This is a genomic window from Longimicrobium sp. (assembly GCF_048594345.1).
Lineage (GTDB): Bacteria > Gemmatimonadota > Gemmatimonadetes > Longimicrobiales > Longimicrobiaceae > Longimicrobium.
The window spans coordinates 1-48,558 of the sequence record NZ_JBMDXM010000161.1 but is presented as its reverse complement, the minus strand read 5'-3'; the positions used below and the strand labels follow the sequence as shown (position 1 = coordinate 48,558).

Below are 48,558 nucleotides of genomic sequence, written 5' to 3'. Positions count from 1 at the left end.
GGTGGGGAGATAACGACTCGCGCCCCACCGCCGCGTCCCTGCGTGAGGCCGCCGTGCATTTCGGATGCATGGGCCGCTCACCTCGATCGTGGAGCGGGTAGGCAGTTCAACAGATCGCGCATCAGGTGGTGCGGACCGCCTGTTGCTGGGCGCTCCGGAAACCGTCCCCGCGTCCGCACTCGGCGCGCCGGAATACTTCGCGCGCCACCCGGCCCCGGCACACCGCGCTACCTCCCCAGCGACGGCCCAGAGCGGAGCGACGGGACGAGTCCGGTATCTTGCGCGTGGAGTGATGGAGGGGATGCAAACACCGCCGCTGCTGCTTCGTCCATGGTCGACGGACGACGCGCCCGCGCTGCGCGCCGCCATCGACGAAAGCCTGGACGCGCTCCGGCCGTTCATCACCTGGGCGGCGGACGAGCCGGCCACGCTGGAACAGACGCGAACGCGCCTGGCGCGGTACGCCGCCGAGTTTGCCGGGGCGAGCCGGTGGCGCTACGCGGTTGTACACCGCGAAACGGGCGAGCTGCTGGGCGGCGCCAGCCTGCACCCGTATCCCGGGCCCGGCGCGCTGGAGGTGGGCTACTGGGTGCGCTCGTCGCGCACGCGGCGCGGGATCGCCGGGGCCGCGGCGGCCGCGCTCGCCCGCCACGCCCTCGATGCACACGCCGTCGAGCGCGTGGAGATCTGGTGCGATCCCGAAAACGCGGCCAGCCGGCTCGTGGCCCGGTCACTGGGATTTTCTCACGCCGGCCGCCACGTCACCCACCGCGCGGACGGCTCGCCGCGCGTGGTCGAAGTCTTTCGCATCACCTCGCGCGACGAACTGCGCGTCCCGGCCGGCGACGTGGTGATCGAGCCCTAGGGGTGAGCGCCCGTCGAGATCGGCATCCGAGGGCCCATATCAGATTCGTTACGGGCAGAGCTTCAACCCAACCCCTGCAACGAAAAGGGCCCCGCAACGGTTCTCGTTGCGGGGCCCTTGTCTTTCCGTGCGCAAGCCGCGCCAGCGGCAGCCTACTTGAGCGTCAGGTCAATCAGGCCACTGCCGGCAGCGGATGCTATGGGTGCCCGTGCCGGTTTCGCCCTGGCTGTCGGTGACCGTAAGGGTGACGGTCACGGTTCCGCCCACGCGGCAGTTGTGCTCCATCCAGGGGTCGGTCTCCGTCCAGGAATAATTGTAGGTAGTCTTGCCGGGGTAGCTGTCGGTGAACTGCCAGTAATACGAGACGTAGTTGCCGGTGCCGCCCGTGACGTACGGGCTGCAGGCGGCGACACCGCCACCCCAGTTGAAGCACTCGGGCGACACGCTGAGCGTGCTGTCGGCGGCCGCCGTCCGGGTGGTGCCGAGCAGAGCGGACAACGCGGGGAGAAGTAGCAGGAACCGTGTGGCACGCATCGCAGCCTCCTTTGTGTGTTTTAAGGCGTGAAATATTATCATAGCCAATGAAAGAGGAGGTGTCAAACAGATGTGGCTGGGGACGCGTTCCCTGAGATGCAAGGTCCGCAACGGCTTTCGTTGCGGACCTTTGGCTATGCTGGTTCTGGCCGCGCTGGCCCAATCCGCTCCGGCGGGCCCCGGAATCTACGGCATCAGCAGCGTCTTGATGGCGCGGCGCTCGTCCATGGCGCGGTAGCCGTCGGCCACCTGCTCCAGCGGAAGCGTCTGGTCGAAGACCTTGCCGGGGTTGATGGACCCGCTCCAGATTCGGTCAATAAGGTCGGGGAGAAAGCGGCGGACCGGGGCGGGGCCGCCGTGCAGGTGCACCGCGGAAAAGAAGTACTCCAGCCCCGGGATCGCCACATCGTGGGTCACGCCTACGAAGCCCACGTGCCCGCCGGGACGCGTGGAGCGGATGGCCTGCATCATCGACTCCTGCGTGCCCACCGCCTCGATCACGGAGTGCGCGCCCAGCCCATCCGTCATCTCCTTGATGCGGGCCACGCCTTCGTCGCCGCGCTCGGTCACGATGTCGGTGGCGCCGAACTCCAGGCCCAGCTTCTGCCGGTCCTCGTGGCGGCTCATCAGGATAATGCGCTCTGCCCCCATCTGCTTCGCCGCGAGCACGCCCAGCAGCCCCACCGCGCCGTCGCCCACCACCGCGACCGTCTTGCCGGGCGCCACGTCGGCCGCGTGGGCCGCGAACCAGCCGGTGCCCAGCACGTCGGAGGCCGCCAGCAGGCTGGGGATCATGTCCGCGTCCGGCTGCTCGGGCGTGCCCACCAGCGTGCCGTCGGCCAGCGGAACACGCAGGTACGGCGCCTGCGCGCCCTCCGCGCCCATGGGCCGCGCGTCCACGCACCGGCTCTGGTACCCCGCGCTGCAGATGGGGCAGGTGTTGTCCGAGGCAAAGAACGACCCCACCACGAACTGACCCTTCTTCACCGTGCGCACCGCGGCGCCCACCTCCTCGACGATGCCGACGTACTCGTGGCCCATCGGCGTCGGCTCGCCCGTCAGACCCACGCCGCGGTAGGGCCACAGGTCGGAGCCGCAGACGCAGCTGGCCGCAAGACGGATGATGGCGTCCGTGGGCTCGATGATCGTGGGGTCGGGGCGCTCCTCGTAGCGCACGTCGCCCGGTCCGTACAGAACGGCTCCCTTCATCTTGATCTGCTCCAATCCGTGGTCGTTGGCTCAGCGCGGCGCGGCGCCGTATTGCTCGTCACTCACCTTTTCCAGCCAGGTGACGACGTTCCCGTCTTGCGCCTCCTGGATGGCCAGGTGCGTCATCGCCGTCGTGGGCGCGGCGCCGTGCCAGTGCCTGGCGCCCGCCGGGATGGTGACCACGTCGCCGGGGCGGATCTCCTGGATCGGCCCGCCCCACTGCCGCACCCGGCCCACGCCCGCCGTGACGATGAGCGTCTGGCCGAGCGGATGCGTGTGCCATGCCGTCCGGGCGCCCGGCTCAAAGGTCACGAAAGCACCCGCGGCGCGCCGGGGGCCGCCTGCGTCGAACGCCGGGTCGATGCGTACGCGGCCCGTAAAGTTCTCCGCCGGTCCGGGCGCGGACGGCCGCGAGCCGGCGCGCGCGACCCGCACCGTCAGCGGGTCCCGGTCCGCGCCGGTCACAGCCGCGGCGCCAGCCGGTGCATCCAGCGGCCGGGGGAGCGCCGCGGGTGCCGCGGCCATCAGCGAAAGCGACGTGGCCGCCGCGATGAGCAGCCTCCCGTTCGTCGTCCCGATCATATTCGTCCCTCCTGACGGGTTGCGGCTTCCAGATCATCCGAGCACTGATTTCCCGAGGGAGCTCGCCTCCGCAACTCGAAGTTACGCAACCGCTTGCGCGCGACCGAAGGATCTCGTCTCGGCATTGCGGGGCTGGCCATGCTGCACCGATCCAGCCCCCGGGTGCTGCCGGCAAGATCCTAAGGTCGCGCGCAAGCCGTTGCGTAGCTTAAACTTCGGCCGTGCCGCCCCCTCAGGAAATCAAGGCTTTGCGTCAGGAACTCGGAATCTTCAAGACGCTTTCCTACAGTTCCTGGCTCGTGGGACGGAACAGGATCTCGTTGATGTCCAGCTCTTCCGGCTGGCTGATGGCAAAGGCGACGATCCGCGCGAACGAGTCGGCCGGAACCCCGACCTCTCCGACATAGTCCTGGTTCGCCTTCTGGATGTCCGTCTCGCTGATGTGGTCCAGAAGCTCCGTCTTGACCGCGCCGGGCGAGATGATCGTCGTGCGAATGTTGTACGGCTTTACCTCCTGCCGCAGCCCCTCCGACAGGGCGCGCACGCCGAACTTGGTCGCCGAGTAGACGGCGGAGCCGCCAAACAGCTTGTGGCCCGCGACCGACGACAGGTTGATGATGTGCCCCGACCTCTGCTCCTTCATGTGAGGGAGCGCCGCCGCGATGCCGTACAGCACGCCCTTCAGGTTGACGTCGATCATCCGGTCCCATTCGTCCACCTTCAGGCGCTCCAGCGGCGAGAGCGGCATGATGCCGGCGTTGTTGATGAGCACGTCGATCCGGCCGTAGCTCTCCACGGCCGCGTCCACCAGGCGCTGCACCTGTTCGCGGTCCGTGACGTCGGTTTGCACGGCGAGCGCCTTTCCTCCGGCGGCCGTGATCTCCTCCACCAGCGCCCGCAGGCGTTCCACCCGGCGCGCGCCCAGCACAACGCTGGCGCCCTGCGCGGAAAGATGCCGGGCAGCCGCCTCGCCCATCCCGCTGCTGGCGCCCGTGATGACGACGACCTTTCCTTCGATGGTGTTGCTCATGATGATCTCCCGTTTGCCGTGAGCCGTCCTTCGATTCGAACCCTGCGGCCATTTGCGCCGCCCTTTCGGAGGATGAAGCTAGGCGAAAGATTACGGCTGATAAATCGTACAGTGGTTCGCACCCTGATGCCTGCAGGTTGACAATGGTGGATGTGACGGACGGCGTCCGGGAGTTCGTCGCCGTGGTAGAAGCGGGAGGATTTCGCGCCGCCGGACGGCAGCTGGGGGTGAGCGGAACGGCGCTGAGCAAGACGCTGCGGCAGCTGGAGCAGCGGCTGGGCGTCACGCTGCTGCTGCGCACCACGCGCAGCGTGCGGCTTACCGAGGCGGGGGAGCGATACTACGCCGCGTCAAGCCAGGCGCTGGACAAGCTGCGGACCGCCGCGGAAGAGGTGGGAGAGCTGGCGGATGCACCGCGGGGTACGATCCGGCTGAACATTAGCAGCGGAGCGGAGGGGTTCCTGCGCGGGGCCGTGCTCGCGGGGTTCCTGCAGATGTACCCCGACGTCCAGCTCGACATCATCGTCGACGAGGACGTCAGCGACATCGTGGCGGCGGGGTACGACGCAGGGATCCGGCTGGGCGAGGTCATCGAGCAGGACATGATCGCCGTGCCCGCGTCCGGCCCGCAGCGGCTGGTGGTGGTGGGATCACCGGCGTACTTCGCGCGGCACCCCGGGCCCGAGCATCCGCGGGACCTGGCGGGGCACACGTGCATCAACTGGCGGCCGGGCCCGCATTCCCCGCCCTACCGCTGGGAGTTCACCGAGCCGGGTGGCGGCGACTTTTCCGTCGCGGTCCCCGCACGGGTGGTCGCCAACGACTTTTCGCTGATGATGCGGATGGTCACCGCGGGGCTGGGGCTGACCATGGGGATGGGAGACGGCGTGCAGCCGTACCTGGATCGCGGCGAGGTGATTGCCGTGCTGGAGGATTTCTGCCCGCCGTTCCCCGGCTACTACCTGTACTATCCCCAGCGCCGGCAGGCCTCCCCCGCCCTTCGCGCCCTCATTGACTACCTGCTCCGGCTGCGGCAATCGCGCTGATCCGGGCGGCCGGCCGGTGCCTGGATGGACCGGCTCCGCGTATCCGTCCGCAGTCCGGCACCGGAAGCCACGCGCACCGGCCGCTCGGCTCGCACAAGGCCAGCCGTGGCGCGCCCTTTTGTCATGCGAGGGCGCAATTCTCACGTTGCCTTGCGCAATGCACAAAGTTCGTGCAAGGTATCGCTCCCCACCCGCCGCCTGCCCTCCCCCGCTGACGGAGCCTCCCCGGTGCATGGCGTAATTTTCTCCGAGCTTCGCAAGTACGTCGAGCAGCGCCACGGCGGCCCGGCGACCTGGAAGTCGCTGCTGCACGAGGCGGGTCTCGGACGGCGCATGTACCTGCCCGTCGGGGAGTATCCGGATGCGGACGCGGTGGCACTGGTTTCGGCCGCTTCAGCCGCGACGGGTGTGCCGGTGCGGGGCGTGCTCGAGGACTTCGGCGAGTTCATCGCTCCCGACCTGATGGGGATGTACCGGTCGCTGATACGGCCGGAGTGGCGCACGCTGGATTTCCTGGAAAAGACCGAGGAAACCATCCACCGCGTGGTCCGGCTGAAGGACTCCGACGCCAGGCCGCCCGAGATCCGCTGCGCGCGCACCGCGGCGAACGAAGCGGTCATCCGCTATGCGTCGGCACGGCGGATGTGCGGCGTCGCCGTCGGCATCGTTCGCGGCGTGGCCGCGCATTACGGAGAAGCGGTGCAGATTGACGAGCCGCGCTGCATGCACCGCGGCGATCCCGAGTGCGAGATCCGGGTGCGCGTCACGTAATCCCGAATTTCGCTGGTTGTTGTGCACCGATCCCGGGTGGCAAAACTTTGTCTCACACGGGGTCAACGGGGTCAACGGTTTTGATCTTTGCCGTTGACCCCGTTGACCCTGTGTGAGATGTCCGGTTGTGGAGGTGCAGCCGGTGTTCACCCGGATTCGACACGACTGCACACCGAACCGTGAGAAACGGTATAACCTCGACGAGCGCAGCCGTGGCCGCACGTCCCCCTCCGGCGCTGCCAGGCGCTGAGCCAAAGACGAGGCATCGGCGCGCGGCGTGAAGGAAGGCGGGAACGCCGCAGCCGTCGCGAGGCGCGCCTGCGGCCGCGGCAACGTTTTGCGTGCAACGTCCATCCAACCCAACACTCGGCAGGCGGCGTCGCGCATGGCGGGTTCGCACGCCGGCCATCGACCCCTCCCGATCCCGTTACCTCATCACAGGCCTTGACTACGCGTGTAGTCACACTTATCATAGGCACGTGACGACACGTGTAGGCAACCTGCCGCGCACCCCGTGACGACAATTGTAGGCATCCATGGAACCTGAATCCACCATCGGCGACCAGGAGCTGGCCCTGGTGCGGCACATCGCCGACCGCGGCAGCGCCAGCGTGGCGGAGGCCGTCGACGAGTTCGGCGCAAGCCGCGGGCTGGCGCGGTCCACCGTGCTGACGATGATGGAGCGGCTGCGGAAGAAGGGATACCTGTCCCGCCAGGTGGCGGACGGCGTGTTTCGCTACCGCGCCTGCGCGTCCTCCGCGGACCTGCTGAAGAACGCGGTGCAGCGGTTTGTGGAGCGCAGCCTGGACGGGTCCGTCTCGCCGTTCCTGGCCTACCTGTCCGAAGCGCCCGAGCTCTCCGACAGGGAGCGGCAGGAGCTGGAGCGCATCGTCGCGCGCCTGGACGCCGCACAGCGAAAGGACGGCTGATGCTTTCCCTGCTGATCCGTGCGTCGCTCGAAGGGACGGTGCTCGCCGCCTGCGTCTGGCTGGCGTGCCGGGCGCTGCCGCGGCTGTCGCCCGGCGTGCGCGCCCTGCTGTGGTGGTGCGTGGCCGCCAAGTTCGTCGTCTCGCTGGTCTGGCTCTCGCCCGTTGCGGTGCCCGTGCTTCCCCGCGCGGCGGCGGACGCGCCGGTCGCCGGAGCGGGCGTGACGGCCGCCACGTCCCTCTCGCCTCCGCGGGCCGACAAAGGTGCAGTCCGCCCTGCCCCGCTGCCGGTCCGCGATCCCGGCGCGCCGGAGATCCCCTGGACCGCCATCGTGGTCGGCGTGTGGGCGTTGGGGCTGGGCTTTTCGCTGCTGCGGACGGCGCAGAGCTGGCGGCGCACGCGGGCCGTGGTCGCGCGATCCCTGCCCGGGGACCCGGGGCTGCACGCGATGGTTCACGAGCTCTCGGGCCGGCTCGCCCTGCGCCGGACGGCGGACGTCCGGGTGTCGGCGGAGGTCGGAACGCCGCTGGTGGTCGGCGGGCGCCGGCCGGTGATCCTGGTGCCGGCCACCGCGTTCGCGGCGCTCCCGGCCGACCAGCAGCGCATGGCGCTGTGCCACGAGCTGGCGCACCTCAAGCGCGGCGACGTGTGGCTGGGCTGCGTGCCGGCGGCCGCCGAGCGCTGCTTCTTCTTTCACCCTCTCGCCCGCCTTGCCGCCCGCGAGTACGCGTTCTGGCGCGAAGCCGCCTGTGACGAGGCCGTTCTCACCACGCTGGGTGCATCCCCACAGGGCTACGGCCGCATGCTGCTGGCGCTGGGGGTGTCACGCCAGACCGCCACGTTCTCCGCCGCGGGAGCGGCGTGGTCATTCCAGAACCTCAAACGGAGACTCACCATGCTCACCCGCACCTCCTCGCCGTCGCGCCGCGGCCGCGTTCTCGCCGCCGGCGCCGTTGCCCTCGCCATGCTGGCCATCGTTCCCATCCGGGCCGTGGCGCGCTCCGCCTCGCCCGCCGAGCCCGTGCCCTCGCGGACCGCCGGTCCCGTGGCGGCGCTTCCCGCCGCCGCGGCCATGCGTGCAGCGCTGCCTGCCACGCCCGCGGAGTCGCCGGCCCCGCGCGCCGATGCGCCGGCGGCCGTCACGGCCGACATCGCGGAACCCGCCGAGTCGCGCTCACAGGAGCAACTGCACTTCGTGCTCTTCCACGACGGCGAGAACACCACGGTCAACGGAAGCTCCAGAGACATCGACCGCGCGCGGCGGCACCGCCGGTCCGGTGAGCAGCTGCTCTGGTTCCGGTACGGCGGCCGGGAATACGTGGTCCGCGATGCGGGCGTGCTGCGCCAGGTAAACGAGCTGTGGGAGCCGATGGGACGCATCGGCGCGCAACAGGGCCGGATCGGTGCGCAGCAGGGTGAGATCGGCGAAGCACAGAGCCGCATCGGCGAGCGGCAGGGCGAGATCGGCGCGCGGCAGGGGGAGATCGGCGCACGCCAGGCTGTCGTCGGTGCGCGCCTTGCGCGCCTGGCCGCGCGGGAGGCGGACGGGGTATCGGCGTCCGAGCGCCGCGAGATCGAGCGCGAGCGTGAACAGCTGGAAGCGCAGTCGCACGACCTGGGGCGCGAGATGGAGGCGCTGGGCCGGCAGATGCAAGCGGCCAGCGAGCCGATGCGCGATCGCGGCCAGGAGATGGCGGTGCTCGGGCGGCAGATGGCGGCGCTGGGCGAGCAGATGCAGGAAGCCGCGGAGCGCGCCAACGCCGGCATGGTTACGCTGGTCCGCCAGGCGATCCAGAACGGCACGGCGGTGTCGGTCGAGGCGTAGATCCCCACAGCAACGCAAAGGCCCCGGCGAAAGCCGGGGCCCTCTGGCGTTTGTGCCTGCTGGCCCGCGCAAGGTCCCCCGCCGAGCCGAACTCTCTCCTACCGAAGACGAAAGTCAGTCATCGTGAGGCCGAGAGGGTGTTGAGAACCCTCAGTTGTTCCTCCAGAAGCGCGCTGTCATCCTGCGAGGGTGTCGAGCAACGTCAGTCTTCGTGCGAAGCGCACAGTCATCCTGAGGGAGCGCCACGCGGAACCTTCAGGAACACAAAAGCTTACGCGCGACCGAAGGACCTTCTCTCCGCCACCGTGAGGCCAGATGCGAGGTATGAAGCCAGCCTCACGGTTCTGCCGGCAAGGTCCTTCGGTCGGCGCCAGAGTATTGCGTATGAGCAGGTTATGGAGCGGCGCCTCCCTCAGGATGACGGGTACGATTCGAGGTTTCTCAACACCCTCTGAGGCTGAGCCTGAGGGAGCGCCACGCGGAACCTTCAGGAACACAAAAGCTTACGCGCGACCGAAGGACCTTCTCTCCGCCACCGTGAGGCCCGATGCGGGGCATGAAGCCAGCCTCACGCTTCTGCCGGCAAGATCCTTCAGTCGGCGCCAGAGTAGTGTGCATGAGCAGGTTATGGAGCGGCGCCTCCCTCAGGATGACTGGCACGATTCGAGGTTTCTCAACACCCGCTGATAATGAGCCTGAGGAAGCGCCACGCGGAACCTTCAGGAACACAAAAGCTTACGCGCGACCGAAGGACCTTCTCTCCGCCACTGTGGAGCTTGATGCGGGGCATGAAGCCAGCCTCACGCTTCTGCCGGCAAGGTCCTTCGGTCGGCGCCAAACTGTTTCGTGACAACCGAATACAGCGCGGCGCCTCCCTCAGGATGACGGTTCAGGGCGTTTGGCGACACGGTTTCACCGTCAGGGCGACGCCCGCACCCTCCTCCGCGCCGTCAGGGCTCCCCCGCCCTCTCCCCATCGAGATGGCGAGCGTCAGCGGACGATGGCCCGGCGCTCGGTCTGGTCACGCATCCCCAGAAACTCGCCCACCGCGGCCAGCGACTCGATGTGGTCGCAGAAGATCTTGAACGTGGCCAGCAGCGGCACGGCCACGAACGCACCCGGCAATCCCCAGATCCAGAACCAGAACGTAAGGCCCACCAGCAGCGCCACCGGATTCAGCGCCAGCTTGTGCCCCATCAGCATGGGGCTGACAAAGTTGCCCTGGATGACGTTGATCAGCAGAAAGGCGCCGGGCACCAGCAGCGCCTGGCCCACGGTGTCGTAGACGGTGAGCGCCGCCAGCGTCAGGATGGCGGTCATGATCAGGGCGCCCAGGTACGGGATGAACTCCAGCACCACCACCAGCGCGCCCCACAGCAGCGGGTTGGGCATCCCCAGCCCCCACATGGCCAGCGTTACCACCATGCCCTCGGTGAGCGTGATGGCGAAGGTGGTCAGCAGGTAGGTGCTGATGGACGCCTCGGTCTTGCGCGCGATCTCCACCGCCTTGCGCTTGTCGTGCACGGTGGGGAGCACCTTGATGAGCTTTTGCAGAAACAGGTCGCCCGCGGCCAGCAGAAAGTACAGCAGGATCAGCACTTCCATGGCGGTGACCAGAAAGCGCTGCGTGGTGCCGAACACCCGCGCGATCAGGCTGGGCTGCTTGACCACCACCTCCTGCGCCTCGTCAGGCCCCGCCACGGCGCCCGCCGCGCTTTCCACCTGCGCCGCCGTCCGGCTGGCGCGCTCCAGCGGCTGCAGCAGCGTGCGAATCTTCTGCTGCGCCGTCGCGAACGTCTCCGGCGCGCTGGCGGCCCACCCCTGCACGGGGCCAGACAGCTCGTACCCCGCGAACCCCACCGACCCCAGCAGCCCCAGGATGATGAGCCCGGCGCTCACCGGCGGCGGGATGCGGAAGCGCGCCAGCACGCGCACCACGGGGCTGAAGAGAAAGCTCAGCAGCAGCGCCACCACGATGGGCAGCAGGAACGGACGCGCAAAGTAGAGCGTGTAAAGCAGCGCCAGCACGGTCAGCGTGGTAACCCCCGCGGAGCGGCCGCGCGTGCTGTCCATCGCCTGGCCGGTCCGGCCCAGGTCCGGCTTTGGCGCACCGGCTTCTACCGGCACCGCGTCCGCCGTGGGGTCCACGTCCGGCGTGAGCACGGAAGCGTCGCCCGCATCGTCTGCGGGCTGCTCCCGCCGCCGCTCGTCAGGAGGGTCTGCGTGCATGGTCCGTTGTCGGGGGATGCGAGCTGTCGCCGTCCCCGTCCTACCAGTGCACGAGTTGCGCCCCCGTGCCAAACTCAGAGGACGTTAAAAACCTCGACCCTCTCAGTCATCCTGAGGGAGGCACCGCGCCGCAATCCGCTGATACACAACGCCCCGGCGCCGACCGAAGGACCTTGCCTGCAGAACCAGGAGCCTTGAACGGCTCCCCAGGGCCGAGTCCCGCGCGATCCGACAAAGATCCTTCGGTCGCGCGCAAACTTCTGTGGTTGCGTAAGTTGCGGTCGTGCGCTCCCTCAGGATGACAGTGTGCTTCTTGAGGAACAACTGAGGTTTCGCACCGCCCTCTCAGCCCCAGGCTCAGGTCAGGCTCGGGATCGATCGAGTTCCCGGCTCCGTGAATCCCTCCGAAGCTCTCGACCGAGGACCGCGGGTTCCGCCTCGCGGCTGGACACGACCGGGCTGCCGTGAAGCGTCACGACGGTGACCTCCGGGAGCGCCCCGATGCGAAAGGGGATCCCCCAGAAGTTGGTCCCCGGGTTCACGTACAGTACCGCGTCCCCTTCGCGGTATGCGTTCATCGCGTGGTCCAGGAACAGCGACGCCACGCTCCACCCAAGGCGGGGGATGGCGAGCTGCCCGTGGTGCGTGTGCCCGCTGAGCGTGAGGTCCGCGCCCAGCCGCACCAGCCCTGGCCAGAGTGCCGGGTTGTGCGCGAGCACGATGGAGAAGGCGTCCTCCGGAACCGCGGCCATCGTGCGCTGCAGGTCCGGCGCGACGGGACTGTCGCCGGGGTGGCGTCCGCCGGCCGGGTCTCCCGTGCCGGCGAGCCAGAACCGCGCACCGTTCCGTTCCAGCGGAACCGCCTCGTTCACCAGCACCCGCCAGCCCAGCCGCTCCATCCCCCGCCGCACGGGCTCCCACCCGGCGTAGACGTCGTGGTTGCCCGCCACCGCCACCACCCCCAGCGGCGCGGCCAGGCCGCCGAACGCGCGGCCCAGCGGCTCCACGTCGCGGGCGTAGTCGTCCACCTGGTCTCCGGTAAGGACGATCAGGTCCGGCTCCGCGCGCCGCACCGCCTCCGCGATGCGTGCAAGATGCCGGCGCGAGGTGTGGGGACCCACGTGCAGGTCGGAAAGCTGCACGATGCGCATCCCCTGCAGCCCCGGCGAAAGCTCCGCGAAGCGCACGTCCAGCGGGCGGACGACCAGGCGGCGCGTCCCCACGTACCCCCACACACCCGCGGCGAGCAGAATCCCTCCCATCAACCCGATCGCTCCGCGGCCGGCCTGCGCCCCGGCACCGAACGGCAGCCCGGCGAGCACGCCCACGACTCCGGTCACGGCCAGCATGAGCAGCGCCAGCTGGGCGTACCAGAACGGGCGGAAGATCCAGATGCGGGTAAACGCGGACGGGTACGCCGCCCCACCCATCCCCCGGATGATCAGCACGATCGGCAGCACCAGGAGCAGCATCAGGGCGAGCACGGTGCGCCAGCCGCCCGGGACGACCGGCGCCAGAAGCCCGCCGACCACCAGCCAGAGCGCGCCGTTCCACGCCATGAACCCCGCCATCACCTTCCACAGGCTCGGCACCACGTCCCCCTCCGTTTTCGATGGCCCTGTTTCCGTCCTGGAGCACTACCCACCCGGCGCCACGCAGATTATCTTGCACCGGGTGCAACAATTATATTTGCACCCAGTGCAAAGTTCAAGGGGTGATCCGCACAGGGGCGCTGATGACGCAGAAGGGACGCAGGGAGCTGAAGCGGGAGGAGACGCGGCGGCGGCTGATGCGCGAGGGGCAGCGGCTGTTCGCGGAGCAGGGCTTCGACCACACCAGCGTGGACGAGATCGCGTCGGCGGCTGGCCTCTCGCGCCGAACCTTCTTCCACTACTTCGACTCCAAGGAAGACGTCGTGCTCTCGCGGCACGACGACTTTGAGCAGGCGCTGATGGAGGCCATCCGCACGGCCCCGCGCGAGGCGCCGCTCCTGCACGTGGCCGAGCAGGCGGTGATCGCCACGCTCGCCATGTTCGACCACGACGAGTTTGCGCTGCTGGAGCGGCTGAAGCGCGAAACCCCGGCGCTGCGCGCGCGCGACCACGGCAAGTACGAGCGCCTGGAGCGCGCCGTCGCCGGTGCGCTGGCGCAGCGGTCGGGTGCATCTCCCGATGATCTGCGCACGCGCCTGGACGCAATGGTGGTCGCCGGCGTGCTGCGGGTGGCGGGATCGGGGTGGGCCGCCGCGTCCGCCGCGGGCGTGCCGATCGACGCGTACATGCGGCAGGTGGTGCGTTCGCTGGAGGCCGGGTTGGGGCAGGAATCGACCGGGGGCCGCTGAACGGACGGTCCGGTGGCGGCGCGGGCAGGGGCACGGTTGACGGCGGTGCGGTTCCTGTTGCAACATGACGCCGTGCAATCCATCCCCCGCGCACCAGCGAACCCAGGACGGGCCTGATGTCTCCCAGCCGCCGCGACTTTCTCGCGACTTCCGCCGCACTCACCGCGGGCGCCGTCCTCGGGCGGCCGCTCCCCGGGTTCGCGTCTCCGCCGCCGTACGCGCCGCAGGCGGTGCAGACGATGCAGCAGGCGAACTTTACGCCCATCCGCCGCAACGTGGGCACGTTCACCATGCGCGGCGGCACCGTGGGCTGGCTGGTGGATCGCGGCGGCGTGGCGGTGGTGGACACGCAGTTCCCCGCCGAGGCGCAGGCGCTGCTGGCGGGGCTGCAGGAGCGGTCCGGCAACCGCGGTGTGGACGTGCTGCTCAACACGCACCATCACGGGGACCATACGGGCGGCAACGGCGTGTTTCGCGGGGTCGCGCGGCGCGTGGTGGCCCACGGGATGGCCGACCAGCACATGCGGCGCGCGCCGCAGCCGCCACAGCAGGCGCAGCCCGCCCAGCAGCCGTCCGCGCAGCCCGCTCAGCAGCAGCCGACGCAGCCGCCTCCCCCGCCGCCGCTGTACCCGGACCTCACCTTTACGCACAGCTGGTCCTACGAGGTGGGCGAGGAGCGCATCGTGGCACGGCACCACGGGCGCGCGCACACGAGCGGTGACGCGGTGATCACCTTTGAGCGGGCGAACGTGGTGCACATGGGCGACCTGGCGTTTCACCGGCGCCACCCGGTGGTGGACCGCGCGGCCGGCGCCTCCATGCGCAACTGGGCGCGCGTCCTGGAGCACGTGGTAGAGGGGCACGCGCGCGACACCATCTACATCTTCGGGCATGCGGGCGAGGGGCTTCCCGTCACCGGGAGCGCGGCCGACCTGCTGCAGTTCCGCGACTACCTGGGCGCCGTGCTGGCGTTCGTGGAGCGGCACGTGGAGGCGGGCCGCTCGCGCGAAGAGATTCTGGCGATGCGCACCCCGTTGGCCGGCTTCGAGGCGTGGGGCCCGTTCGGTCAGCCGGGTGCGCGCGACCCGCTCACCGTGGCCTACGAAGAGGTGACCACCGGCGCGTAGCCCCGCGCCCAGAGGGTGTTGCATGCCATCCGCTTACGTTGGCTGAGACGGCATTGCCACCCGTCCCCTGCTCCCGATGGAAGCACGGTGTCATCCTGAGGGAGCGCACACCCGTAACCATCATAACCACAAAAGCTTGCGCGCGACCGAAGGATCTTTGTCGGGTCGCGCGCGGCCCAGCCCTCGGGAGCCGTTCAAATCCCTCCGTAACGCAGACAGAAACGGGGTCGCGGTTGCAGTCCGCAACCACGACCCCGCTTTCATGAGGGGTGACCATCGCGCTGACTCGAAACGGCTTCGTACGTCGAAAAGGTGTGGCGTGCCCGGCGCTCAGAAGAACCTGCGGCGGAACTCCACGGCAAAAAAGCCGGTCACGTCCAGCGGGGCGATCCTGAAGCGAACCGTCCATTGGGCTTCATCCCAATACAGTCCCAGCATCACGTCGATTTCGTCAGGCCGGTCGCAGTCGCAAAGTCCCAGCGCGATGGACGAAAGTTCCCATTCGCCGGCGTCCAGCCTCTCGCGGTCGACAAAGTGGTCCAGGTACGACTTTGCCCGCTCGAAGAGGGCGTCCAGGCGCTCCACCGCCCACGCGGCCTGCGCCACGCGGGCGGGGTCCGGCGCATCCGGGCCGCCGCCGACCGCGATCTCCACCTCGCTCCCCGGTACGTTGGCGAACCAGAGCTCCTGGTTGGTCATGAACGACCGCGCGCGTCGAAATTCCACGATCGGAAGGGGTGAGAGGGGAACGGGATGAGGGGCGACGCGCTCGGCAGGGTCGAACAGAAAGATGCGGCCGCCGGCGAGGGCACACCAGATTCTCGGGATCCACGGAGCCTTGCCACGCTCCGGCAGCCCCGGCACGATCCGCGCAATCCGGCCGAATGCCGGCGGTTTACCGTTCGCCGGCGACTCGATCAAAACCCTTATCGCGCGATCTACCCATGATTTCGTCAGCAGGGACGGACGAGCATCCCCCGCTCACGGTGATCGAAGTGCGTGTCCTTGGCTCGCTCCTGGAAAAGGAGGTCACGACGCCGGACAACTATCCGCTTTCGCTGAACGCGCTGGTGGCGGCGTGCAACCAGACCACCAGCCGCGAGCCGGTCATGCGGCTGGGCGAGGACGAGGTGACCCACGCGGCCGTCGCGCTCCGCCGCCGCGCCCTGCTGCGGCAGATTCAGCCGGTGGGCTCACGCGTGACCAAGTACGAGCACCGGCTGGGCGAGACGATGGAGCTGAGCCGGCGCGAGCTGGCGGTGCTGGGCGTGCTGCTGCTGCGCGGCCCGCAAACGCCGGGCGAGCTGTACACCCGCACCGCGCGGCTGGAGCCGTTCGAAGATCACGCGGACCTCGAGCGGGTGCTGGAAGCGCTGATGGCGCGGACCCCGGAGCCGCTGGTCGCGCGCCTCCCCCGCCGGCCCGGGCAGAAGGAGCTTCGCTACGCACACCTGATGAGCGGCGAGCCCCAGGCCGATGCGCCAGGAACGGCGGATGAAGAGCCGCCCGCCCCCACCCGCCGCGCCGGTGCGGACGGCGACCGCGTCGCGACGCTGGAGCGGACGGTGGAAGAGCTGCGCGCGGAAGTCGCCGCCCTGCGCGCCGACCTCGACGCCTTCCGCGCCCAGTTCCAGTAAGCGCGAGTTCGAGATGATGGAAACCGGGAGATGATGGAATACCAACTGTCATTCTGAGGAAGGCGCCACGCAGGGCTCTCCGTTCGCGCAGCAGCATGGCGCCGACCGAAGAATCTCTATGCTGAAACGCGCGGTTCTTTCACGACGGGTTCCCGGGCGTTGCCCGGAAAGGGGCCCCGTGCGAGGGGGTCTTCCTCAGCCTCAGCCTCAGGGGCTGTTAAGAAACCCTCGAATCGTGCCAGTCATCCTGAGGGAGGCGCCGCTCCAAAACCTGCTCATGCACAATACTCTGGCGCCGACCTAACGACCTTGCCGGCAGAAGCGTGAGGCTGGCTTCATGCCCCGCATCGGGCCTCACGGTGGCGGAGAGAAGGTCCTTCGGTCGCGCGTAAGCTCTTGTGTTCCTGAAGGTTCAGCGTGGCGCTCCCTCAGGATGACTGTGCGCTTCGTACGAAGAACAATGGTTTCTCAACAGCCTCTCAGCCTCAGAGTGACAGTGTAGCCGGATCGAGATCATCTCAGATCCGGTGATCAAATCGTCCCGCAGAAAGACAGAGGAGCGGAGGCGTACCTGGACGCCTCTGCTCCTCTGCCTTTCCGCTGCTCTGCGTGATGAGGCGTTCAGTTGTTCAAGCCTCTGGAGCGCCTTGGCGTCAGCGCGCGGGTGACAGGGGATACGTGCGGACACCCGGGTACACACCGCCCTCGATGTGGTGCTCCGCTTCCACGTACACACCCCAGGGGAGTCTGAGTCCGTCCTCGACCGTAAGGCCAAAGTGGACGATGCGGTCTCTCGATTCCGCTCCCTGCGATCCTTCCGTGCCACCCACGTGCGAGTGGCCATGATACAGCGTGGCCGACCAGCTGCCCCCGATGTACGCGGCGTCGCGGCCCCGGCCGGCGGCCAGATCCACTCCACCGCCAATCGCCACGCCGCAGGAAAGGTCCACCCCCGCACCCTTGCCCCAGATGGTCCCCGCCGGCAGGAACACGTAGCTCGGCCAGTCGAGCTGATCTCCATCCGGGCCGTACCCGTGATCGATAAAAAACGGCCGGGCATCCAGTCCCGCATTCGCGGCCTGTCCCAAGCCGAGAACCTGGCGGTAGAAGGCCGTGATGGTGCGGCGGCAACGGCGATCGCTCGATGAATTTTCGGGCGCCGCGATCAGCCACCGGCAGAGTTCCTGGATGGTCAGGCCGTCGACCAGCACCTGGTGGCGGTTGACCACGTAGTCGCTGAGATCGCTGGCCCGGCTGGGAAGGCGCGCCTGGATAAAGGCCTCGAACTCCGCCGACGCGAGGACGCCGTACCGCACCGCGGCCAGTGCCGCACGGCCTTCCTGGGCGAGCGCGGCGATGGACCGTGCACGCTCGCTGGGCCGGACCTTGAGAACGGCATCCGCGAGCCTGGCGCCAAAAACAAAGGCCCGTTCCTGTGCTTTCACGCGCGCGGCATGCTCCAGCACGTCCAGGAACGGGCGGTCCGGCAGGTCGGTGTGCGGATCGATTGTATCGTGCGTATCCATCACCTGCAGTGCGAGAGCACGCTCATGGCAGGGGCGGAATCGTGCTACAACCGATTCCACGACCTCCAGGTGCGGCTCGATGTCCAGCGACGGAAGCTCACCCAGGCACTCAATCATGCAGTCGATGCACTGCCCCCGCACGTCGAGCGTGACCATGGGTGAATCGGAAACGATCGTGCGCACGGCCTCTCCAAGCGCCGCCTCACCCAGCGGCGTACCGGCGTTCTCACGGCACACGCGTCCCAGCAGGTCCACCAGCCGATGGCGGGAACGCTGCTTTTCGGTATTCAGCCACGAGGTCAGGTGGATGTCCGACCTCAGCACCCGGCCAAGCGTCGTCAGGACGTTGGACCCGTCCGTGCGCGAGCTTACCGCGTCGTACAGCAGGCCCAGAATCACCTCCCGCACGCCGGGACCGCCGGTCTGTGCGGCCAGCCAGTTCATTCCAAAGCCGTTGATGCCGTACAGCAGGTCCAGCATCTCCGCGCCGTCGAGGAACGGGTTCTCGCCGCCGCGCAGCGCGGATGCAAGCGCTTCGAGCCGTCCGGTGATCGCTTCGGAATCCCGGGTCGGTGCTTCGTCCATTCGTTGGTTCAGCCGCAGAGGGTGATACGCCGATGGAACTCGGCGGCCGGATCATCCGGCCGCCGAGCGGAGAACGTGAGCCAGCGGCTGGCGGAGGAGTCACCCCGCCTCGACGCTGGCTTCAATCAAATCGATCGGGAGAGCCCGAGCAAGCGCGAACCGGGCCCCTTCCCCGCTGGGGACCCGATCGCCGCCTGCCTTACCGCCGGATCCGCGCGAACGTCTTGGCCTTGTCCATCACGTCCACCACCTTGCGGTTGAAGGCCAGGTCGCTGAGCTGCGGCGTGTCGGTGATGAAACGCGAGTACATGTCGAACAGGCATCGCGTCAGCATGTCGTCGGGCAGCTTGGCGACCCGCGTCTGCTCCATGGACCCGTCGGAGTTGTGGCCGGAGTACTCGATGACCACGCTGGTATGGTCGTCCCCCGTGACGGGCAGGAACGCCTCGATGTGCTCCGTGTTGGGAAAGCGCAGCTTGAGCTCGCGCGTGCGCGTGAGCGCGTCCAGGTAGGAGACCAGGACCGCGATGCACCCGTCCAGCTCCAGGACGATGATGCCGACGCCCATGTTCCGCACCACCTGGCACGGCTCGGTGTCCGCCTCGCGATAGTGCATGTGCCGCACTTCGGCGCGAAGAACCCGGTATTCCGACGCGTCGGCTAGGTACAGCGCGGTGGCGATCTGGTGGGGCAGCTCGACGTCCATGACGGACTCCGGCTTGGAGCGGCCGGCCAGTGTCGGAGCCACCCGCGGCTTCGACATCTCGAACTCCAGGTAGTGCGGCCGCCGTCCCACCTGCTGGATCTTGTCCTTGCAGCTGGCGACGGAGCGGCTGTACAGGTACGGGTTGATCACCGCGATGCTGGCGCCCGTCCGATCGGCGATCCGCTGCATCTCGTCGACGTCGGCGGTGTTGGACGCGCACGGCTTTTCGACGATGATGCGCCGGAATCCCGCGTCGGTCGCGGCGCGCAGGGCGGATGCGTGATCGTCCGCGGGCGTGCAGATGTGCACCACCGTGTTCTCCGGATCGACGCCCGTGAGATCCGCGAACGAGGTCCCGCTGCGTACCCGGTCCGGGTCGTATCCGTAGTCGTATTCCAGACGATGCAGCGCGCGTCTGGCTCCCGTTTCAACGCTGTCGATCACACCGACCACCGCCCCGAACGGTGAAGCACCGGCCCCGCCCCGGCGAATCTTCTCCAGAATGGGCATGTGCAGACCCAGCCCCGCCCGGCCCAGGCCCACGATCACCGCGTCCAGGCCCCGGGCAGGCACGGTCACGTCCGAGATATGGAGATCGGCCGGCAGCTGCAGGGCCGAGGTCGCTAACTCAGTCACTTCGTTGCTCCGTTGGAAGGGTCAGGCGAAGGTTCTGTGGCGTGATCGGACGCACCCACGTCGGGCGCCACCAGGCCATGGCGCTCGCTGGGATCCGTCGAAGATGTCCGCGGCGCGGCGTGAACCGGGCTGATCGATCGAGAGGTGTTCTCGATGGATGGACGGGCGGGCCGGCGCGGCTGTGCCATCGCCACGGCAGCTAACCCATTACGATATTCATTTTTGGACCGATGAGGATACCCAACTTCAATCGCGCCGTCAATCGGGCCTGGGCACGCCGACGAACCGATCCCGGCACGTCACGCCGTCAGATTCCATCCACCCGTCGTTCAGATCCCGGCCGTCCCGCGTGCCGGGCAACCTGCCGCCCCGCCCACCTGAGCCCCACTGTCATCCTGAGGGAGCGCACACCCATAACTTTCATGATCACAAAAGCTTGCGCGCGACCGAAGGATCTCTGTCGGGTCGCACAGAACTCAGCCCTCGGGAGCCGTTCAAGCTGCCTTGGGGAGCCTGGGCAAGGCAAGGTTTGAGGCGCTTCGGATAGAGATCCTTCGGTCGGCGCACGGGCTGCCGCGCGTCACCGACGGTTCCGGGAGGCGCCTCTCTCAGGATGACAGGTGGGGGTCGGGCGGGCGGGCTGAGAGCGCATTGCCAAACTCACCTGCTCCCCACGGGAGCACACTGTCATCCTGAGGGAGCGCACGCCTGTAACCTGCACATCCACAGAAGCTTGCGCGCGACCGAAGGATCTCTGTCGGGTCGCGCAGGACCCAGCCCTCGGGAGCCGTTCAAGCTCCCTTGGGGAGCCTGAGTAGGGCAGGGTTTGAGGCGCTTCGGATAGAGATCCTTCGGTCGGCGCACGGGCTGCCGCGCGTCACCGACAGCTCCGGGAGGCGCCTCTCTCAGGATGACAGGTGGGGTCGGGTGAGGGGGGGGCTGAGAGGGCATTGCCAAACCTCACCTGCTCCCCACGGGAGCACACTGTCATCCTGAGGGAGCGCACGCCTGTAACCAGCACAACCACAGAAGCTTGCGCGCGACCGAAGGATCTCTGTCGGGTCGCGCAAGACCCAGCCCTCGGGAGCTGTTCAAGCTCCCTTGGGGAGCCTGGGTAGGGCAGGGTTTGAGGCGCTTCGGATAGAGATCCTTCGGTCGGCGCACGGGCTGTCGCGCGTCACCGACAGTCCGGGAGGCGCCTCTCTCAGGATGACACGTGGGGTCGGGCGGGGGGCTGAGAACGCATTGCCAAACCTCACCTGCTCCGGAGTGCCCCTGTCCAGCAGGCTCGGAGCTGCGACTCCCTCGAAAAATCGGCTTCTGGTAGAATCCCGAAACACGCTCCCAAGGGTCACCAGAGGGTGCGGGGAACTTGACGCCGGCCGCCTGCCGGCTGCATGATTGGCAGCGAATCCGCCCCGCGCTTCCCGCGTCGAGCCGTGCCAGCGCGGCGGTTCAGGATCAGGAATGCGCGTGCCCGACTGGATATCCAGCCGGGCATATGTACGTTACAGCACGCCTCGCTACCGGGAGTTTGATCCGCATGGCATCGAAGTCGCCTCGACCGTCGTCCGGGCCCAAAGCGCGAGCATCAGGACCGCAACAAGGAAACCGTTCATTGCCAACACCTGACGAGATCATCAGGGATTACCGCATCGCCTTTCGCAGCCGCCAGGTAAGCACGCTCGCGGTGGGCGAGGTCATGCTGGGCCGTGCCATGTTCGGCATCTTTGGCGACGGCAAGGAGGTGGCGCAGGTGGCGATGGCGCGGGCGTTCCGCCCCGGCGACATGCGCTCCGGCTACTATCGCGACCAGACGCTGATGTTTGCGCTGGAGCTGCTGGACGTGCAGCAGTTCTTTGCGCAGCTGTACGCGCACACCGACGTCGAGGCCGAGCCGGCCTCGGGCGGACGCGGGATGAACGCCCACTTTGCCACGCGCATGCTGGACGAGCGGGGGCACTGGCTTCCGCTTACCGAAGGCTATCAATCCTCCGCCGACATCTCCCCCACCGGGGGCCAGATGCCCCGGCTGCTGGGGATGGCGTGGGCCTCCAGCCTGTACCGCAGCCTGGAAGAGCTGCGCCCGTTCACCGACTTTTCGCGCAACGGCGACGAGGTGGCGTTCGGAACCATCGGCAACGCGTCGTGCGCCGAGGGCGTGTTCTGGGAGGCGATCAACGCCGCGGGGGTCATGCAGGTGCCCATGCTGATGTCCGTGTGGGACGACGGCTACGGCATCTCCGTCCCCAACGAGATCCAGGTGGCCAAGGGGAGCATCTCCGAACTGCTGCAGGGCTTCCGCCGCACCCCCGAAAGCCCCGTGGGCTTTGAGGTCGAGGTGGTGAAGGGGTGGGACTACCCCGCCCTGCTGGACACCTACCAGCGCGTGACGGAAACCGTGCGCCGCGAGCACGTTCCGGCGCTGGTGCACGTGGTGGAGCTCACGCAGCCGCAGGGGCACTCCACCTCCGGCAGCCACACGCGCTACAAGTCGGCCGAGCGGCTGCAGTGGGAGCGCGAGCACGATGCCCTGCCCCGCATGCGGGCGTGGATCGTGGAGCAGGGGTTCGCCACCGAGGCGGAGCTGGAGGCGCTGGAAAAGGAGGAGGTGCAGCACGTCCGCGCCGCCCGCGACGCCGCGTGGCAGGCGTACCAGTCGCCGATCGACGCCGAGGCCGAGGCGCTGGCGGCCGCCATCGACGGCGCGCTGGCCAACGCGGGCGAGGCGCGTGCACGGCTTGAGGCCGAGCGCGACGACCTGCGCCGCCGCAAGACGCCGCTGCGGCGCGACCTGGCCGTCGCCGCGCACCGGGCGCTGGTGGCCGCGCGGGGCACGCCGGCCGCGGAGCCGCTGCTGGCCTGGCGCCGCGAGCAGGAAGCGCAGATGGCCCAGCGCTACCACACGCACCTGCTTTCCGAGTCCGATCAGGCGGCGACGAAGGTTCCCGTGCTGCCGCCCGAGTACACGGCGGATTCCGTCGAGGTGGACGGATACAAGGTGCTCAACGCCTGCTTTGACGCGGCGCTCAAGCGCGACCCGCGGGTGATCGCGTTTGGCGAGGACGTGGGGCGGCTGGGCGACGTGAACCAGGGGTTCGTAGACCTGCAGGCGCGCTACGGGCACCTGCGCGTGGGCGATACGGGGATCCGCGAGGCCACCATCATGGGGCAGGCCATCGGGATGGCGCTCCGCGGCCTGCGGCCGATCGCGGAGATCCAGTACCTGGACTACCTGCTCTACGGCCTGCAGATCCTGTCCGACGACCTGGCCACGCTGCGCTACCGCACGGCCGGCGGGCAGAAGGCGCCCGTCATCATCCGCACGCGCGGGCACCGGCTGGTGGGCGTGTGGCACTCCGGCTCGCCCATGGGGATGATGCTGGGCGCCCTGCGGGGGATGCACGTCCTTGTGCCGCGCGACATGACGCGGGCGGCGGGCTTCTACAACACGCTCCTGCGCTCGGATGACCCGGCCGTGGTGGTGGAGGTGCTGAACGGGTACCGCATTAAGGAGCGGCTTCCCGTCAACATCGGCACGTACACGCTGCCGCTGGGGGTGGTGGACGTGATGCGCGAGGGGACGGACTGCACGGTGGTCACCTACGGCGCCTGCTGCGCCATCGCCATGGAGGCCGCGGCCGCGCTGGAGGCGGTGGGGATCAGCACGGAAGTGATCGACGTGCAGTCGCTGCTGCCGTTCGACGTGGACGGCGCCATCGTGCGCTCGCTGCAGAAGACCAACAAGGTGCTCTTTCTGGACGAGGACGTGCCCGGCGGCGCCACCGCGTACATGATGCAGGAGGTGGTGGAGCGGCAGGGCGGATTCCACTGGCTTGACGCCGCGCCGCGCACCCTGGCGGCGGCGGAGCACCGCGCGGCCTACGGACGCGACGGCGACTACTGGTCCAAGCCCAGCGTGGAAACCGTCTTCGACGCCGTGTACGAGATCGTCTCCGAAACGGCCCCCGCGCGCTTTCCCTCGCTCGCCTGACCGGGAGCGGCGGTTCGCGCGGAAGACTTCGGACGCGGATGATGATTTCGGCCCCGGCGAACTCACTCGCCGGGGCCGAAATCCATCCACACCATCGTACGTCGATGCCGGGGCGGACGTCGGGCCGCTCAGTACGAATAGCGCGCCCCGACGTACAGCGAGCGCGGTGCGCCCGGGTACAGCACCCGCGAATCTGCCGCCGCCACGTTCAGCACGCCGACGGTGGCGGTGTAGTCGGTGTCGAACAGGTTGCGCACCTCGCCAAACAGCTCCCATCGCGGCGTGGACAGGCCGGCGCGCAGACCCACGAGCTCGTGCCCATCCACCACGTACGTGTTGGCGAAGTCCGCGTACCGTTCGCCGATCACGTCGAAGGTCGGGCCAACGTACGCCCCGCCGGCGTGGCGGTACAGCAGCTCCCCGCGCGCCGCGAACGTGGGTGCCGCGGGGAGGCGGTTGTCCCCGTAGACCGGATCGCCGTCGAAGTTGAACCGGTTGATGGTCAGGCTCACCAGCGGGTCGATTCGGTGGCGTGCGCCGATGGGCAGGCTCAGGCCGCCCATGGCCTCCACGCCGGCGTGGATCGTCCGGTCCACGTTCGTCGTGAGGCTGTTGCCGGGCGCCTGGGGATCGTCGACGGAAAGGATCTCGTCCCGGATCTGCCCGTAGTAGAGCGTGACCTCCCAGTTCCAGGCGCGCTCGGCCGAGGGCGCGGGGGTCGAGCGGACCCCGACCTCCCCCACGACGCCTGACATCGGGTCCAGGGTGGCGTCGCCGCCGCGGACGTTGTCTTCCATCTGAAAGGTGGTCGGCGCCTCGAACGTGCGGCTGACGTTGGCGTACGCCTCCAGCGCCGGCGTGAACGAGGCGATGACCCCGGCGCGCGGGTTGAACGACGTGTAGCGCCGCCGGGGGTTGTTCGTCGCGCCGCTCGCCGCGTCGGTGGTGCGCACGTCGCGGTCGGTGTTGACGTACTGCCCGCCCAACACCACGGTCCACCGCTCGGAGGCGCGCCAGCGGTCCATCACGTACGCCTCCAGGTTCTCGGAGCGGTTGTCGATGTGCTGGGTGATGCCGTTCAGCCGCCCGCCGTCGTTGCGGTAGTTTCCGCCATCGACCGCGCCGCGGCCGTAGTTGGCGCCCGCGACCAGGTCGTGCCCGCCGATCCGGTGGTTGTAGCGCAGCACGCCGCCGGCGTCGCGATGGTCGGTGTTGACGATCAGGCTGAACACCTCGACCGGCTCCTGCGGCCCGGGCCCGTCAAAATCGACCAGCACCTTGTCGACGATGGGGTGATACAGGTCCTGCGTCTCGTAGTACATCCCCGCCATCAGGCTGCTGTTCGCCGAAGGCGTCCACCTCATCCGCCCGGCCAGACGCGTGGTGGCGAGGTCCTTTCCGTAGTCGCCGCCCAGCGCCTGCCCGCTGGCCTGGCCGGGATCGGCGCCCACCTCGTCGCGGGTCAGCGCGCCGGGCAGGTCCAGCTCGCTGTCGACGTGGGTCCCGAACAGGCGCAGCTCGACCTCATCCGAAAGCAGCCACCCCGCGTTGCCGTAGATCCCCCAGCGCCGCTGGCCGCTGTGGTCGCGGTACCCATCCCAGTCGCGCCCCTCCACCGTCACCAGCCCGTCCAGCCGGGCGCCGGCGGTACCGGCGGAGGCGCGGCCGTTGAACGGGCCGTATCCGCCGCTGTTGGCCAGCAACGAAAACGGCGAGCTGTTGCGCGCCGTGGGCGAAACGAAGTCGATGGCGCCGCCCAGCGTGCTCGCCCCGTAGGTGAGCGCGTTGGGTCCGCGCGCCACCACGGCGTAGCGCACGCTGAGCGGGTCGATGGCGCGGTTGTGGTTGTTGCCGTCCGCCGTGGTGACGGGCATGCCGTCCTGCAGCAGCTTGATCCCGTTGTCGTCATAGTCCACCGCGTCCAGGTTGGAGCCGCGGCTGGAGAAAAAGAACTCGTCGGCGCCGGCGCTGCTTTCGGCCCACACCCCGGGCACGTAGCGCAGCGCGTCGGCCAGGTTGTTGACGGGCCGGCGGGCGAGGTCCTCGCCTCCGATCACGGTCACGGCGCCGGGAGTCAGGTCGCGCTCCGCTTCGAGGGCCGCCCTGGCGACCGCCGCCGTCACCACCACGCCGGGCAGCCGCAACGCCTGCAGCGTCACGTCGACCGTCACCGGCGCGGTACCCGCGACGTTCACGCGGCGCGTGACGGCAAGAAAGTCCGACGCGGCGACTCGGATCACATGCCCTCCCGGCGCCAGCCCCTCGATGCGGTAGCGGCCGCCCGCGTCGGTGGTGGCCGGGCGCCCCGTGGCCGGGCCGCCCACGAGCTCCACCCGCGCCCCGGCGACGGCGCCGCCGGACTCGTCCAGGACCCGTCCGCCGATGCCGCCCGTCTGCTGCGCGGCGCCCGGCAACGGCGTTCCCACCAGCAGCAGAACGGCCGCAAGCAGGACGGAGAGCGCGTTCGGCAGCCTCCCCACCCATCCCGCGGACCCCCTCCCGATGTTCCTCGTTTCACAACCCATGGTTCGATTTTCCTCTGTATGTGCGATCCGTGAGAGAGCGGCGGGTGTCGCCAGTCTCCGATTTACGATTTCAACGCGGTGCGCAGCGCCGGCACCCGCGAAACGACGGCAAGGTCGAGCAGCGCCACGACCGCCAGGGTGAGCGCCACCAGCGGAAACGCGAGCGACACCGCGAACATCAGGACCGCCGCGCGGCGCCAGAGACGGACGTCCCTGGGCATGGGCGGCGGGGCCAGGCGCCGCACCCCTGCGGGCCGGCGCATCCACCACATCGCCACTCCGCTGGCGCAGAGGGTGATCACCCCCAGGCACACCAGGACGTTCGCGGCAAGGTTCACCACGCTCACGTCCCCCTGGTGCAGCGCGATCCCCGCGGCCATCGCCTTTCCCAGCGGCGGATAGTCGGGAAAGCGGTAGTCGGCGAGGACCCGGCCCGTGTACTGGTCAAGGTGCATCACCCGGTCGCGCCGCGGGTCGGTGACGTCGCCGCTCATGGTGGCGGCCGCAAGCGTCCAGACGCCGTCGGAACCCCGCGGAACGTTCACCCGGTAGCCGGTGAAGCCGTTGTCCCGCGCGAACGCCACCACCGCGTTCAGGCGGACGGGCATCCCCTCCGGAATCCCCGGCAACCCGGAGAGCGAGCCCGAGGCGGGCATCGGCGTCTGCTCCAGCGCCCACGGCACCTCCCGAAGCACGCCGCGGTTCAGGGATGCGTGCGTCGCCTCCGCGGGCGGCGACTGGATTTGTGCCGGGGGTAGGCTGCTGAACCCCTGCACCAGCCGGCCGCCCCACACCGGCGTCCACGCAAGGCCGGAAAGGAGAAAAAAGGCGAGCACGCCCGAGCTCCAGAACCCGACGGATGCGTGCAGGTCACGCCAGCCCGGGCGACGCCGTCCCCGCATCCGCGGCCACAGCACCGCGCGCTGCTCCCCGCGCGGCCACCACAGGAACAGGCCGGTGGCAAGCAGCAGCACGGCGAACCCGGCGGCCACCTCGACCAGCAGGTCACCGGCGGTGCCCAGCAGCAGCGTACCATGGATCTTCTTCGCCCAGGCGTAGGGCGTCTGAAGCGGGTCCTGCGCGCCCAGCACCGTCCCGGTATAGGGATCGACGAAGACGGTGAGCGTCTCCTCTCCCTGGTGCGCTGCGTGAGCGCCCCCGCCGCCGTGGCCGGGGACGATGGACACCTGCGCGGAGCGATCCGCCGCGCGCGGCGGGAGGTACATGGCCACCGTGGTGTGCGGGTACGCCTCGCTCACGCGGCGCACCTGCTCCTCGGGCGTCAGCGCGGCCTCGCCGGGGGCGACCTGGAGCAGATCGCGGTGGCGGAGCGCGTCGACCGGCTCGCTCAGCAGCATCACCATGCCGGTGGTGGCGAGCACCAGGAGAAACGGGACCACGAAAAGCCCCGCGTAAAAGTGCCAGCGCCACGCGGCCAGGTAAAACCGGTTGGATTCGTTCGTCACGGGACCGCGCGTGACGGCGTGGCCGCCGCGCGGGCGCGGGCGGGGAGCGGAAAGCTCGATTGGATCATGTTCGCCTCGAATGGCTGTTCGCACGGCCGCCCAAGCGGTACGACGCGGCACGGCGTCGATCACGCGTGATGGCACGCGGGATCGGACCGGGCGCCGGGATCGCTCCGGGGCCGGTTGGCTTGCGTCACCGCAGGGTGGCGCGCGTCAGGACTTGCGAATCAGGGTTTGGCCACGCGGGATGGCACGGCGTCGCGTTCACGCGGCGGCCGAACGTCGCTCCACGGGGGAGCGGGCGTGGTCAGGCGAGGCGGGCGGGGGGAGCGGTGGCGTAGGGAAGGACGTACGGACGGCGCCCCGCGAGGACGGGCGCGTCTTCCAGCACCGGGATGTTGTGCGTCGCCAGCAGGGGCGCGGCGCGAAGGACGGCGGGCGACGGCAGCGGCGCCACGGTCCCCAGCGCGCACGAGCCCAGGCAGGTGCACGTGCCCTCGTGCCCGCCCGGCGCGTGTGAATCCGATGAATGTGCCGTGTCGTGCGCCCCACCGTGCTCCATCGCCGGCGCGGCCGGGGAGGCCGTGGCGATGGCGTCGTGGTGCGGACACGGATGCACGCCGAATGTGTCCACGCTCCCGTTGAGGAGGAGGACCATCCATGCCCAGAGGGCAATGAGCCGGCGCGCGGGAGATCGGGTCACGAGCGGGGATTCGGGATGACTCAGCCTGGAACAATGTACGTGGCCGTGCCCGGTCGCGGAAGTAAGGTGTTTCCCGCGCCGCTGTGGGATGATCTCCGCGTTTCCGTCCATGCCGCGTGATCGCCTGATGCGGTTCGGGGGAACGCGGCAGCCGCGGCACCACGTCCGCGGCTGAGCGTGCCTACGGTTTCCGCTGATTCGCTGTGATTCCGGCCTTTTCGAAGGAATCTCACGCGGAGGCGCGGAGAAGCGTGACGTTCTCCGCGTCTCCGCGCCCACTGCGTCTCCGCGTGAACCGGCAGTAGAACTCCGAGTGCACAGCGAACCATGGGAATGGGAATCATCCTGGCGGCCCCCAATCATTGTCCTCCGCGCGAACCCGATCTCCTCCCGCACCCACGTGTCCGCCTCCGCCTCGACGCGCGCAATCGGCCGAGCCTCCGGGCGGCTGAACTTGCAAACGCCGGCCCTGGCGAAGAACGCAGGGTGCGTGCGGGCACCGTCTTGCGCACCGCCCACGCAGGACAGATCATCCCTTCACCGCCGCCCGCAGCGGGCGGCTACAGAGGCGGGAACCGTTACCCGGGTGGAACGGCGCGCAAACGCGCCGGACCGCACGTTCGCCGGACATCCGCCTCGCGGCCCTACCCCCCATAGCACCGACTTTGGATTTCCCGACAGCCGCCAAGGATCCCACGCGCGGGGCCGGAGGGCGAACGTGGCTGCCCAGCATCGGCGACGCGCCGGCGCCGCTGTACGCGGCCATCGTCGACGCGCTGGCGCGTGACATCGGCGGTGGGCTTCTTACGCCCGGCCAGCGGCTTCCGACCCATCGCGAGCTGGCAAAGGCGCTGGGCACCTCCGTGGGCACGGTCACCCGCGCCTACCTGGAGGCGGAGCGGCGCGGCCTGATCCAGAGCCGTGTGGGGCGGGGCACGTTCATCCGCGACTACACGGACTGGGACTCGTACTCCCCGATGGTGGACCGCCGGCGTATCGACCTGGGGCCCATGGCGGTCCCGGCGGTGCCGGGGGACCCCGGCCACGGAGCACTGGCCACGGCGCTGGCGCGCCTGAGCGCCCGTGCGGACCTGGTGGCGCTGAGCGGCTACCAGGAGCACGGGGGGACGGTGGAACAGCGCGAGGCGGGCGTCCGGTGGCTGGCGCTGAGCGGCGTTTCCGCCCCGGTGGGCGAAGTCTCGGTCTGCGCCGGTGCCCAGCACGCCACGTCGGTCCTCCTGGGGATGCTCGCGTCCGGCGCGGGAGTGCTGGTGGAAGAGCTGAGCTACTCCGGGGTGCTCAACGCGGCGAAGCAGCTGCGGCTTCCCACGCACCCCGTCGCCATGGACGGCGAAGGGCTGGTGCCGGAAGCCCTGGGGGACGCGGCGGTCCGGTCCGGGGCAAAGGTGCTCTACTGCACGCCCACTCACCACAATCCCACGGGAATCGTCACCCCGCTCCGGCGGCGCGAGGCGATCGTCCGGGTGTGCCGGGACCACGACCTCACGATCATCGAGAACTCGGCGCTTAGCCCCCTGGCCGCCACGCCGCCACCGCCGCTGGCGGCGCTCGCCCCGGAACGGACGTGCTACATCGCAAGCCTGTCCAAGGCCACCGTCCCCGCCCTTCGCGTGGGCTACATCCGCAGCCCGCCCGCGCTGGCGGAACGCGTGGACCTGGCGATAGGGGGAAGCATCTGGTCCATGTCGCCCCTGCTGGCGGAGATCGCGACCACGTGGATCGAGGAAGGGACGGCGGAGGCGCTTCTGGACGCTAGGCGCGCCGAGGCCGCCGCGCGGCAGGCCATCGCGGCGGAGGTGCTGCGCGCCCACGGCGCGGCCGAAGGTGGGGAGTCGTACTTTCTGTGGCTGCCGCTTCCCGACGACCGCTCCGCGCTGGAGGTGGTGGAGGAGGCCGCGTCCAGGCACGTGCTGATCGGCCCGGCCCACACCTTTGCGGTGCGGCCGGGCAACGCGCCCAACGCGGTTCGCCTGTCGCTGGGTGCGCCCCGGTCGCGCGAGGAACTTGTGCAGGGCCTCCGCATCCTTTCCGAGATCCTGGATGAAGACCCGCGGCCGCGCCGCCGCGGCTTCTGAAGCGCGGGATCACCGCGGTCCCGGCCTCTGCGCGTGTTCAAAAATCGACCGAGATCTTTGATTACTGAGCCTGAGGCTGAGCCTGAGAGGGTGTCGCCAAACCGTCCACAGCACTGACTTCCCGAGGGGGTGCCGCTCCGCAAACTGCTTTCACGCGAAGGGGGCGCCGACCGAAGGATCTCGTCTGCCTGGCTGAGAGACGTGAACGGCTCCCGAGGGCTGGGCCTTGAGCGACCCGACAAAGATCCTTCGGTCGCGCGCAAGCTTCGGTGGGGATGAAAGTTACGGGCGTGCGCTCCCTCAGGATGACAGTTGGCCTCAGGTGGGATCAGGCGAGGTTTGGCAGCACCCTCTCATGCTCACGTCAGAGGGTGTCGCCAAACCGTCCACAGCGCTGACTTCCTGACCTGAGGGAGCCGCCGCTCCGCAGGCTGCTTTCACACAAAGGGTTGGCGCCGACCGAAGGATCTCGTCTCCCGCCGCAGCCCCTCAGCAGCTTCCGACGGGGGCGGACGCGGTGGCCAGGCTGCCTCCGTTGGGGTACTGGATGACCACCTCGTACAGCCACGCTTCCTTGCGGGTGTAGGTCGTGGTCATCACGCTGCAGCTGGACGTGCCCGTCCACGAACGCTGCGTGTCGTGCAGGGTGACCAGGCCGGAGCCGGAGCCCAGCACCCACTCCTCGTTGATCGTCTCGGGGGGCAGCCGGCCGGCGCGCTCGTAGCGGTTGTGCAGCAGGCGCACGGCGAACGCGCCCGTGGCCCCGAACGGGTAGGTCCAGGTGACGCGGGGATGGCCCCCGTCGTTGACCACCGTCACCACGGGCGGCGGGAGGGGATACATGGTCTGCGCGGCCTTGCGGTCGTACGCGCTCAGGTGCCGGTCCTCCAGGCGGGCGTTCATGACCGACGCGTCGTCCCCGCCGCTGTAGGGGGTGCCGTAGACGTGCAGCGGCTCCGGCTCGTCGTTCTGCAGCCAGTCGGTGTGCTGAAAGCCGATAGTATGGCCCAGGTTGTGGAGCATGATGGAGATCTTCTCCTCCCACCTGTACTCCAGGTCCGCCCGCTGGCAGGTGTTCAGCACGATCACCGCGCCCGGGCCGCCCCCGCTGGGAAACTCCGCTTTGGCGATACCCCCGTTGTCGTCCGGGGGAAAGCACTGCAGCTGCACGGTGATGTCACCCGGCGAGCCTTCCACCATCCGGATGTAGCTGCCCTGGATGGCGCTCCATTCGGCCATCGCGGCCCGCGCGGCGTCAGCCCAGTGCGGCTCCGCGCCCATCTGGCTAAGGTCCACGCGCAGCTGGTGGATGCGCGGCGATCCTACCAGCTGTGCCGTGCGGAACTGGAACATCGGCCGCAGGGGCCCGGAACCCCGGCGCGGGGCGGACGCCAGCGCCGACTTCCGGAGCAGGACGTCGCCCTCGGCAACCACGTAGTCGCCCCACTCCTTCCACCCCTCGCTACTAAGACCCCGCGCCTCGATGGCCTGGGGAATCCAGCTCTCTTCGCCCACCGCTTCCGGCGGTGTGGGTACCGAGTCGCAGGCCGCCACCGCCGCGGCAAGCAGGAACGGCACGATCCATCTCTCGTTTCGCATCACAAACCCTCCAGGGGTGTGGGTAAGCATCGCCTCCGGGACGGCGGCGAATCCTCATTAGCACGTCTTAAATAGCACGATATTATGATTGTATCGATACAATATGCGGCACGTACGAGCGGTGGTGCGGCAAATCCAATAGCCGCAGCCTCAACCGATATCAGCACCCGAGCTTGGTGGAGCGCTCCGGCGATCCACCCTCGGCCCCGTCAGCCGGTCACCTCCTGATGCGCCCTTTCCGCTTTCACGGAGCTTCTTGGCCGGCGTTCCGCGCCAGCCACGCATCGTCTACGTGTCGCGTCTGCTGGTCCCTCAGCGCGTACCGGGATCCGCGGCAGGCGCGGGCGCGCGGCGTTCGAGCGGGATCGCGTAGAGCTGCTGGAACAGCGTAAACCGCGGAGAGCGTCCCTCCACCGGCTCCGCGAACTCCACGAGAATGCCGTCGTGCGTGTTGGTAAAGCGCCTTGCGCCGATGTACTCCAGCGCGAACGGCTCCTGCCCCTCGGTCTGCGCCTGCAGCCCCGCGCCGGCGCGCCGCACCGTGATGGCGATCCCGTAGGCGGGCGCCGCGTACACCCCCTCCAGCGGGGCCGCCAGGGAGTCGGGGAGCGCCACGGGCAGAAAGGACGGGAGCGGGGCACGACCGTCCAGCAGGATGTCCCAGATGTGGAAAAACAGGCGGTTCGCCGGATAGTTGTGTCCGTTGAGGGTCAGCGCGACGGACAGCGAGTCCTCCGGCAGGTGCCCCATCAGCGCGGAAAAGGCGCCGATGCTGCCGTCGTGCGAGTACCCGGTCCTGGATGTGCCCGGGATGGAGAACGGGCTCATCCCCTTGCCGCTCCTGCGCGTGCCGTCGTCGAACCCGTTCAGCATCTCGTGCAGGCTGGCCGGGCTGACCAGGCCGCCGGAAAAGAGCACGTGCAGAAAGCGGGTCAGGTCGGCCGCGGTAGAGGCGGCGGCGCCAGCCCCGCCCGCGTTCTCGATGGCGTGGTCCGGCTGCAGGGCCCAGTGGCCGTCACCGTAGAAGTAGGACCGCGCCTCGTTCGCCTCCGGCCGGATCACCCCGCCCATCGCGGTACGCTCCAGCCCCGCCGGGCGAACGACGCGGCGCGCCAGCTGCTCGGCGTAGGTCGAGCCGGTGAGCGACTCCACGACGTAGCCCAGCAGCAGGTAGTTGCTGTTGCTGTAGCGCCGGCGCGTGCCGGGGCTGAACTGCCGCGGGGCCGCGGTGATCCTGGTCAGGAGCGAGTCCCGGCTGAGCGCACGCTCGGGATTCATCCCGGGGACAAAGTCACCGATGCCGCTGGTGTGCCCGAGCAGGTCACGCATGGTGATGGAGTCGGCGGCGGGGATCCGCGGGAAAAAACGGCCCAGCGGGGTGTCGAGGGTCAGCCTGCCCTCGTCCACCAGCTGATAGACCATCACCGCCGTGAGCGGCTTGGTGACGGACCCCACCCGGTAGCGCGTGGCGTTGTCCGCCCGAACCCACCCCGACGCCGCGCTGTCGCGAAAGCCGATGGTGCGGTTGTACAGCAGCCGCCCGCGATGCCGGACCGCGACCGAGCCCATCACGCGGTCGTGGGACGCGAGGGTGGAAAGCAGACTGTCCAGCCGCGCGGCGGCGTTCGCCGGCACCTGCGCGGCCGCGCGGCCCGCCAGGAGCGTTGCCAGCGACGCGGCCAGGAGGAGCGCGTTTCGGAGCATGGTCATCCGTGGTGCGGAGCGAAGGTCGGGTGAGCACTGCGTGCAGCGCATGATTCAGATTTCGTATCGGCACGATGTCGTTGCCCGGGCAGCTTCCACCGTGGATCTTCCGTCTCGGCGCGGGTGTGAGAATCCTCCGCGGCGGGTGGATGACCGCGGGGAGGCTCCTTCCGTTCCGCCGCGGGCTCCGGCCGCGCCGGGGGGGGACAGGCGGCGGACGCACCCCCCTGCCCCACGCGGTTGAACCGCAGCGCGTACACGCGGTCGTCACCGAGCGTAAAGCCGGCGACCTCGCCGCGGCAGTCGGTGACGAAGCGGATGAGCCCATACGAGAAGGTGAATCCGTCCCGGAACACCTTGTCGGCCTTTTCGGGAGACCCTGGCCCGCCATGCACCACCCGCAGCGTGCCGTCGTCGCCCGCGCGCAGCTCCCAGGTCACCCCCATCTCCGGGCTTTCGTAGCGCCCGGCGTAGCGTGCCGGATCCGCCGCGGTGTCGCCGGCGGGGCCGGCGTAGTGAAACTCCACGGGCGCCACGCCGGCGCTCTCCCGGCGAACGGTCCCCGGGCCGAACCGGTAGGTTGTTTCCGTCGAGACCACGCGGAAGCGCCCGCCGCCCAGCGGCTCCAGCGGACGGAGCACGCCCGGGGCAACCTGCACCCGCAGCGCGCCCGAATCGACGACGAACGTCCGCATGAGCGTGCTGGCGCTTACGTACACGCCGGCAAAGCGCGCCAGGTCCCCGTCGTCCACCGCCGAAGCCGGGGGGGCGGGCGCGGCGGGCGCAGGGGCTTCCGCCGCCGCCAGCTCCGTCCCCAGCAGGCCATCAGACAGGTGGCGGGCCCGCATGGCGGCCTCGGCCGTGGCGCCGTTGCACAGCACGGCGATGCTCAGCCGCTGGGCGGGAAAGGTCACCAGCGCGGCGCGGAATCCCTCGCCGGCGCCCGTGTGCGAGACGGCGCGCAGCCCCCGGTACTCCCCCAGCTCCAGGCCCAGTCCGTACATCACCTCGGACCCGTCCGCCAGCGTCGCGGGCGTCTCCATCATCCGCATCGCTTCCATCCCGCCCACCCGTCCGGCGGCCAGGGCCTCCGCCCAGCGCAGCAGGTCTTCGACCGTGGAGTACATCCCCCCGGATCCCAGGGCCAGCACGGGCTCGGTCGATTGGGTCCACACCGAGTCGGCGTAGTCGTATCCCGCGGCCCGCCGGGAGGCCTGGCTCAGGTCCTCCGGAAAGGTGGTGCTGTTCATCCCCACCGGCGCCAGGATGCGGTCCCGCACGAACTCCGGAAGTGTGCGCCCGGACACCCGCTCCACCACCTGTCCCAGGAGAAAGTAGCCGGAGTTGCTGTACGCCCAGTCGGTGCCGGGGACAAAGTTGAGCTCCCGCTGTCGCACGATGGTCTCCATGGCGTCCCGCGTGGTGACCCGGCGCCCTCCGCCGCGCTGCATGTACAGGATCGACAGGTAGTCGCGCAGCCCGCTGGTGTGCGTGAGCAGCTGCCTCAGCGTGATGGTGTGGCCGTAGTCAGGCAGCTCGGGGATCCAGCGCCGCACGTCGTCATCCAGCGACAGCCGGCCGTCCTGGGCCAGCAGCACCACGCTCATGGCCGTGAACTGCTTGGCGACGGACCCGATGCGGTACACGGTGGATGGCGACGCGGCGCGGCGCTCGTCCAGCTGCGCCAGTCCGTAGGCCCGCGCGAACAGTGGCTGGCCGTGCCGTGACGCGGCGGCGGCGCACCCCGGCCCATCCGGCCCCAGGTCCTTGAACACGGTGTCCACCCAGGCGATCGCGGGAGCGGAGCTGGCGGAGGATGCCTGTCCGGACGCCGGGCGGGGAGCCAGGAGAACCGCGGCGCAGACGATCAGGACGGAGGATGAAAAGCGGGAGGGGGAGCGTGCCATGGCGAGCATCCGATTGTGATGTGAATCCGGAGCGAGGGAGCATCGGCCCTCGCGTCTCGGTCACAATCAGACTCCGTACTAGTACAATTGGTTGCACGGCCGGAACTCCTGTTCCGGATCCAGGCCCAACATCCATACCCGTCCGCCCGGGACGGCGGGAGGTCCATCCCTTTCCCCGCTAACCTTTCCCGCGGGCGGGTCAGGCCCCGGCCGGGCAGAGCTCGGCCCTCACGCTGTCGAAGGCATCCCGGAGAAACGCGGCCATGGGCTTGGGCGGCCCGTCCGGGTCGTTCCAGCGCTGTGTGGTAAGCCGCATGGCGCCAATGCTCACCACCGCCACCATCCACAGACCTGTGCGGCGCTGGGGCTGCCTCCAGACCTCGCACAGCGTGGCGAAGAGCGCCTGCTCCTGCGCCGCGTAGAACGTCTGCTTTCGCGCGAGCAGCGACTCGCTGGACCGCACCAGCCGGTCGAGCGTCGTCATCTGCTCCGTGGTGTAGCGCGAGATGTACTCGATCATCAGGTCGCGCACGGCGTCCAGCGGCGGCACGTCCGGCGACGTCTTCAGCAGGTCGGCCCGCATGCTGTCCCAGCTGGCCTCCTGCCAGAACATGACGATGTCGTCCTTGGAGCCGAAGTACGAAAAGAAGGTACGGCGCGAGATCCCGGCTTCGGCCGCGATCACGTCCAGGGTCGTGCCCTCGTAGCCGTGGGCGAGGAACAGCCGGAGCGCCGTTTCGGCGATGCGCTCACGCGTTTCGCGGCGCTTGCGGTCACGCGCGCCCTCGGCGGGGACGACGCGCCACGGGGGGAGAGTTTCTGACATGGGATGACCCTTGCAATTTTGCACCTGGTGCATTATTAATTGCACTGAGTGCAGATTATTCTTATGCTCAGTCTACCTCTTACCTCCCTGGAAAGGCAAGAACCATGGCGAACTGGACAGACATCCCCTCCCAGCGCGGCCGCACGGCCGTGGTCACCGGAACCGGCGGCCTGGGGTACGAGGACGCGCTGGCACTGGCCCGCGCGGGCGCCACCGTCATTCTCGCGGGCCGCAGCCGCGCGAAGGGTTTGGCCGCCGTTCAGCGCATCCGCCAGGACGTCGCCGGCGCCGACCTCCGTTTCGAGGAAGTGGATCTCGCCAGCCTGGCGTCGGTCGAGGCCTTTGGCACGCGGCTGCGCGAGTCGCGGGACAGCCTGGACCTGCTGATCAACAACGCGGGGGTGATGACACCGCCGAATCGACAGACGACCTCCGACGGGTTCGAGCTGCAGCTGGGCACCAACCACCTGGGCCACTTTGCCCTGACGGCGCACCTGCTTCCCCTGCTGCGCAACGGGAGCACGCCCCGCGTGGTGACCGTCTCGAGCATCGCGGCGCGGAACGGCGCCATCCACTTCGACGACCTGCAGTCGGAGCGCGGCTACAACGCCATGGCGGCCTACAGCCAGTCCAAGCTGGCCTGCCTGATGTTCGCCCTGGAGCTGCAGCGCCGCGCCGACGCCGGCGGATGGGGCATCCAGAGCATCGCCGCCCATCCGGGCATCTCGCGCACGGACCTGCTGCCCAACGGCGCGGGGGCGTGGAGCGCGGCGGGGATGGCGCGCCGGTTCCTGTGGTTTCTCTTTCAGCCGGTGGCGCAGGGCGCGTTGCCCACGCTCTTCGCGGCGACCTCGCCCAGCGCCCGCGGGGGCGCGTACTACGGACCTGACCGGCTTGGCGAAAGCCGCGGCCATCCCGCCCAGGCCAGGATCCCGCACCAGGCGCTGGACCGGGACGCCGCCGCTCGGCTGTGGAGCGAGTCGGAGCGGCTGACAGGTGTGTCGTTTTCCCCCGCCGCGGAGCAGACCCGCCGATGAAGCCCCGTACCGTTGCCGTCACCGCCCGGCCGCTCCGGTCCTGCCGATGCGGGCACGCGGAGCCCGGATGGAGGCGACCGGCCTGACGCCGGGAACCGGTGACGAAATCCCTCCCGGGATCGTCCGAAAAAATCTTTGCGTTTCGGCGATCGGCTGATTACTCTTTGCAGATCAGGAACGCACACATCCGGTCGGATCTTGTGGGATGCGCTCGATTCACCTCGAGTAAACGCTATCGACCTCAGGCGAGCCGTAGCGGCAACCACCGCCATGTGGGCGAGAAGAGAAGGACATAGACGAGCGGACTCTCTGGCGCGGGATCCGGATCGATCGCGTGTGAGAGCCGGGGCCGAAGGGCGGGTTGTGCCGTCGAACTGCCGGCGGATACACCCGCGGCCACCGCCGCTTGCACGAAGACATTCCCCAGGCGTTGCCGCCTCGGAGCCGGGCGACGGCGTTCACGGGGACGAAGGGGCTGGAGAGGCCAGGAGCGAGGTCGGGGAGGAGCCAGCAGCGCTCCGCTGCTACCACTCGCGGATGTCTCACATGTTGGATGACAACCTTCGGCTTAGCCACCGGATCCGTGCCTTTGCCGCCGGCCTCCTGCTCCCCCGCCGCCACCACGTCGAGCGGTCCGGGAGGCCGGCATGAAGACCGCGCACGCCGTTTTCGAGAAGGTCGGCGTCCCCCCGTTCCCGGGATCGCTGGGGCTCGTGAACGCGTACCTGGTCCAGGCGCTCGAGAAAGCGGGCTACCGCACCCGGGTGCAGGGGCCCGTGCCCGCGTCGAAGATCCAGCTGCTCCTGCCGCTGCACCTGGCGAAGGCCCGCGCCGAGTTCGTCGCGGCGTCCCCCGCCGACCTCGCGCTGTACGACGACGGCGGCCTCAGGCTGTGTCCTCCCGGCCGGCAGTGGGCGCGGCGCAGCGCGGTCTTTTACCACGGCCTCTTCTGGAACACGGGAAGCTGGCTGGGAAACGAATCCATCGACCTTCACCTGGGCAACTCCGACTACCTCGCGCGGGTGCTCACCTCCCTGCTCGCCTTTCCCGACTGGGAGCGCCGCCGCTGCCTGGACCCGCGCGCCTTCGGCAAGGTGGCCGCCGTTCCTCTGGCGCTCCCCTGCGTCGAGGAACCCGACGGGTGCGACGTGCCGGGGGCGGAGATCCCCTTCGCGGTGCGCGCGCTGCTGGACAGCGGCGACGTGGTGGGGCACGCGCTGCAGCCGGACAAGCAGGACGCGCTGGCGACGGTGAGCATCCTGGCTACGCTCAACGAGCTGGCGCGCGAAGCCGGCGGTCGCCCGGTGCGCCTGCTCACGCTGGAAGACAACCTCTTGGGCAGCCGGCTGGAGTCGATGCGGCGCCTGCTCCAGCCCCGCGGCTGGACCCCCGAGGACCTGTTCGTGCCGGTGCCTGCGCTGAACCAGCGCGCGCTTTTCCAGCTGATGCGGCAGTGCGCGTTCGGGCTTGCGTACAACACCGTCCCCGAGAGCTTCGGGTTCTACGTGCTCGAGTCGGTGTACAACGGCTGCCCGGTGTTCACCAACGGCTGCGGCAACATGCGCCACCTGCTCCCCGAAGGGCACGGGCTCGACGTCTTTGAGCCCGCGGCGATCGTCGAACGAGGCCCGCAGGCCTGCGAGGTTGTCGCGCACCGCATCCACGCCGCGCTCATGGACCGGGCCGCGCTGCGGGCGAGGTGCGCAATGGGCAGGGCGTACATCGACGCGCACTACCACCGCCGGGCGATGGAGGCGGCGCTGGGCGCCGCGCTGGCGCTGCCCGAGGCCTCCCTGGTCGACTTCGAGTCCCTGCAGGTAGAGCTCGGCCCGCTCGTCCGCCAGTACGACCGCGCAGCGCGCATCGTCGTCTCCGACCTTCGCAGCGGCGTCCTGAGCCCGGGCCAGGCGCGCGCCCTCGCCGAGCTGCCCGGCCGGAGCTGTGCGGAGTTGAAGGCGCTGGACCCCGACGCGCGGTCGCTCTTCGATCTGGGCGTGCTCAGCCTGCGCGAGGCCGGCGAGTGAAGGTGAGAAGGCAAGGCACGTGGCGGGTATCCCCTCCGGTCCATGTGCGCTCACCGCGGAGCCGACTACCGGGCCTTGGACGTCCGGATCGTAGCGGAGCCGATCAAAGGAAAGACGCGGGCGAACCATAAAACGGTCATCGTCACGCGGACAGTAATTAACTCTGCAGAAATCCCCCACCCCCCCGTCGTCAACTCGCCAGCGCCCCGCCGATCTCCTCCCGCACCCACGCGTCCTCCTCCACCTCCGCCCTCCCCCGCACGGCCTGCCGCGCCGCCTCCGTGCCGATGCGCCCCAGCGCCCACGCCGCGTGGCCGCGGATGAGCGGCTCCTCGTCGTTCAGCGCGATCGCCAGCGCGGGGACGGCCTCGGGCGAGCCCCAGTTGCCCAGCGCGACGGCGACGTTGCGCAGCAGGCCGCGGCGCTTGGCCCGCTTGATCGGCGAGCCCTTGAAGCGCGCGCTGAACTCCTCCTGCGTCATCGTCATGCATTCGATCAGCAACGGCCCATCCAGCCCCTCGCGCGGCAGGAATGCCTCCTCCGACGAGGGCGTGGCGAACCGGTTCCAAGGGCAGACTTCCTGGGAGATGTTTCGACTTCCCCGTTTCTCGATCCCGCTCTCGACCGGACGAGAACGGTGCGAGCGAAGCCCGGGGATACCTTTCCCTGACCCGTAGGAAGCTTTTCGAGGCAAACCGGCCCCGCCGTCCATGCGGCGGACGGCGGGGCCGGTCTTCGCCGAAAAACATCGGGGCGAATCGCCACCTTCACGGCCCCGGCGGCTCCACGGCCGCCGGGGCCTTCGTGCATCCGCCGCCCGGTCCTAGTCCCAGGGCTTCAGGACCACCTTGATGCAGCCATCCTCCTTGTCCCGGAAGGTCTTGTACATCTCGGGGCCTTTGTCGATCGGGACGGTGTGCGTGATCACGAAGGAGGGGTCGATCTCACCGGACTCCACGCGGCGCAGCAGCTCGTCGTGAAAGCGCGGGACGTGCGTCTGCCCGGTCTTCATCGTGAGCGCCTTGTTCATGTAGGAGCCCATGGGAATCTTGTCGACGAAGCCCAGGTAGACGCCGGGCACGGAGATGGTCCCGCCGGGGCGGCAGCACATGATGGCCTCGCGGATCACGTGCGGACGGTCGGTCTCCTGCATGAGCATCGTCTTGGCCTTGTCGTACAGCGAGTCGATGCTCCCGGCGGAGTGCGCCTCGGCGCCCACGGCGTCGATGCAGCGGTCGGGGCCGCGTCCGCTCGTCATCTCCATCAGCTGGTCGTAGACGCCCACCTTCATGAAGTCGATGGTCTCCGCGCGGCCGTGCGTGCGGGCCATCTCCAGCCGCTCCGGCACGCGGTCGATGGCGATCACCCGCCCCGCCCCCAGCATCCAGGCGCTCTGGATGCAGAACTGCGCCACGGGGCCGCATCCCCACACCGCCACCGTGTCGCCCGGCTCGATCTCCGCGTTCACCGCCGCCATCCATCCGGTGGGAAAGATGTCGGAGAGGAAGAGCACCTGCTCGTCGGGAAGGTCGGAATCGATGCGGAGCGGCCCCACGTCGGCGTAAGGAACGCGCAGATACTGGGCCTGCCCTCCGGCGTAACCGCCCGTCAGGTGCGAGTAGCCGAACAGCCCCGCGGTGGTGTGCCCCATCACCTTCCGGGCGAGATCGGCGTTGCGGTTGGTGGTCTCGCACAGCGAGTAGAGGGTCTTCTGGCAGAAGAAGCAGGCGCCGCAGGAGATGGTGAAGGGGATCACCACGCGGTCCCCCTTCCGCAGCCGGCGCACCTCGCTCCCCACCTCCTCCACGATCCCCATCGGCTCGTGGCCCAGGATGTCGCCCGGCTCCATGAACGGGTTGAACCCGTCGTACAGGTGCAGATCCGACCCGCAGATGGCGGTCGAGGTGATCCGCACGATGGCGTCGGTGGGATCGACGAGGATGGGATCCGGTACCTGTTCGCACCGCATGTCCGCGCGCCCGTGCCAGCTCAATGCTTTCATCGTAACCGCTCCGGTCTGAGAAAGGGACCCGCCACTCGAGCGGGCGCCCGGCGCTCCGTCAGTCGTGCCGCACCGGCTCGTTCTTGCTTGCGCTGAGCTGGCGCGCGACCACCACGTCCAGCACCGTCACCCCGACGATCGCGCTGATCGCCTTCAGGACGTTGTCGCGCTTGGGGTTGTCCTTGCGCAGTCCGCTCGCGAGCGTCGCCAGGTCCAGCGCGTCGCCCGCGACGCGCCCCCACACCCACCCGGCCGGCTTTCGATTGGAGAGGATTCCCACCCCCTTGGCGATCTCGCGAAAGCCATAGAGGCGGACGAGGTTCTTCTTGTCCTCCAGCCCTAGCTCTCCCGCGATCTTTTCCGGGGCCACCACCTCGGCCAGCCCCAGAGCGATGCTGAACCACCCCACCCCCTTCGCCATCGCCTCACCGTCGTCGATCCTCCTCTCGGTGGCGAGATTCCAGCCGGGAGTGCGGGTCCCGGTGCCGAGCACCCCCGCATCCTCCGGCCGGAAGGCCCGCGCGCGTGTCACCGCCGTCGTCGCTTCCATGCTTCTTTCCCTCCGCCTCGTTTGAGTGCGCCTCGTCCGAGTGCGCTCACCCGCGCCGTTTCACCGGCGGGGCGGCAGGGAGGCCGCACGGCATGGACCGGCGAAGTGAACACCCACACGCAGATCCCGGCGCGTGCTACCGGGCGGCGCAGTGCCGATGCGAGGGTGCCCGGTGACACGCGACGTGGCCGGCGCTTTGCCGACCCCCGCCCGCCCGCCGGGCCGAGCCACGGGTGGCCAGCCCGCACGCTCGCGTCGGGTACGGCCATCGAGTGGGTTTCCCGGCCAGCGGATCGACGTCTGGTGCGCCGCGGAGGCGCGGCAGGGGATCAGGATGGCGGCGGTGCGGCGGCCTGGTCCGCCGCACGCTTGCGCACGGCGCGGGCACATGCTGGGTTCCCCTCGATCAGGAGGCTGGCCATGCAGGACTGGTTGGAGCCGCTCGCCGGCGCCGTCGTGCTCGCGATCACCCTGCTGGACGTGTTCCTCACCGTGCTGTACGCGCGTGCGGGCGCCGGGCTTCTCGCGCCGCGGCTTGCCCGGGGCGTGTGGCGCGTCTTCCGCGGGCTGGCCGGCGGAAGGCACGCCCGCATCCTCAGCTACTGCGGGCCCGCACAGCTCGTCGCGCTGGTGCTGACGTGGGGCGTGCTGCTGGCGCTCGGCGCCGGCCTCGTCATCCATCCGGCGCTCGGCACCGGCGTCACATCCAGCTCCGGCCCCTCCGAAACGGATTTCATCACGGCGATGTTCGTAGGAGGCAGCAGCATGTCCATCGTGGGCGCCAGCGACTACGGCCCCACCAGCCCGGGCTACAAGCTGCTCTTCCTGTTCAACTCGCTGGTGGGGATGTCGGTGACCTCGCTCACCCTCACCTACCTCATGCAGGTCTACTCGGCCCTGCGCAGCCGCAACACGCTCGGGCTGATGGTGCATACGCAGAGCGGCGAGACCGGCGACGCCGCGGAGCTGATCGCGCGCTGGGGCCCGGAAGGACGCTTCGACGGCGGCTACAACAACCTGTCCACGCTGGCCGGGCAGGTCGCGGCGATCAAGGAGACGCACCACTTCTATCCCGTGCTGTTCTACTTCCGCTTCCAGGAAACCTTCTACGCGGCGTCGCGCATGCTGCTGGTGATTCTCGACGCGGCCGCGCTCATCCGCACCGCGCTGGATCCGCGCGAGGTAGGCTGGCTGCAGAAATCCGCGGGCCTGGACGAGTTGGAGCGGAGCAGCGCCCTGCTGCTGCGCACCCTCAAGGAGAACTTCCCAGTGCATGATGCGCCGTCCGCGGACAGCGCGCAGTCGCGTGAACGCGGGCGTCTGCGCTACGGGCGGGCCCTGCTGCGGCTGCGCGAAGCGGACATCCCCACGCGCGCGGATCCGGAGGCCGGCGCGCGCGAATACGTGGAGCTGCGCGCGCGCTGGGAGCCGGACATCGCGGGGGTGGCGCCCGCGCTCGGCTATCGGATGGAGGAAGTGGATCCGGCGGGTTACGGCAGGGCGCCGCGCGGGCCGGGCGGCTGAGTACCACGCACTTTTCATCCTGACTGGAGGCACACCATGATCAGCCGTGGCCTGCTCGTACGCCTGGAAGCCAGGTCGGGGAAGGAAGAAGAGGTCGAAGCGTTCCTCCATTCCGCGCTCCCCCTGGTGCAACGGGAAGCCGGGACCGTCGCGTGGTTCGCCGTGCGCTTTGGGCGAGGCGAGTACGGCATCTTCGACGTCTTTCCGGACGACCAGGCACGTGACGCACACCTCGCCGGACCGGTGGCCCAGGCGCTCACCGAGCGCGGGGGCGAGCTCTTCGCGCAGGCACCCCGCATTCAGAAGCTCGTTGTCCTTGCCGACAAAATGCCGGCGGTGGCGCCAGGCGAGCCGGACACGAAAGGCCTGCTGCTCACGTTCAGGGCGAAGTCCGGACACGAGGCCGACGTCGAGCAGTTTCTTCGTGACGCGCAGCCGGTGGTCATGGACGAGCCGAAGACGACGGCGTGGTTCGCGATCCACACCGATGAGGGCGAGTATGGCATCTTCGACGTCTTTCCGGACAACGGCGGCCGCTTCACGCACCTTGCCGGCGGGGTTCCGCGCGAGCTCGCGAAGCACGCGCTCACCTTGCTCGGCTCGCTCCCCGACCTGGAGATGCTGAACGTGCAGGCGGAGAAGCTGGGGGGCTGAGGTTCAATGGCCCGTGAGCTCGAAAGACCCCGCTCTAACCCCTGGAGGCGGCCATGGACGTGGCGCAGCGCGACCGTCGATACCTGGCCCGCGCGGAGGCGGCAGAGGGCGTGCAGGTCGCCCGCTCGGAAGGCAGCGTCATCTTCGACCACCATGGCAAACGGTACGTCGATTTCACGGCCGGCTGGTGCGTCGGCAACCTGGGCTGGGGCAACGAGGAAATCCTCGCCGCCGTCCGCGGCTTCGACGGCCCGGCCTACGTCCACCCGGACTACACCTTTCGCGGCTGGTCGGAGCTGGCGGAGGCCCTGGCGGAGATCACGCCCGGCACGCTGACGAAGTGCTACCGGGCGACGGGCGGATCCGAAGCCGTCGAGATCGCGATGCAGGTGGCGATGGCCGCCACGGGGCGCCAGGGCTTCATCTCCCTGGCCGGCTGCTACCACGGCAACACCATCGGGGCGCGCAGCCTGGCCGGCGACCGCGGGACGTACCCCAACCTGCTGCCGCACTGCCGGCAGGTGCAGCCGCCGCTGGACGGCCGGGCCGCCGACCGTGTGGAGCGGCTGCTGAAGGGCGAGAAGGTCGCGGCGTTCATCATGGAGCCGGTGGTGTGCAACCTGGGCGTGTTGATCCCGACGGCGGAGTTCATGGCGCGGGTACGCGAGGCGTGCCGCAGGCACGGCACGCTGTTCGTCATGGACGAGGTGGCGACCGGGTTTGGCCGCACCGGCAGGCTGTTCGCGTCCGAGCACTTCGGCCTGGATCCGGACGTGTTGTGCATGGCCAAGGCAATTACCGCGGGCTACGCGCCGATGGGGGCCACGCTGGTGACGAAGGCGGTCGCCGACGCCGCGGGGGTAGACTTCTACTCGACCTACGGCTGGCACCCGCTGTCCGTGGCGGCGGCGCTGGCGAACCTGAAGTACTGGCGCAGGCACGGCGCGGCGCTGCTGGCGAACGTGGCCGCCCGGGGCGACACCTTCCGGGCGCGGCTGGGCGGGATGAAGTTCGCGGAGCAGGCGTCGGTGCGCGTCAAGGGGCTGGCCATCGGCGTGGAGTTTGGCGAGGACAGCGACTATGCGTCCCGGCTTGGCGAACGCTGCCGGGAGGCAGGCCTGCTGGTGAGCGCGGAGAAGGAGAACCTGCTGACCATGTTTCCTGCCCTGACGATTGAACCGGAGGTGGTGCGGGAAGGGCTGGATATCCTGGAGAGGTGTCTGTAGGCAGCGAAGGGCGGGCCTCCGGCGGCGAGTCGCTTACCCCTCGCCCAGCCCCACCGCGATCTCCTCCCGCACCCACGCGTCCTGCTCCACCTCCTCCCTCCCCCGCAGCGCCTGCCGCGCCGCCTCCGTGCCGATGCGCCCCAGCGCCCAGGCCGCGTGCCCGCGCACCAGCGGCTCCTCGTCGTGCAGCGCGATCGCGAGCGCCGGGACGGCCTCCGGCGAGCCCCAGTTGCCGAGCGCGACGGCCACGTTGCGCAGCAGGCCGCGGCGCTTGGCCCGCTTGATGGGCGAGCCCTTGAAGCGCGCGCTGAACTCCTCCTGCGTCATCGTCATCCACTCGATCAGCGACGGCCCGTCCAGCCCCTCGCGCGCCAGGAACGCCTCCTCCGACGAGGGCGTGGCGAACCGGTTCCAGGGGCATACTTCCTGGCAGATGTCGCAGCCGTAGATGCGGTTGCCGATCATCGGCCGCAGGTCGCGGGGGATGGGGCCGCGCAACTCGATGGTCAGGTAGCTGATGCACCGCCGGGCGTCCATCCGCGGCGCGCCGGCCTCGTCGCGGCCCAGCAGGGCGCCGGTGGGGCACGCGGAAACGCAGGCGGCGCAGGTGCCGCAGTGGTCCCTGGCGAACGGGGCGTCGTACGCCAGCTCCGCGTCCAGCAGGATGGTGCCCAGGAACCAGTAGGAGCCCCGGCGCGGCTGGATGAGCATGGTGTTGCGCCCGAACCATCCCAGCCCCGCGCGCGACGCCAGCTCGCGCTCCAGCACCGCGCCCGTGTCCACGTACGCGCGCCCCCGCACCGGCAGAAGCTCGGTGTTGATCCAGTCCTGGAGCGCGATCAGGCGCTCCTTCATCAGGTCGTGGTAGTCGTGGTTGCGCGCGTACCGTGCAACGATCCCGCGCGACGGATCGCCCGGTACCGCGGGGTCCGCGTCCGCGTTGAAGTACTCCATCGCGACGACGACGGCGGAGCGCGCGCCGGGCACCAGCACCGCCGGCTCGCGGCGCTTGGCGACGGCGTCTTCGCGGGCCAGGTACGCCATCTCGCCGTGCATCCCCTCCGCGATCCAGCGCGCGTACGCATCTCCGTACGCGCTCGCGTGCGCAGGCGCGAAGCCCACCGCCCCAAAGCCCATCTCCCGGGCCTTCTGGCGGATGCGATCGGAAACCTGCTGCAGTGAAAGCGCTTGCGTCGGCATGCGCCCCGGTACACCCCCGCCCTGCTCCCGTGCCCCTTCCAGACTGTTTGTCTACGCTGTAAACTTACATTGACGCCAAGCCACATAGCACGCGATGCAGGGATGGGTGGATGACAGAGATCAATCAGATCACGGGTGAGATCGTAGACGCCGCCTACCGCCTTCACAGCCGGTTTGGGCCGGGCATGATCGAGACAGCATACCGGCTGATTCTTGCCCATGATCTGAAACAACGGGGATTGCACGTCGAGCAGGAAAAACAGATCACGTTCGAGTACAAGGGGATCTCGATTGCGAACGCGTTCCGTGTGGATCTGCTGGTGGAGGAAAGCGTCGTCGTGGAACTGAAGTCGCTGGAGAAGCTCGCACCGGTGCACACCCGTCAGATCCTTACCTACCTGCGGCTGCTTGACCTGCCGGTGGGGCTGCTCATCAATTTTGGCGAGGCGCGGCTGAATGACGGGCTGCACCGCATTGTAAACAACCGTGCCTCGAGCGCCGCGGCCGTCATTGTCCCGAGCCGACGGTTCCGCTGAACTGAGGAAGGGTACAGAGGAACAGACAAATGTCAGAGGAACAGAGGGGGCCCATCCCCCATTGTTCTCTGTTCCTCTGGCTGTTCTCCGTTCCTTATAGTTATTCCGGAGTTATCCACGGGCTGCGAGGAGAGTGCCCCCACGCGTTGCTCCCCGCAGCAGGTTGTGGATAACTCCGCCGGAAGCTTGTTTTTCGCACACACGCACCGCCGCGCTACGGATAACTGTTCCATTCGGCAACGAATATACAGAGACGTACGAGCGCGTCGGTGTGCTCCGGTCCAGCAACGAATACTCTGGATGCTGACCCGTCCCTGAGGTCTCGCCTATAAGGCTTTCGCGGGACCGGAGCTGTGCGTGTGTAGTCCTTCACCCCTCATTTCCGGGGAGGCGTGGAATGAACGACACGATCGCACTCGCTGCCCGCATCGGGATCGACTGGGCCGATGATCACCACGACTTGTGCCTGCAGGAAGATGGGTCGGACGTCCTCGAAGCCGGCCAGATCCGGCAGGACCCCCGCGTCCTGGCCGACTGGATTGCGGCGCTTCGCCAGCGCTTCGGCGGCCGCAAGGTAGGCATCTGCGTGGAAACCAGGCGTGGCGGCCTGGTGGCCTCGCTGCTCGAGCACGACTTCATCGTACTCTTCCCGGTGAATCCGCGGACGCTGAAGCGTTTCCGCGAGGCATTCGCGCCTAACGGTGCCAAGGACGACCCGGACGATGCGCACCTCCTGCTCGAACTCCTCAGCAAGCACGAAGACCGGCTGCATCGCTGGACGCCTGACGACGCCGAAACCCGCGCGATCTCCCGCCTGGTGGAGTCCCGGCGCAAGGCCGTGGACATGCGCACCCGGCTCATCAACCAGCTCACCGCGGAGCTGAAGGGCTACTTTCCGCAGGCGCTGTCCTGGGTGGGTGAGCTCGACACCCAGCTCGCCACCGACTTCCTCCAGCGCTGGCCCACGCTCCCGGCCGTGCAGAGCCAGAAGGCGCAGACGATCCGCAAGTTCTACTACGGCCACAACTGCCGCCGCGCAGACCTGATCGAGCAGCGGATCGCGCAGATCCAGACCGCGGTCGCGTTGACGAACGATCCGGCGATCGTGGAGATCTCCGCGCTCAACGTACAGGTGCTCGCCCGGCAGATCGAAGCGCTCCGATCCGGCATCACCCGCTACGACAAGGAGATCGCAAACCGCTTCGGCAAGCACCCCGACGCCCACCTCTTTGAATCACTCCCCGGCAGCGGTGCGGCGATGGCGCCCCGCCTTCTGAGCGCCTTCGGCAGCCGGCGCGACCGCTTCCAGAACGCCAGCGAGGTCCAGGAGTACAGCGGCATTGCACCCGTGACGAAGCGGAGCGGCAAACAAAGCCAGACTACTTGGCGCTGGGGCGCGCCGAAGTTCG

At 69.1% G+C, this 48,558-nt stretch carries 37 protein-coding genes; 17 read left to right on the top strand and 20 right to left on the bottom strand.

What is annotated here, in order from left to right; genetic code table 11:
- Positions 1-301 precede the first annotated feature (301 nt).
- Positions 302-865, top strand: a complete 564-nt coding sequence (locus ACOJUJ_RS17770; protein ID WP_420128248.1) for a GNAT family N-acetyltransferase — start codon at positions 302-304, stop codon at positions 863-865.
- A gap of 168 nt (positions 866-1,033) precedes the next feature.
- Here the strand turns inward: ACOJUJ_RS17770 and ACOJUJ_RS17765 are convergent, their stop codons facing one another.
- The 4 genes from ACOJUJ_RS17765 to ACOJUJ_RS17750 all read right to left on the bottom strand — a co-directional run bounded on the left by ACOJUJ_RS17765 (position 1,034) and on the right by ACOJUJ_RS17750 (position 4,220).
- A complete protein-coding gene (locus ACOJUJ_RS17765) occupies positions 1,034-1,363 on the bottom strand; it encodes a hypothetical protein (protein WP_420128247.1) in 330 nt (109 codons plus the stop codon).
- 222 nt (positions 1,364-1,585) lie between these two features.
- Entirely contained in the window at positions 1,586-2,608 is a 1,023-nt protein-coding gene (locus tag ACOJUJ_RS17760; protein ID WP_420128246.1) for a zinc-dependent alcohol dehydrogenase family protein, read from the bottom strand.
- A 30-nt stretch (positions 2,609-2,638) separates the two neighbouring features.
- Positions 2,639-3,190 carry a (R)-mandelonitrile lyase gene (locus tag ACOJUJ_RS17755; RefSeq protein ID WP_420128245.1) on the bottom strand — a complete coding sequence of 184 codons (552 nt, stop codon included), beginning with the start codon at positions 3,188-3,190 and terminating at the stop codon, positions 2,639-2,641.
- A gap of 283 nt (positions 3,191-3,473) precedes the next feature.
- A complete protein-coding gene (locus ACOJUJ_RS17750) occupies positions 3,474-4,220 on the bottom strand; it encodes an SDR family oxidoreductase (RefSeq protein WP_420128244.1) in 747 nt (248 codons plus the stop codon).
- Positions 4,221-4,363: 143 nt separating this feature from the next.
- Here ACOJUJ_RS17750 and ACOJUJ_RS17745 point away from each other — a divergent pair, with 143 nt between their 5' ends.
- The 4 genes from ACOJUJ_RS17745 (at position 4,364) to ACOJUJ_RS17730 (ending at position 8,789) form a co-directional block, all read left to right on the top strand.
- The gene (locus tag ACOJUJ_RS17745; protein WP_420128243.1) at positions 4,364-5,266 is read left to right on the top strand and encodes a LysR family transcriptional regulator; all 903 of its coding nucleotides are present in this window, start codon (positions 4,364-4,366) and stop codon (positions 5,264-5,266) included.
- Positions 5,267-5,416: 150 nt separating this feature from the next.
- On the top strand, positions 5,417-6,037 hold the full coding sequence (locus ACOJUJ_RS17740) for a heme NO-binding domain-containing protein (protein WP_420128242.1): 621 nt from the start codon (positions 5,417-5,419) through the stop codon (positions 6,035-6,037).
- A gap of 536 nt (positions 6,038-6,573) precedes the next feature.
- A complete protein-coding gene (locus ACOJUJ_RS17735) occupies positions 6,574-6,966 on the top strand; it encodes a BlaI/MecI/CopY family transcriptional regulator (RefSeq protein WP_420128241.1) in 393 nt (130 codons plus the stop codon).
- Positions 6,966-8,789: a M56 family metallopeptidase gene (locus ACOJUJ_RS17730; protein ID WP_420128240.1), complete on the top strand. Its 1,824-nt coding sequence runs from the start codon at positions 6,966-6,968 to the stop codon at positions 8,787-8,789. Before ACOJUJ_RS17735 ends, ACOJUJ_RS17730 begins: the two co-directional genes overlap by 1 nt.
- Positions 8,790-9,779: 990 nt before the next feature.
- Here ACOJUJ_RS17730 and ACOJUJ_RS17725 read toward each other — a convergent pair.
- A complete protein-coding gene (locus tag ACOJUJ_RS17725; RefSeq protein ID WP_420128239.1) occupies positions 9,780-11,018 on the bottom strand; it encodes an AI-2E family transporter in 1,239 nt (412 codons plus the stop codon).
- A 362-nt stretch (positions 11,019-11,380) separates the two neighbouring features.
- Positions 11,381-12,610 (bottom strand): metallophosphoesterase, encoded by a 1,230-nt coding sequence (locus ACOJUJ_RS17720; protein WP_420128238.1) that lies wholly within the window; start codon positions 12,608-12,610, stop codon positions 11,381-11,383.
- Positions 12,611-12,753: 143 nt separating this feature from the next.
- Here ACOJUJ_RS17720 and ACOJUJ_RS17715 point away from each other — a divergent pair, with 143 nt between their 5' ends.
- Positions 12,754-13,359 (top strand): TetR family transcriptional regulator, encoded by a 606-nt coding sequence (locus tag ACOJUJ_RS17715; RefSeq protein ID WP_420128237.1) that lies wholly within the window; start codon positions 12,754-12,756, stop codon positions 13,357-13,359.
- Positions 13,360-13,475: 116 nt separating this feature from the next.
- Positions 13,476-14,486: an MBL fold metallo-hydrolase gene (locus ACOJUJ_RS17710; protein ID WP_420128236.1), complete on the top strand. Its 1,011-nt coding sequence runs from the start codon at positions 13,476-13,478 to the stop codon at positions 14,484-14,486.
- 330 nt (positions 14,487-14,816) lie between these two features.
- Here ACOJUJ_RS17710 and ACOJUJ_RS17705 read toward each other — a convergent pair whose 3' ends face one another.
- Positions 14,817-15,212: a hypothetical protein gene (locus ACOJUJ_RS17705; RefSeq protein ID WP_420128235.1), complete on the bottom strand. Its 396-nt coding sequence runs from the start codon at positions 15,210-15,212 to the stop codon at positions 14,817-14,819.
- 218 nt (positions 15,213-15,430) lie between these two features.
- Here ACOJUJ_RS17705 and ACOJUJ_RS17700 point away from each other — a divergent pair, with 218 nt between their 5' ends.
- Positions 15,431-16,123, top strand: coding sequence for a YceH family protein (locus ACOJUJ_RS17700; RefSeq protein WP_420128234.1), 693 nt, complete (start codon positions 15,431-15,433; stop codon positions 16,121-16,123).
- Positions 16,124-16,776: 653 nt separating this feature from the next.
- Here ACOJUJ_RS17700 and ACOJUJ_RS17695 read toward each other — a convergent pair.
- Positions 16,777-18,129 carry a hypothetical protein gene (locus ACOJUJ_RS17695; protein WP_420128233.1) on the bottom strand — a complete coding sequence of 451 codons (1,353 nt, stop codon included), beginning with the start codon at positions 18,127-18,129 and terminating at the stop codon, positions 16,777-16,779.
- Positions 18,130-18,433: 304 nt separating this feature from the next.
- A complete protein-coding gene (locus ACOJUJ_RS17690) occupies positions 18,434-19,576 on the bottom strand; it encodes a Gfo/Idh/MocA family protein (RefSeq protein ID WP_420128232.1) in 1,143 nt (380 codons plus the stop codon).
- A gap of 1,618 nt (positions 19,577-21,194) precedes the next feature.
- On the opposite strand from ACOJUJ_RS17690, the gene ACOJUJ_RS17685 reads away from it, so the two are divergent.
- Positions 21,195-23,570 (top strand): alpha-ketoacid dehydrogenase subunit alpha/beta, encoded by a 2,376-nt coding sequence (locus ACOJUJ_RS17685; protein WP_420128231.1) that lies wholly within the window; start codon positions 21,195-21,197, stop codon positions 23,568-23,570.
- A 128-nt stretch (positions 23,571-23,698) separates the two neighbouring features.
- Here the strand turns inward: ACOJUJ_RS17685 and ACOJUJ_RS17680 are convergent, their stop codons facing one another.
- The 3 genes from ACOJUJ_RS17680 to ACOJUJ_RS17670 form a co-directional block, all read right to left on the bottom strand.
- Entirely contained in the window at positions 23,699-26,050 is a 2,352-nt protein-coding gene (locus tag ACOJUJ_RS17680) for a TonB-dependent receptor domain-containing protein (protein WP_420128230.1), read from the bottom strand.
- A 107-nt stretch (positions 26,051-26,157) separates the two neighbouring features.
- Entirely contained in the window at positions 26,158-27,561 is a 1,404-nt protein-coding gene (locus ACOJUJ_RS17675) for a PepSY-associated TM helix domain-containing protein (protein WP_420128229.1), read from the bottom strand.
- Between the two features lie 307 nt (positions 27,562-27,868).
- The gene (locus ACOJUJ_RS17670) at positions 27,869-28,195 is read right to left on the bottom strand and encodes a hypothetical protein (protein ID WP_420128228.1); all 327 of its coding nucleotides are present in this window, start codon (positions 28,193-28,195) and stop codon (positions 27,869-27,871) included.
- Between the two features lie 734 nt (positions 28,196-28,929).
- Here ACOJUJ_RS17670 and ACOJUJ_RS17665 point away from each other — a divergent pair.
- A complete protein-coding gene (locus ACOJUJ_RS17665) occupies positions 28,930-30,360 on the top strand; it encodes a PLP-dependent aminotransferase family protein (protein WP_420128227.1) in 1,431 nt (476 codons plus the stop codon).
- A gap of 489 nt (positions 30,361-30,849) precedes the next feature.
- Here ACOJUJ_RS17665 and ACOJUJ_RS17660 read toward each other — a convergent pair whose 3' ends face one another.
- From ACOJUJ_RS17660 to ACOJUJ_RS17645, 4 genes are all read right to left on the bottom strand, one after another.
- Positions 30,850-31,959, bottom strand: coding sequence for a M57 family metalloprotease (locus ACOJUJ_RS17660; protein ID WP_420128226.1), 1,110 nt, complete (start codon positions 31,957-31,959; stop codon positions 30,850-30,852).
- Between the two features lie 312 nt (positions 31,960-32,271).
- Positions 32,272-33,669 carry a serine hydrolase domain-containing protein gene (locus tag ACOJUJ_RS17655; RefSeq protein WP_420128225.1) on the bottom strand — a complete coding sequence of 466 codons (1,398 nt, stop codon included), beginning with the start codon at positions 33,667-33,669 and terminating at the stop codon, positions 32,272-32,274.
- Entirely contained in the window at positions 33,666-35,570 is a 1,905-nt protein-coding gene (locus ACOJUJ_RS17650; RefSeq protein WP_420128224.1) for a serine hydrolase domain-containing protein, read from the bottom strand. The genes ACOJUJ_RS17655 and ACOJUJ_RS17650 overlap by 4 nt, the downstream gene beginning before the upstream one ends.
- Before the next feature lie 199 nt (positions 35,571-35,769).
- The gene (locus ACOJUJ_RS17645) at positions 35,770-36,396 is read right to left on the bottom strand and encodes a TetR/AcrR family transcriptional regulator (RefSeq protein WP_420128223.1); all 627 of its coding nucleotides are present in this window, start codon (positions 36,394-36,396) and stop codon (positions 35,770-35,772) included.
- A 104-nt stretch (positions 36,397-36,500) separates the two neighbouring features.
- On the opposite strand from ACOJUJ_RS17645, the gene ACOJUJ_RS17640 reads away from it, so the two are divergent.
- Positions 36,501-37,433 carry an SDR family oxidoreductase gene (locus tag ACOJUJ_RS17640; protein ID WP_420128222.1) on the top strand — a complete coding sequence of 311 codons (933 nt, stop codon included), beginning with the start codon at positions 36,501-36,503 and terminating at the stop codon, positions 37,431-37,433.
- A gap of 647 nt (positions 37,434-38,080) precedes the next feature.
- The gene (locus ACOJUJ_RS17635) at positions 38,081-39,457 is read left to right on the top strand and encodes a hypothetical protein (RefSeq protein WP_420128221.1); all 1,377 of its coding nucleotides are present in this window, start codon (positions 38,081-38,083) and stop codon (positions 39,455-39,457) included.
- A gap of 190 nt (positions 39,458-39,647) precedes the next feature.
- Here ACOJUJ_RS17635 and ACOJUJ_RS17630 read toward each other — a convergent pair whose 3' ends face one another.
- From ACOJUJ_RS17630 to ACOJUJ_RS17620, 3 genes are all read right to left on the bottom strand, one after another.
- Complete coding sequence (locus ACOJUJ_RS17630; RefSeq protein ID WP_420128220.1) at positions 39,648-39,959, bottom strand: HEAT repeat domain-containing protein; 312 nt, start codon at positions 39,957-39,959, stop codon at positions 39,648-39,650.
- 321 nt (positions 39,960-40,280) lie between these two features.
- Positions 40,281-41,459: a zinc-dependent alcohol dehydrogenase gene (locus ACOJUJ_RS17625; protein ID WP_420128219.1), complete on the bottom strand. Its 1,179-nt coding sequence runs from the start codon at positions 41,457-41,459 to the stop codon at positions 40,281-40,283.
- A gap of 58 nt (positions 41,460-41,517) precedes the next feature.
- Entirely contained in the window at positions 41,518-42,009 is a 492-nt protein-coding gene (locus ACOJUJ_RS17620; RefSeq protein ID WP_420128218.1) for a cyclase dehydrase, read from the bottom strand.
- A gap of 420 nt (positions 42,010-42,429) precedes the next feature.
- Here ACOJUJ_RS17620 and ACOJUJ_RS17615 point away from each other — a divergent pair, with 420 nt between their 5' ends.
- The 3 genes from ACOJUJ_RS17615 to ACOJUJ_RS17605 are packed head-to-tail and all read left to right on the top strand — an operon-like array spanning position 42,430 to position 45,413.
- On the top strand, positions 42,430-43,533 hold the full coding sequence (locus ACOJUJ_RS17615) for a two pore domain potassium channel family protein (RefSeq protein WP_420128217.1): 1,104 nt from the start codon (positions 42,430-42,432) through the stop codon (positions 43,531-43,533).
- A gap of 36 nt (positions 43,534-43,569) precedes the next feature.
- Positions 43,570-44,187 (top strand): hypothetical protein, encoded by a 618-nt coding sequence (locus ACOJUJ_RS17610; protein ID WP_420128216.1) that lies wholly within the window; start codon positions 43,570-43,572, stop codon positions 44,185-44,187.
- 53 nt (positions 44,188-44,240) lie between these two features.
- Entirely contained in the window at positions 44,241-45,413 is a 1,173-nt protein-coding gene (locus ACOJUJ_RS17605) for an aspartate aminotransferase family protein (RefSeq protein WP_420128215.1), read from the top strand.
- 33 nt (positions 45,414-45,446) lie between these two features.
- On the opposite strand, the gene queG is transcribed toward ACOJUJ_RS17605, so the two are convergent.
- Positions 45,447-46,613: a tRNA epoxyqueuosine(34) reductase QueG gene (gene queG, locus ACOJUJ_RS17600; protein ID WP_420128214.1), complete on the bottom strand. Its 1,167-nt coding sequence runs from the start codon at positions 46,611-46,613 to the stop codon at positions 45,447-45,449.
- Between the two features lie 110 nt (positions 46,614-46,723).
- On the opposite strand from queG, the gene ACOJUJ_RS17595 reads away from it, so the two are divergent.
- Both ACOJUJ_RS17595 and ACOJUJ_RS17590 read left to right on the top strand, forming a co-directional pair.
- Positions 46,724-47,149, top strand: a complete 426-nt coding sequence (locus tag ACOJUJ_RS17595) for a GxxExxY protein (RefSeq protein ID WP_420128213.1) — start codon at positions 46,724-46,726, stop codon at positions 47,147-47,149.
- 397 nt (positions 47,150-47,546) lie between these two features.
- The coding region (locus tag ACOJUJ_RS17590) for an IS110 family transposase (protein ID WP_420128212.1) at positions 47,547-48,558 on the top strand (1,012 nt) is incomplete at its 3' end.

Bases quoted from the DNA above. Each gene is read 5' to 3' on its own strand.
- ACOJUJ_RS17735 (WP_420128241.1), top strand. From the start codon at position 6,574: ATGGAACCTGAATCCACCATCGGCGACCAGGAGCTGGCCCTGGTGCGG.
- ACOJUJ_RS17715 (WP_420128237.1), top strand. From the start codon at position 12,754: ATGACGCAGAAGGGACGCAGGGAGCTGAAGCGGGAGGAGACGCGGCGG.
- ACOJUJ_RS17755 (WP_420128245.1), bottom strand. From the start codon at position 3,190: ATGATCGGGACGACGAACGGGAGGCTGCTCATCGCGGCGGCCACGTCG.
- ACOJUJ_RS17605 (WP_420128215.1), top strand. From the start codon at position 44,241: ATGGACGTGGCGCAGCGCGACCGTCGATACCTGGCCCGCGCGGAGGCG.
- ACOJUJ_RS17655 (WP_420128225.1), bottom strand. From the start codon at position 33,669: ATGACCATGCTCCGAAACGCGCTCCTCCTGGCCGCGTCGCTGGCAACG.
- ACOJUJ_RS17700 (WP_420128234.1), top strand. From the start codon at position 15,431: ATGATTTCGTCAGCAGGGACGGACGAGCATCCCCCGCTCACGGTGATC.
- ACOJUJ_RS17595 (WP_420128213.1), top strand. From the start codon at position 46,724: ATGACAGAGATCAATCAGATCACGGGTGAGATCGTAGACGCCGCCTAC.
- ACOJUJ_RS17640 (WP_420128222.1), top strand. From the start codon at position 36,501: ATGGCGAACTGGACAGACATCCCCTCCCAGCGCGGCCGCACGGCCGTG.
- queG (WP_420128214.1), bottom strand. From the start codon at position 46,613: ATGCCGACGCAAGCGCTTTCACTGCAGCAGGTTTCCGATCGCATCCGC.
- ACOJUJ_RS17615 (WP_420128217.1), top strand. From the start codon at position 42,430: ATGCAGGACTGGTTGGAGCCGCTCGCCGGCGCCGTCGTGCTCGCGATC.
- ACOJUJ_RS17650 (WP_420128224.1), bottom strand. From the start codon at position 35,570: ATGGCACGCTCCCCCTCCCGCTTTTCATCCTCCGTCCTGATCGTCTGC.
- ACOJUJ_RS17625 (WP_420128219.1), bottom strand. From the start codon at position 41,459: ATGAAAGCATTGAGCTGGCACGGGCGCGCGGACATGCGGTGCGAACAG.
- ACOJUJ_RS17610 (WP_420128216.1), top strand. From the start codon at position 43,570: ATGATCAGCCGTGGCCTGCTCGTACGCCTGGAAGCCAGGTCGGGGAAG.
- ACOJUJ_RS17695 (WP_420128233.1), bottom strand. From the start codon at position 18,129: ATGCTGGACCTGCTGTACGGCATCAACGGCTTTGGAATGAACTGGCTG.
- ACOJUJ_RS17710 (WP_420128236.1), top strand. From the start codon at position 13,476: ATGTCTCCCAGCCGCCGCGACTTTCTCGCGACTTCCGCCGCACTCACC.
- ACOJUJ_RS17730 (WP_420128240.1), top strand. From the start codon at position 6,966: ATGCTTTCCCTGCTGATCCGTGCGTCGCTCGAAGGGACGGTGCTCGCC.
- ACOJUJ_RS17620 (WP_420128218.1), bottom strand. From the start codon at position 42,009: ATGGAAGCGACGACGGCGGTGACACGCGCGCGGGCCTTCCGGCCGGAG.
- ACOJUJ_RS17770 (WP_420128248.1), top strand. From the start codon at position 302: ATGCAAACACCGCCGCTGCTGCTTCGTCCATGGTCGACGGACGACGCG.
- ACOJUJ_RS17645 (WP_420128223.1), bottom strand. From the start codon at position 36,396: ATGTCAGAAACTCTCCCCCCGTGGCGCGTCGTCCCCGCCGAGGGCGCG.
- ACOJUJ_RS17660 (WP_420128226.1), bottom strand. From the start codon at position 31,959: ATGCGAAACGAGAGATGGATCGTGCCGTTCCTGCTTGCCGCGGCGGTG.
- ACOJUJ_RS17745 (WP_420128243.1), top strand. From the start codon at position 4,364: ATGGTGGATGTGACGGACGGCGTCCGGGAGTTCGTCGCCGTGGTAGAA.
- ACOJUJ_RS17760 (WP_420128246.1), bottom strand. From the start codon at position 2,608: ATGAAGGGAGCCGTTCTGTACGGACCGGGCGACGTGCGCTACGAGGAG.
- ACOJUJ_RS17635 (WP_420128221.1), top strand. From the start codon at position 38,081: ATGAAGACCGCGCACGCCGTTTTCGAGAAGGTCGGCGTCCCCCCGTTC.
- ACOJUJ_RS17725 (WP_420128239.1), bottom strand. From the start codon at position 11,018: ATGCACGCAGACCCTCCTGACGAGCGGCGGCGGGAGCAGCCCGCAGAC.
- ACOJUJ_RS17750 (WP_420128244.1), bottom strand. From the start codon at position 4,220: ATGAGCAACACCATCGAAGGAAAGGTCGTCGTCATCACGGGCGCCAGC.